Source organism: Muriicola sp. Z0-33 (genome assembly GCF_026126425.1).
Taxonomy (GTDB): Bacteria; Bacteroidota; Bacteroidia; order Flavobacteriales; family Flavobacteriaceae; genus JAFMPW01.
In genome coordinates this window covers 1-57,671 of sequence record NZ_JAFMPW010000010.1, presented here as the reverse complement: position 1 = coordinate 57,671, position 57,671 = coordinate 1, and the positions used below count along the sequence as shown (strand labels likewise).

General features: G+C 40.2%; 49 protein-coding genes and 1 tRNA gene (1 of these 50 running past the window's edge). 20 read left to right on the top strand and 30 right to left on the bottom strand.

From position 1 onward, the window contains the following. The 3 genes in view from J1G40_RS13785 to J1G40_RS13775 are tightly spaced (at most 58 nt apart) and all read right to left on the bottom strand, a layout consistent with a single transcriptional unit that may run on beyond the window. A protein-coding gene (locus J1G40_RS13785; protein WP_265243232.1) for a response regulator transcription factor crosses the window boundary here: on the bottom strand, nucleotides 1–326 show its 5' portion. 301 nt of this gene lie to the left of the window's left edge; the window shows 326 of its 627 coding nt (coding positions 1–326); the start codon lies at nucleotides 324–326; the stop codon falls past the left edge of the window. Further along, nucleotides 323–2,257 (bottom strand): tetratricopeptide repeat protein, encoded by a 1,935-nt coding sequence (locus tag J1G40_RS13780; protein WP_265243231.1) that lies wholly within the window; start codon nucleotides 2,255–2,257, stop codon nucleotides 323–325. The genes J1G40_RS13785 and J1G40_RS13780 overlap by 4 nt, the downstream gene beginning before the upstream one ends. A gap of 58 nt (nucleotides 2,258–2,315) precedes the next feature. Further along, nucleotides 2,316–3,152, bottom strand: coding sequence for a hypothetical protein (locus tag J1G40_RS13775; protein WP_265243230.1), 837 nt, complete (start codon nucleotides 3,150–3,152; stop codon nucleotides 2,316–2,318). Nucleotides 3,153–3,283: 131 nt separating this feature from the next. Between J1G40_RS13775 and J1G40_RS13770 the strand changes: the two genes are divergently transcribed. Further along, nucleotides 3,284–3,883, top strand: coding sequence for a hypothetical protein (locus J1G40_RS13770; RefSeq protein WP_265243229.1), 600 nt, complete (start codon nucleotides 3,284–3,286; stop codon nucleotides 3,881–3,883). A 473-nt stretch (nucleotides 3,884–4,356) separates the two neighbouring features. On the opposite strand, the gene J1G40_RS13765 is transcribed toward J1G40_RS13770, so the two are convergent. Continuing rightward, nucleotides 4,357–4,432 (bottom strand) — tRNA-Lys (locus tag J1G40_RS13765). Between the two features lie 167 nt (nucleotides 4,433–4,599). On the opposite strand from J1G40_RS13765, the gene J1G40_RS13760 reads away from it, so the two are divergent. Continuing rightward, entirely contained in the window at nucleotides 4,600–5,115 is a 516-nt protein-coding gene (locus tag J1G40_RS13760) for a shikimate kinase (protein ID WP_265243228.1), read from the top strand. On the opposite strand, the gene J1G40_RS13755 is transcribed toward J1G40_RS13760, so the two are convergent. Beyond that, on the bottom strand, nucleotides 5,107–5,604 hold the full coding sequence (locus tag J1G40_RS13755; RefSeq protein ID WP_265243227.1) for a phosphoribosyltransferase domain-containing protein: 498 nt from the start codon (nucleotides 5,602–5,604) through the stop codon (nucleotides 5,107–5,109). The two genes, J1G40_RS13760 and J1G40_RS13755, sit on opposite strands and share 9 nt — an antisense overlap. 99 nt (nucleotides 5,605–5,703) lie before the next feature. After that, nucleotides 5,704–6,108, bottom strand: a complete 405-nt coding sequence (locus J1G40_RS13750) for an RNA-binding S4 domain-containing protein (RefSeq protein ID WP_265243226.1) — start codon at nucleotides 6,106–6,108, stop codon at nucleotides 5,704–5,706. A gap of 84 nt (nucleotides 6,109–6,192) precedes the next feature. Between J1G40_RS13750 and J1G40_RS13745 the strand changes: the two genes are divergently transcribed. Continuing rightward, entirely contained in the window at nucleotides 6,193–7,158 is a 966-nt protein-coding gene (locus tag J1G40_RS13745) for an FKBP-type peptidyl-prolyl cis-trans isomerase (RefSeq protein ID WP_265243225.1), read from the top strand. Nucleotides 7,159–7,232: 74 nt separating this feature from the next. Here J1G40_RS13745 and J1G40_RS13740 read toward each other — a convergent pair whose 3' ends face one another. The 3 genes from J1G40_RS13740 to J1G40_RS13730 are packed head-to-tail and all read right to left on the bottom strand — an operon-like array spanning nucleotide 7,233 to nucleotide 9,698. Beyond that, entirely contained in the window at nucleotides 7,233–7,820 is a 588-nt protein-coding gene (locus J1G40_RS13740) for a porin family protein (protein ID WP_265243224.1), read from the bottom strand. A gap of 54 nt (nucleotides 7,821–7,874) precedes the next feature. Further along, nucleotides 7,875–8,831, bottom strand: coding sequence for a transketolase family protein (locus tag J1G40_RS13735; protein WP_265243223.1), 957 nt, complete (start codon nucleotides 8,829–8,831; stop codon nucleotides 7,875–7,877). 21 nt (nucleotides 8,832–8,852) lie between these two features. Then, on the bottom strand, nucleotides 8,853–9,698 hold the full coding sequence (locus J1G40_RS13730) for a transketolase (RefSeq protein ID WP_265243222.1): 846 nt from the start codon (nucleotides 9,696–9,698) through the stop codon (nucleotides 8,853–8,855). 192 nt (nucleotides 9,699–9,890) lie between these two features. On the opposite strand from J1G40_RS13730, the gene tgt reads away from it, so the two are divergent. From tgt to J1G40_RS13705, 5 genes are all read left to right on the top strand, one after another. Continuing rightward, nucleotides 9,891–11,021, top strand: coding sequence for a tRNA guanosine(34) transglycosylase Tgt (tgt, locus tag J1G40_RS13725; RefSeq protein WP_265243221.1), 1,131 nt, complete (start codon nucleotides 9,891–9,893; stop codon nucleotides 11,019–11,021). 2 nt (nucleotides 11,022–11,023) lie between these two features. Next, on the top strand, nucleotides 11,024–12,103 hold the full coding sequence (locus tag J1G40_RS13720) for an LptF/LptG family permease (protein ID WP_265243220.1): 1,080 nt from the start codon (nucleotides 11,024–11,026) through the stop codon (nucleotides 12,101–12,103). A 159-nt stretch (nucleotides 12,104–12,262) separates the two neighbouring features. Beyond that, entirely contained in the window at nucleotides 12,263–13,216 is a 954-nt protein-coding gene (locus J1G40_RS13715) for an acetyl-CoA carboxylase carboxyltransferase subunit alpha (protein WP_265243219.1), read from the top strand. A gap of 167 nt (nucleotides 13,217–13,383) precedes the next feature. Continuing rightward, on the top strand, nucleotides 13,384–14,940 hold the full coding sequence (gene dnaB / locus J1G40_RS13710; RefSeq protein WP_265243218.1) for a replicative DNA helicase: 1,557 nt from the start codon (nucleotides 13,384–13,386) through the stop codon (nucleotides 14,938–14,940). Nucleotides 14,941–14,965: 25 nt separating this feature from the next. Next, nucleotides 14,966–16,234, top strand: coding sequence for an asparagine synthetase B (locus J1G40_RS13705; RefSeq protein ID WP_265243331.1), 1,269 nt, complete (start codon nucleotides 14,966–14,968; stop codon nucleotides 16,232–16,234). On the opposite strand, the gene J1G40_RS13700 is transcribed toward J1G40_RS13705, so the two are convergent. Further along, nucleotides 16,231–17,034, bottom strand: coding sequence for an HAD family hydrolase (locus tag J1G40_RS13700; protein ID WP_265243217.1), 804 nt, complete (start codon nucleotides 17,032–17,034; stop codon nucleotides 16,231–16,233). The genes J1G40_RS13705 and J1G40_RS13700 overlap by 4 nt on opposite strands. Nucleotides 17,035–17,115: 81 nt before the next feature. Here J1G40_RS13700 and J1G40_RS13695 point away from each other — a divergent pair, with 81 nt between their 5' ends. Continuing rightward, complete coding sequence (locus J1G40_RS13695; protein WP_265243216.1) at nucleotides 17,116–17,544, top strand: secondary thiamine-phosphate synthase enzyme YjbQ; 429 nt, start codon at nucleotides 17,116–17,118, stop codon at nucleotides 17,542–17,544. A gap of 149 nt (nucleotides 17,545–17,693) precedes the next feature. Here J1G40_RS13695 and rplT read toward each other — a convergent pair whose 3' ends face one another. From rplT to J1G40_RS13670, 5 genes are all read right to left on the bottom strand, one after another. After that, on the bottom strand, nucleotides 17,694–18,038 hold the full coding sequence (gene rplT, locus J1G40_RS13690) for a 50S ribosomal protein L20 (RefSeq protein ID WP_265243215.1): 345 nt from the start codon (nucleotides 18,036–18,038) through the stop codon (nucleotides 17,694–17,696). An 89-nt stretch (nucleotides 18,039–18,127) separates the two neighbouring features. Further along, nucleotides 18,128–18,325 carry a 50S ribosomal protein L35 gene (gene rpmI / locus J1G40_RS13685; protein WP_265243214.1) on the bottom strand — a complete coding sequence of 66 codons (198 nt, stop codon included), beginning with the start codon at nucleotides 18,323–18,325 and terminating at the stop codon, nucleotides 18,128–18,130. A 22-nt stretch (nucleotides 18,326–18,347) separates the two neighbouring features. Beyond that, nucleotides 18,348–18,902: a translation initiation factor IF-3 gene (gene infC / locus J1G40_RS13680; protein WP_414855669.1), complete on the bottom strand. Its 555-nt coding sequence runs from the start codon at nucleotides 18,900–18,902 to the stop codon at nucleotides 18,348–18,350. Between the two features lie 36 nt (nucleotides 18,903–18,938). Beyond that, nucleotides 18,939–20,879 carry a threonine--tRNA ligase gene (thrS, locus tag J1G40_RS13675; protein ID WP_265243213.1) on the bottom strand — a complete coding sequence of 647 codons (1,941 nt, stop codon included), beginning with the start codon at nucleotides 20,877–20,879 and terminating at the stop codon, nucleotides 18,939–18,941. A 116-nt stretch (nucleotides 20,880–20,995) separates the two neighbouring features. Continuing rightward, on the bottom strand, nucleotides 20,996–21,244 hold the full coding sequence (locus tag J1G40_RS13670; RefSeq protein ID WP_265243212.1) for a DUF6095 family protein: 249 nt from the start codon (nucleotides 21,242–21,244) through the stop codon (nucleotides 20,996–20,998). A 94-nt stretch (nucleotides 21,245–21,338) separates the two neighbouring features. Here J1G40_RS13670 and J1G40_RS13665 point away from each other — a divergent pair, with 94 nt between their 5' ends. Further along, entirely contained in the window at nucleotides 21,339–22,466 is a 1,128-nt protein-coding gene (locus J1G40_RS13665) for a glycerate kinase (RefSeq protein WP_265243211.1), read from the top strand. 6 nt (nucleotides 22,467–22,472) lie between these two features. Here the strand turns inward: J1G40_RS13665 and J1G40_RS13660 are convergent, their stop codons facing one another. The 13 genes from J1G40_RS13660 to J1G40_RS13600 all read right to left on the bottom strand — a co-directional run bounded on the left by J1G40_RS13660 (nucleotide 22,473) and on the right by J1G40_RS13600 (nucleotide 41,982). Next, complete coding sequence (locus J1G40_RS13660; protein WP_265243210.1) at nucleotides 22,473–23,393, bottom strand: DUF4249 domain-containing protein; 921 nt, start codon at nucleotides 23,391–23,393, stop codon at nucleotides 22,473–22,475. A gap of 6 nt (nucleotides 23,394–23,399) precedes the next feature. After that, a complete protein-coding gene (locus J1G40_RS13655) occupies nucleotides 23,400–24,293 on the bottom strand; it encodes a DUF4249 domain-containing protein (RefSeq protein ID WP_265243209.1) in 894 nt (297 codons plus the stop codon). Beyond that, nucleotides 24,294–26,696, bottom strand: coding sequence for a TonB-dependent receptor (locus J1G40_RS13650; protein WP_265243208.1), 2,403 nt, complete (start codon nucleotides 26,694–26,696; stop codon nucleotides 24,294–24,296). It lies immediately after the preceding gene. A 107-nt stretch (nucleotides 26,697–26,803) separates the two neighbouring features. After that, nucleotides 26,804–29,023 carry an NADP-dependent isocitrate dehydrogenase gene (locus J1G40_RS13645; protein WP_265243207.1) on the bottom strand — a complete coding sequence of 740 codons (2,220 nt, stop codon included), beginning with the start codon at nucleotides 29,021–29,023 and terminating at the stop codon, nucleotides 26,804–26,806. A 726-nt stretch (nucleotides 29,024–29,749) separates the two neighbouring features. Further along, complete coding sequence (locus J1G40_RS13640) at nucleotides 29,750–31,084, bottom strand: carboxypeptidase-like regulatory domain-containing protein (RefSeq protein ID WP_265243206.1); 1,335 nt, start codon at nucleotides 31,082–31,084, stop codon at nucleotides 29,750–29,752. 382 nt (nucleotides 31,085–31,466) lie between these two features. After that, complete coding sequence (locus J1G40_RS13635) at nucleotides 31,467–32,276, bottom strand: inositol oxygenase (protein ID WP_265243205.1); 810 nt, start codon at nucleotides 32,274–32,276, stop codon at nucleotides 31,467–31,469. Between the two features lie 2 nt (nucleotides 32,277–32,278). Further along, nucleotides 32,279–33,877 carry a solute:sodium symporter family transporter gene (locus tag J1G40_RS13630; RefSeq protein WP_265243204.1) on the bottom strand — a complete coding sequence of 533 codons (1,599 nt, stop codon included), beginning with the start codon at nucleotides 33,875–33,877 and terminating at the stop codon, nucleotides 32,279–32,281. Nucleotides 33,878–33,892: 15 nt separating this feature from the next. Next, complete coding sequence (locus J1G40_RS13625; protein WP_265243203.1) at nucleotides 33,893–34,489, bottom strand: DinB family protein; 597 nt, start codon at nucleotides 34,487–34,489, stop codon at nucleotides 33,893–33,895. 15 nt (nucleotides 34,490–34,504) lie between these two features. Continuing rightward, nucleotides 34,505–35,443 carry a spondin domain-containing protein gene (locus J1G40_RS13620; protein ID WP_265243202.1) on the bottom strand — a complete coding sequence of 313 codons (939 nt, stop codon included), beginning with the start codon at nucleotides 35,441–35,443 and terminating at the stop codon, nucleotides 34,505–34,507. 50 nt (nucleotides 35,444–35,493) lie between these two features. Beyond that, entirely contained in the window at nucleotides 35,494–36,357 is an 864-nt protein-coding gene (locus tag J1G40_RS13615; protein ID WP_265243201.1) for an alpha/beta hydrolase, read from the bottom strand. A gap of 150 nt (nucleotides 36,358–36,507) precedes the next feature. Further along, complete coding sequence (locus J1G40_RS13610; protein ID WP_265243200.1) at nucleotides 36,508–36,957, bottom strand: GNAT family N-acetyltransferase; 450 nt, start codon at nucleotides 36,955–36,957, stop codon at nucleotides 36,508–36,510. Nucleotides 36,958–37,115: 158 nt separating this feature from the next. Next, entirely contained in the window at nucleotides 37,116–39,395 is a 2,280-nt protein-coding gene (locus tag J1G40_RS13605; RefSeq protein WP_265243199.1) for an alkaline phosphatase PhoX, read from the bottom strand. 115 nt (nucleotides 39,396–39,510) lie between these two features. Further along, on the bottom strand, nucleotides 39,511–41,982 hold the full coding sequence (locus tag J1G40_RS13600; RefSeq protein ID WP_265243198.1) for a M14 family metallopeptidase: 2,472 nt from the start codon (nucleotides 41,980–41,982) through the stop codon (nucleotides 39,511–39,513). 196 nt (nucleotides 41,983–42,178) lie between these two features. Here J1G40_RS13600 and bshC point away from each other — a divergent pair, with 196 nt between their 5' ends. Further along, the gene (gene bshC, locus J1G40_RS13595; protein ID WP_265243197.1) at nucleotides 42,179–43,780 is read left to right on the top strand and encodes a bacillithiol biosynthesis cysteine-adding enzyme BshC; all 1,602 of its coding nucleotides are present in this window, start codon (nucleotides 42,179–42,181) and stop codon (nucleotides 43,778–43,780) included. Nucleotides 43,781–43,834: 54 nt separating this feature from the next. Beyond that, nucleotides 43,835–45,205, top strand: a complete 1,371-nt coding sequence (locus tag J1G40_RS13590; protein ID WP_265243196.1) for a pyridoxal phosphate-dependent decarboxylase family protein — start codon at nucleotides 43,835–43,837, stop codon at nucleotides 45,203–45,205. Nucleotides 45,206–45,215: 10 nt separating this feature from the next. Here J1G40_RS13590 and J1G40_RS13585 read toward each other — a convergent pair whose 3' ends face one another. Further along, nucleotides 45,216–45,761 carry a pyridoxamine 5'-phosphate oxidase family protein gene (locus J1G40_RS13585; RefSeq protein WP_265243195.1) on the bottom strand — a complete coding sequence of 182 codons (546 nt, stop codon included), beginning with the start codon at nucleotides 45,759–45,761 and terminating at the stop codon, nucleotides 45,216–45,218. 696 nt (nucleotides 45,762–46,457) lie between these two features. Here J1G40_RS13585 and guaA point away from each other — a divergent pair. The 4 genes from guaA to J1G40_RS13565 all read left to right on the top strand — a co-directional run bounded on the left by guaA (nucleotide 46,458) and on the right by J1G40_RS13565 (nucleotide 51,242). After that, a complete protein-coding gene (gene guaA / locus J1G40_RS13580; RefSeq protein WP_265243194.1) occupies nucleotides 46,458–47,990 on the top strand; it encodes a glutamine-hydrolyzing GMP synthase in 1,533 nt (510 codons plus the stop codon). A gap of 1 nt (nucleotide 47,991) precedes the next feature. After that, complete coding sequence (locus tag J1G40_RS13575) at nucleotides 47,992–50,142, top strand: LysM peptidoglycan-binding domain-containing protein (RefSeq protein ID WP_265243193.1); 2,151 nt, start codon at nucleotides 47,992–47,994, stop codon at nucleotides 50,140–50,142. A gap of 2 nt (nucleotides 50,143–50,144) precedes the next feature. Beyond that, nucleotides 50,145–50,549, top strand: coding sequence for an OsmC family protein (locus J1G40_RS13570; RefSeq protein WP_265243192.1), 405 nt, complete (start codon nucleotides 50,145–50,147; stop codon nucleotides 50,547–50,549). Between the two features lie 129 nt (nucleotides 50,550–50,678). Then, nucleotides 50,679–51,242 carry a DUF922 domain-containing protein gene (locus J1G40_RS13565; RefSeq protein WP_265243191.1) on the top strand — a complete coding sequence of 188 codons (564 nt, stop codon included), beginning with the start codon at nucleotides 50,679–50,681 and terminating at the stop codon, nucleotides 51,240–51,242. On the opposite strand, the gene J1G40_RS13560 is transcribed toward J1G40_RS13565, so the two are convergent. Continuing rightward, nucleotides 51,239–52,105 carry a hydroxypyruvate isomerase family protein gene (locus J1G40_RS13560; protein WP_265243190.1) on the bottom strand — a complete coding sequence of 289 codons (867 nt, stop codon included), beginning with the start codon at nucleotides 52,103–52,105 and terminating at the stop codon, nucleotides 51,239–51,241. The two genes, J1G40_RS13565 and J1G40_RS13560, sit on opposite strands and share 4 nt — an antisense overlap. Before the next feature lie 48 nt (nucleotides 52,106–52,153). Here J1G40_RS13560 and J1G40_RS13555 point away from each other — a divergent pair, with 48 nt between their 5' ends. The 4 genes from J1G40_RS13555 to J1G40_RS13540 form a co-directional block, all read left to right on the top strand. Next, nucleotides 52,154–52,396 (top strand): DUF3820 family protein, encoded by a 243-nt coding sequence (locus J1G40_RS13555; RefSeq protein ID WP_265243189.1) that lies wholly within the window; start codon nucleotides 52,154–52,156, stop codon nucleotides 52,394–52,396. A 49-nt stretch (nucleotides 52,397–52,445) separates the two neighbouring features. Further along, nucleotides 52,446–54,083 carry a CTP synthase gene (locus tag J1G40_RS13550; protein ID WP_265243188.1) on the top strand — a complete coding sequence of 546 codons (1,638 nt, stop codon included), beginning with the start codon at nucleotides 52,446–52,448 and terminating at the stop codon, nucleotides 54,081–54,083. A gap of 97 nt (nucleotides 54,084–54,180) precedes the next feature. Then, on the top strand, nucleotides 54,181–56,037 hold the full coding sequence (gene yidC / locus J1G40_RS13545) for a membrane protein insertase YidC (RefSeq protein ID WP_265243187.1): 1,857 nt from the start codon (nucleotides 54,181–54,183) through the stop codon (nucleotides 56,035–56,037). Between the two features lie 340 nt (nucleotides 56,038–56,377). Next, nucleotides 56,378–57,671: SprB repeat-containing protein (locus J1G40_RS13540; protein WP_265243186.1), on the top strand; the 1,294-nt coding region annotated here is incomplete at its 3' end.

The window sequence follows — 57,671 nt, the reverse complement described above, 5'->3', positions numbered from 1 at the left end:
TCTTTTTCAGCATTTTTGACCAGATAACCTTTCGCACCGGCATCCAACATATCTATCACATCTTCTTCCTGATCTAACATGCTTAGTGCAAGGATACCAATTGAGGGAAATTTTTTTCTGAAATGCTTTGTAAGAGATATACCGTCGAGAATCGGCATACGAATATCAGTTAAGATAATGTTCGGATTGTGTGTCTCCATCAATTCCAATAATTCCAGTCCATTACCCGCCGTAGCAATGATCTCAATCCCTATTTCTTTGGTCAAAATAGACACTAAACCATCCACAAAGAGTTTATGGTCATCCACAAGGATTACTCTAATCATATAGGGACATTTATTATAACCGTGCTACCATCGCTGGGGGTGGAATCAACGGTATATGTTCCATTAATTTTTTGAAGTCGATTACCTATGTTGATAAAACCCTGACCTTTATTTACTCGCCCAGTGTCAAATCCAATACCGTCATCTTCATATACTACTACCAGACTGTCATTGTCTTCTGAAAACTGAATGCTTACGTTTTGGGCATTAGCATGTTTGATGGTGTTGGTCAGGAGTTCCTGCATTATACGAAATAGCTGCAATTCAATATAATCCTTAATGTTTCTGTGCAGATCTATATTAATTACCTCAATATTTAACTTATTGGTCGACTTTAACTGGTCTGCCACTTTGTTGACTGCGGGGATCAACCCTTTATCAATGGCGGCAGAGGCATTTTTTTGTAGTGCTATATTTCTTAAATCAGTGTATGATTCATCCAGGAGTCCTTTGATTTTAGTATGAACAGTTTTGTTAGTAGTTTTTATATCAGCGACAAATAATTTAAGGGCTGCTAGTTTGGCACCCAGACTGTCATGAAGATCTTCAGCTATCCTCTGTCGCTCCTTTTCCTGTCCTTCAATCATACTGTCAATGCCTACCAGTTCAATTTCGTTAAGCAGGGATTTCACTTTTTGGCTTTCCAACTCTTGTTTTTGTTCTGCGATAATCCGCCTTTTCTTTGAATTTTTCAGAATAGAAAAAGCGATGATCAGTGAAACAGCTAAAAATCCCAGTGAGGCATATAATAAATTCCTGTTCTGTTTCCTTTTAAAGTCGGTCTGTAGATTAGTATTCTGCAGGGAAAGAATCTCTTTCTCTTTCTTTTCTGTTTCATACTTAGTTGATATTTCTGCGATGGTCTTTTGATAGGTTACCTCGGCAAGGCTGTCGCTGATGGCGTTTTTTCTCTCTGCATAAATCAGGGCCTGCTTATAATTACCAAGAGCTTTGTAAGCATCCGATAAATTATTATAAATAGTACTGGCATTGGTTCCCTGCCCAAAATCTATAGCGTTAAGAAAATAAGGAATGGCTTTTCTGGGTTCGCCTTTGTTGAGTAGCAGATACCCAAGGTTATTGTAGAGAGTTCCTATGCCATCGCTATTTCCCGTCTCTAGTTTAATCTCCAGGCCTTTGGTTAAATACGATTCTGATAAATCCGGGTCCGTTTCAAGGTACATGTTTCCCAGGTTGTTATATATCCTTGCTAGTGCAAATTTGTCATTCCTTGAACTTGCCAGTTGCTCTGCTTCCAAAAAATATTTTTTGGCAGTTTCTGTATCGCCCAGTTTAACATATTGCCCTGCAAGGTTGGGCAAGGTCACGGCTTTATATGGAATCATTTGGTACTGATCAAATATGGTAAGGGCTGCTTTGCCGTATGAAATAGATTTCTGAGTATCTCCAAGTTCCCCAAAGGCAGAGGCTATATTGTTGTAGCATTTACCCATATTTATGCTGTCTCCCACAGATTCGAAGTATTTAACCCCCTCGATCAGGGTTTCAAGCGCTTCTTTATATTCACCTTTTCTAAGTTGAGTGGCTCCAAAACTAACCATGACCGCCGAGGCTTTGGCTGGTAACTCTATTTTTTGCAATAATTCTACCGATCTTTTAAAGTAGCTTGTAGCAGAATCTAATTGATTCTGGTAGAAATAAGACCTGCCAATCTGGTTGGCTGCTTCGGCCTTCAGAGAGTCAGTGCCTGTTTCCCATACCTCCATGGCAAACTGCCTGCTTTTATCAATATCCTGCCTTTCAAATAATTTCGACAAATGAATCTTTATGCTGTTAGACTCGTCTCGTTGATCTGTGAGCTCTAGCAGCTTGAGCAGACTATCTGTTACCTGTTCATTTTGAGCGGAGACAATCACTGAAGTCAGCAAGCATAGGAGGGTGGTGTAGATCTTCAGATAAGTGGTTGTCATAGAACTAAATGTACAAAAAATTACAGCCGGTTCTCAGGGCTTGTCCGTGGCTTTATCATTAATTAGTGCAACTAGAACAACTCTTGCACGACGAGGCTACCTCCGTTTCCAGTTTTTGAGAATAGCTCAATATTTCATCGTAAAAAGATTGTGTATTAGCTGCCCTATAAATTCTTGATTTCAAACTTTTAAGATAGCTATCGCTTAGGCAACCTATAGAATAGATATGGTTCATTGCGTAATCTATGGTTTCGTCCATCCAGTCCCATGGATAGTTTTCGTGGGCACCAAGCATAAGGCTATTTACTAATTTGCCAAGACCAAGCAATGCATGGCAATTAATGGCTCCGGTAGCTGGGGCGCTTCCCTGTCCAAAAACGTAATTGATACGCTGGCCGGCAATTGTTATATAAAAAGCAGTGTAATCGGATACTTTTTTTGGGTCGTATTGAAAGGTGTAGGTGTTTGAAAGCTGGGCCGGGGACCAGTCGAACACACCAGAACTAGCGCCAGAGGTTCCTTTAAGGCCTATATTTCCGTTGTACTTGTAGTCCGGGAATCCTTCAACGCTACGCACGTTGTTGGCCGCCCCGGCATCGGCAATACCCCATTTATAACCACAAGGTGTCTGACAGCTGATACACATCAGTGTTACATTAAAACTTTCTCCGGGTTGCAGGGTACTGAGATCTTTAGAGAATGTCCATTTAATATCATAGGAACCCACACAACCTCCGCGGTAGGTACGATTAAAAATGGCTTGCCCACCGTTCTGATTGGCGGAAACTTCTATAAATGGTTCACTTTTTCTTTCATGTACAATATCCAGTAAGCTGATAGTTTGGCTTAAGATAAATCCGGGTAGGAGTAGAATGATAAATGCTAATTTTTTCATAAGGATGAGAATTAATCTTAGGTTATTTATCAAACCTAGAAAGTTATTAAGCTGTATCATATACCTAATAGTAGGTATTTCCATGAATCTATTTATGAGGTAGTTTGCTATGAATTTTAAAAATACGGAAGATGAAAAATTGGAAATTCTTTATGGTGTTGATATTGCCAGTGGCATTTTTAAATTGCGATGAACTAAAAGAAGCCCTTGAGGAAGAAGTTGAGGTGACTACTTCATATACACATCGTTTAAGTTTCTCTGTCCTCCCCGATTCAGAACCAGCACAACAGTTTGAAACTTTCATCAATGTGGGTAGTTTTGACCTCCTTGCCAACCCGGATGTAACTAATTTAATAGGCAACCCTGAACGTATCAAGGAAATTGAGATCTTGGGTGTACGGTACGAACTGAAAAATTTTATTGGCAATGTAGACGCCAATATTGACAATCCCTTATTCTATCTGGCTACAGAATCACCAGGTGGTCCACCGGATCTGGTTTTTCTCGGTACCAATGCCAATATTGCGGAGGCAGACTTTTTCGGTACTTTGTTTACCGTTTCAGGAAATTTCAATGGTGCCAGCCAGAGACTAAATCAATCCAGCAGGAAAATTTTTGATTATGTGATAAGTGGAATTGTTGATTATGTGCCGGCTACTTTTGATATTGAGACCACCTTTACTTTCAGACTAAAATTAGAAATAGACCCTGATGAATTTGCTGTAGAGTAGGACATTTACCGCGAGGAGCCACCTTGCTCTGCCATAGTGGCTACGCGAAGGCGAGGCCGGCGGGTGGGCCAATCTGCAAATGCAAAACCCATGCAACCTTTGGTTGCTGGTTTTTGTTTTTCAGAAAACCTCAAGCAAGCTTTAATTCAGCTCCCATTGCTAATTGCTAATTGCTAATTGTTCATTGTTTCAGCTGGGGTTGGCTCGTTGGCACTCGCCTGACCCAGCCGTCCCGAAGTGCAAACCTGCCTACCGGGAGGCAGGCGCAAAATATCCCCTCACAATTGTTAATTGCTAATTGTTCATTGATAATTGATACTGCTGGGGTTAACTCGCGATGCTCCTTGGACCCAGCGATCTCAAGGTCAAAACCAACCCAGATTCGCTTTGCTCATGGAATACAGTCGCTTTGAAAAAACAAAAGCGAGCATTTGTTTTTGCTCGCTTTGTATTCCTGAACTGTGTCGGTCCTCTGGTGACCTGGCTGGGGCTCGAACCCAGGACCCTCTCCTTAAAAGGGAGATGCTCTACCAACTGAGCTACCAGGTCATAATTTCAATAATTGTGATCTTTTTATTCCAAAGCAATGCCTGAGGTATTGCTTAGGAGCGTGCAAATATACTATCAATTCTTAATTTTTCAAGTGCATTTATGGATAAATTTATCTTTTCTTTGAATTCCTTGATTTTTAATTCATTTTTACCAAAATTTCAGAAATGAGGATAGTGCTTATAGGCTATATGGGATCAGGTAAATCAACAATTGGAAAGTTGTTGGCCGAGAAATTGGAATTAGATTTCAACGATCTGGATAACTATATAGAAAATAAGTCGGGTACTACGATTCCCGATATATTTAAGGAGAAAGGGGAGATATACTTCAGGAAAATAGAGCATGAATACCTCAACGAAATCCTGGAAAATGAAAGTCGGTTAGTCCTGGCAACCGGCGGTGGCACTCCTTGTTATAGTGGAAATATGCATGCTATGCTGGAAAGGTCTAATGCAGTGATTTATCTAAAGATGAGTATCCCCCGGCTCATAGACAGACTCTCTAAAGAAAAAGATGAAAGGCCTTTAATTGCGCATCTGGAAGATAAAGAATTACCAGAATTTATTGGGAAACACCTGTTCGAAAGGAGCCCCTTTTATGCTATGGCAGAGCATACCATTTTGTGTGATGATAAGCGTCCGGCTGAAATAGTATCGGAAATACAGCGTCTCTTAGTCTAGATAAACGGCGTCGTTCTTAGCTTTAAATTCCACATGAATATGCTCCTGTAAAGAGGTACTCAGGGAAATTCCTTTGTAATCTGCCTTGACAGGATATTTCTTGTGATTTCTGTTCACCAGTACTGCTGTCTTAAGTTGTTTTAGAGGCGTTCTCAAAAAATGATGTACCCCATATATCAGTGTGGTGCCGGAATTTAGTACATCATCTACCAGGACCACGGATCTGTCTTTGTATTCCTCCTCGGTCAGGGAAGTAGATACCCCGCTTTTTAACGGATCTCGTTTATTCATCATCACTTTGCAAAGTACAATATTGGCCTGTGTTATTTTTTGTAATACGGATCGGATTTTTTTGGCAAATTCCAGGCCGCCTCCATCAATGCCAGCAATAACTATCTGTTTCTCATCTACATTGGCCTCATAGATCTGATAGGCTATCCTCCTTACTTTGTGCTGAATCTGTTGGTGCGATAATATCTTGTTCTCCATGTCGGCGTAAAATTTCCACTCAAAGATAAAGAAACTGTTTATATGGCAGTGGGGGTATAATATACTTTATGAAATTTGGATATGCTTGCCATTGGGAGCCTAGGCATCGTTTGCACCTGAGTTTTCCTCCGAATCTTCAGGATCTTCAAGATAGTCCTCAATATCTCTCCTGTCCTTTTTTGTAGGTCTGCCCGTACCTTTCTTCCTGTAATACTCCTTGCTGTATTTTTGCATTTCCTGCTGTTCAAATGCAGCTGCCGGGGTAGTGTCTTTTCTATAAATAGCAACCAATTTAGCGCTTACCCTGCTTTTAGGGATGTCCAAAACAGTGAGTTCATAGTTGATTTGGTTTTTTCGGACCTTTATGGTATCCATGGGGTACACTTCCCGAGAAGGTTTAACCACCTGGCCGTTAACCTGAACATGCCCTTTTTTACAGGCTTCAGTGCCCATATTCCGGGTTTTAAAATAGCGGGTACTCCATAAGTATTTGTCAATGCGCATCAGACAATACAAATCTTTGTTAAGGTATTCCACAAAAATAGGGGAAAATTGTATCTTGCGGGCTTTAAAAGAAAAGCTGTGTTAATGAACAGGATTTTAATTGTAGTAGGTGTTTTAATTTTCTTCGCTTCTTGTAAAAAGGACGATAATTCGGACATTGAAATTGTCCCGCCAAGGACTTTGAGTGAAGTAGCTGTTGAAGATGATGCCGAAATCAGAGCATATTTAGAGACCCATTTCTATAATTATGACGAATTTGATAATCCACCCGCAGGTTTTGATTTCAAAATTGTTCTGGATACCATAGAGGGGTCCAATGCAGACAAGACACCGCTAATAGATATGGTGGAGTCTTCTGTGATTTCAGTATCATCTGATGAATTTGCGCTTACTGATGAAGAAACCGTTAGCCATACACTGTACTATTTAGTTGCCAGGGAAGGCGCAGGCGTATTTCCCACGGTAGCAGATTCTACTTTCGTCAGATATAAGGGATCACTATTGGATGGGTCAGTTTTTGATGGCTCTTTTGAAACACCAATTTGGTTCGACCTGGCCGCGTTGCAAGGACCATTGCAAGGAGCCCGGGGTTTTAGTGAGGCCATGCCGAATTTTAAAACCGGGGGTAATATTATAGATAATGGGGATGGTACCTTTACTGTTGAAGAATACGGGGTAGGTTTAATGTTTTTACCATCAGGTCTTGGATTTTTCAATACCGCCCAAACGGGTATTGAGGCATACACTCCCTTGATTTTTAGTATTGATTTATTTACTTATAACGAGGCCGATCATGATAATGATGGGGTGCCTTCTATACAGGAAGATGTAAATGGTGATGGTTATTTGTATAATGATAATACAGACGCCCAGGCCGAAGAGGATGCGGGGATAACGTTGAGGTTCTCAGACTTTCTGGATCAGGACGATGATCAGGATGGTACCTTAACCAGAGATGAAATTTCGGATGAAGATGGTAATATTATTTTTCCATACCCTGATGACGACGGTGATGGTACACCTAACTATTTAGATCCGAACGTTTCCTGAATGCAGGGAAGTGAAATAAAATAGAAAAACCTGATAGCCAGCTATCAGGTTTTTTAGTATTGTGTAGTAATGGTTTACAATTTTACAGACAATCCCAGAATAAGTTGATCTGGTCTTGTATCTATTCTGCTGTCTCCCACGCTAGTGATGTTAGAATTAATGAACCGGGCTTCATTTTCACTAAACCCTCTTTCATAACGCAGATCTATTCCTATTTTACCAAGATTTACACCAGCTCCGATATGCAGACCAACGGTGAAATCATTATCTATCCTGTCTACTGAAATTCCATCAAAATCGCTATCCAGGATGTACTGAAATGCCGGGCCTGCGAAAACATGAAGAGGTCCAATTACCCTGGTGCCTACCAATACAGGGAGGTCTAATTTGCTCATGTCAAATTTATCTCCATCGTAATCCGATTTTGTTTTGGTGTAAATAAGTTCCGGTCTTAAGTAAAATCTGTTACCTAATTTTCCATAGACCCCAATGTGATATCCTACATTTCTGTCGGGGTTGTTCGCCGCGTCTTCGGCAGATTCAAAATAATCACCGTTGGCGTTGTAATTTAATCCGCCTTTAATGCCAAATCCAGGATCCTTTTGTGCAAATGCAGCTATGCTAATAATAGCAAAGGCCACCGTTAGAAGTGTTCTTCTCATAATGTGTTCGTTTTTTTGTTATGGCATAATGATATCAAAAACGATACCACTATTCTATGCCTTTCTTTTCAACACATTTAAAACGGCCTCTTCTATTGCTTTATTGTTTAATCCGTATTTATCCATCAACTGCTCTGGCGTACCACTTTCCCCAAAGGTATCCTGGGTAGCAACAAATGCCTGGGGAGTTGGATGCTGAGTGGTAAGTGTTCTTGCCACGCTTTCTCCTAATCCGCCCAGATAGTTATGTTCTTCCGCGGTCACCACGCAACCTGTTTTCTTAACCGACTTCAAAATGGCTTCTTCGTCTAATGGTTTTATGGTATGGATATTAATAACTTCAGCTGAAATACCTTGAGATTCCAGGTTTTCCGCAGCAATCAGGGATTGCCATACCAAATGCCCCGTGGCAATAATAGTTACATCGCTACCTTCATTAAGCATCAGGGCTTTGCCAATTTCAAATTTCTGATCTACTGGTGTAAAGTTGGCTACTTTTGGCCTGCCAAATCTTAGATAGACCGGTCCTTCATGATCGGCAATGGCCAGGGTGGCGGCCTTCGTTTGGTTATAATCGCAAGGATTAATAACCGTCATGCCTGGTAACATTTTCATCAGGCCAATGTCTTCCAATATTTGGTGGGTAGCACCGTCTTCTCCCAGAGTAATTCCGGCATGGGAAGCGCATATTTTTACATTCTTACCCGAATAAGCAATAGATTGTCTGATCTGATCGTACACCCTGCCGGTAGAAAAATTGGCAAAGGTACCTGTAAACGGAATATATCCACCAATGGTTAATCCGGCAGCAATTCCCATCATATTTGCTTCTGCAATGCCTACTTGAAAGAAACGATCCGGATTTTCATCAATAAACTCCTGAATTTTTAGGGATCCCACCAAATCTGCACAAAGCGCCACTACTTTAGGATTGTTTCTTCCCAGTTCGGTCATTGCGGCACCATAGCCACTTCTGGTATCATTTTTACCTTGATCTGTATATTTTGTCATTGTGTTCAAATAAAGTATTGATTAATAATCCCCAAGTGTCTCCGGGTTTTGTGCCAGTGCAGTTGCCAATTGTTCATCGTTAGGGGCTTTGCCATGCCAGGCATGGGTGTACATCATAAAATCTACACCATTACCCATAACAGTGTCCATTATCACACATACAGGTTTGCCGTTACCTGCAAGGCTTTTGGCTTTATTAAGGCCCGCAATAACCTCCTCAAGATTATTGCCATTTTTTATTTCCATGACTTCCCATCCAAAAGCTTCGAATTTTTTTCGCAAATCTCCCATGGGAAGAACGTCTTTTGTAGCTCCGTCTATTTGTTGCCCGTTATGATCTACAGTGGCTATAAGATTATCCACATTATTACCAGCGGCAAACATTATAGCTTCCCAGTTCTGACCCTCTTGTAATTCGCCATCTCCATGCAGGCTATACACTAAATGATCATCTCCGTTTAACTTCTTGGCGAGAGCTGCACCTACAGCGACGGACATTCCCTGACCCAATGATCCTGACGCAATACGTACCCCTGGTAAACCTTCATGAGTTGTAGGATGCCCCTGAAGCCTGGAGTTGATTAAACGAAAAGTGTTTAATTCATCAACGGGGAAATATCCCTTCCTGGCCAGCACACTATAGTATACGGGTGAGATATGACCATTGGAGAGGAAAAACAGGTCTTCTTCTTTCCCGTCCATGTCAAAACCTTCTTTGAGATTCATAATTTCGTTGTAGAGTGCTACAAAAAATTCTGTACAGCCCAATGATCCTCCGGGATGTCCTGAATTTACTTTGTGCACCATTCGCACAATGTCTCGTCTGACCTGCACTACCAAATCTTGTAATTCTTGCAATTGCGGCATTTTTATGTTTTTAATAAAGCCAAAAATAGCTGCATTCTTTTGGCTGTACAACTGGAGTTATTACATTTTATTAACCGGGGATTTAAGTGTACGATTTAGGATTGAATGCAACCTTATAAAAATGGAACTTTATTTTTTTCTTAAGGAGGTACTAGGTCAGGGATGTTTATATTTGCCACTGGAAAAACAGTTTTGAAATTCAACCTATTACATACAGATCCCAATACCAAAGCAAGAGCCGGGACAATAGAAACAGATCATGGTAGTATAGCTACTCCCATCTTTATGCCTGTGGGCACCGTAGCTTCCGTTAAAGGAGTGCATCAGAGAGAACTGCGGGAAGAAATTGATCCGGACATAATTCTGGGAAACACCTATCATTTGTATTTAAGGCCTTCTATAGACATTTTGGAGAAAGCGGGTGGCCTGCACAAGTTTATGGGGTGGGATAGGAATATCCTGACAGATAGTGGAGGTTACCAGGTGTATTCACTATCAGCAAACAGGAAGATTAAGGAAGAAGGGGTTAAATTTAAATCGCATATTGATGGATCTCTGCATGTATTTACACCAGAGAATGTGATGGAAATTCAACGGAAGATCGGGGCGGATATTATTATGGCCTTTGATGAATGTACACCTTATCCATGTGATTACCAATATGCTAAGAGATCGATGCATATGACACATCGGTGGTTAGACCGGTGCATAGATCATCTAAAAAAAACACCCTTATCCTATGCTCATGATCAGGCTTTTTTTCCAATAGTTCAGGGGTCAACTTATAAAGACCTGAGAATTCAATCGGCAGAATATATTGCCAATGCCGGTGCCGTAGGGAATGCTATTGGAGGATTATCTGTGGGGGAACCGGCGGAAGAGATGTATGCAATGTCTGAAGTGGTTTGCGATATCCTGCCCGAAGACAAACCAAGATATCTTATGGGGGTGGGTACCCCTATTAATATTCTGGAGAATATTGCACTGGGCATAGATATGTTCGATTGTGTGATGCCTACCCGTAATGCAAGAAATGGGATGCTCTTCACCGCTCATGGAACCATCAATATCAAAAATAGAAAGTGGGCAGACGATTTTTCCGCGCTTGACGAGATGGGAACTACCTTTGTGGATACCGAATATTCCAAGGCGTATTTACGACATTTATTTGCGGCAAATGAGTATTTGGGCAAACAAATTGCCACCATACACAACTTAGGTTTCTATCTTTGGTTGGTAAGAGAAGCAAGAAAACGCATTATTGCAGGTGATTTTGGGGAATGGAAAACCAAAATGGTCCGGCAAATGGATAAAAGACTTTAGCAGTGCAAATTATAGATTGGTATATACTTAAGCGTTACCTTCTGACTTTTGGTCTGATGCTATTGCTGTTTGTCCCAATTGGCATTATGCTGAATTTATCTGAGCAAATTGGCAAAATGATAGACAATGAAGCGCCGCTAAATGAAATATTGATCTATTACGGGAACTTCACCATATATATCGGGAATTTACTTTTCCCTATTTTTCTTTTTCTATCCATTCTCTTCTTCACGTCTAAGTTGGCCAATAATACAGAAATCATTGCTATTCTGAGCTCGGGAGTTTCTTTTGGTCGTTTTTTACGTCCTTATTGGATAGGTGCCACAGTTATCGCAATTATCATGTTTATTATGACCATGTTTGTGGTCCCTAATGCAAGTAAAGGATACAATGAATTTAAGTTCAAGTATCTAAAAAGAGGCAAACAAGACAGGGTAACCAGCAATATCTTTAATCAGTTAAATGAAAACGATTTTATCTATGTGAGTAGTTTTGATCCTGCTCGTAAGATTGGGTATAATTTTACTTTTGAGCATTTTAATGAAGAAAATAAGCTGGAGTATAAAATCTCTGCCGCCAATATCAGATGGGTACCCAAAGATACGCTCTACAGATTAACTTCATACATTAAAAGAAAAGTAAGGGAAGAAGGAGAAATTGTGGAGTCCAAACGCCGTTTAGACACACTTTTTACCTTCAACATAGAAGATCTTACCCCGGTTTCTTACATAGCAGAAACCAAGAATCTTTTTGAATTAAACAAGTTTATTGATACCCAGAGGAGGAAAGGTGCTTCTAATATTAATGCCTATATCTTAACAAAATATAAACGCTGGGCTTTACCTATAACCGCCTTTATACTTACCGTTATTGGGGTGGCAGTTTCATCTATTAAACGACGGGGAGGAATGGGAGTGAATCTGGCATTTGGAATAGGGGTGGCATTTATATATATCTTCTTTGACCGGGTCTTTGGCACCCTTGCGGAACAGTCTGGCTTTTCTCCGCTATTGGCCGTAGTGATTCCGAATTTACTCTTTGGTTTATTGGGCTTTTATCTGTTGCAGCAGACCAAGCGGTAACACATAGACTTATCCGGGGTGCATCGTTTAGCTCTTTAAGTTGTAATAAAGCATTTTATAAGATTAAGGAAATAGATTCACTGAGGTTCGTTATAATATTTTATATTTGTCTGCTAATAGTTCCGCTGCTGGGGCAGTGGATAAAAACCCTACGAATTCATGGAATATTTGGATTTTGAACTTCCCATTAAGGAATTGGAAGAGCAGCTAGAAAAGTGCCAGATCATTGGTGAAGAGAGCGAAGTAGATGTTACCGAGACCTGTAAACAGATAGAATTAAAACTGGCCGAAACCCGTAAGGATATATATAAGAATCTTACGGCCTGGCAACGGGTACAGCTTTCAAGACATCCAAACAGACCATATACCTTAGACTATATAAAAGCCATTTGCGGCGATACTTTTCTGGAACTTCACGGAGATCGCAATGTGAAGGATGACAAAGCCATGATTGGCGGTTTGGGAAAGATTGGAGATCAGAGTTATATGTTTATTGGTCAACAGAAAGGTTACAATACCAAAACCAGGCAGTATAGAAATTTTGGAATGGCCAATCCGGAGGGATATAGGAAGGCACTGAGGCTTATGCGATCTGCAGAAAAGTTCGGAATTCCTGTGGTATGCCTTATAGATACTCCCGGTGCTTATCCTGGTATTGAAGCCGAAGAAAGAGGTCAGGGAGAAGCCATTGCACGCAATATTTTAGAAATGACTCGTCTTAAGGTACCTATTATTGTTGTAATCATAGGAGAAGGTGCTTCTGGTGGTGCTTTGGGAATTGGAGTAGGAGATAAAGTACTTATGTTAGAAAATACATGGTATTCTGTTATTTCTCCTGAATCTTGCTCTTCTATCCTTTGGAGAAGCTGGGAGTATAAAGAACAGGCCGCTGATGCCCTCAAGCTCACCGCCACCGATATGAAAAAATTAAAATTGATTGATGAGATTGTGCGGGAACCTGCAGGAGGAGCACATAGCAACAGAGATAAAACTTTTGAAATAGTTAAGAACAGAATTACTAAGAATTTTGAGGAATTAAAAAAGTTATCACCAAAAGATCTGGTAAAACAACGAATGGATAAATACGCTAATATGGGCGTATTCAACGGTTAAACTTCGATTTTATGAAGTTCATTAAAATCCAGAGATTCAAATCTCTGGATTTTTTTAGTTATGAACACAAATTCGTAACTTATGAACAGTCCAATTGTTAATCAATGGTGGATATCGCCAAGCCCAAATTAATGTTAACTCAAGGTTAATTGCATACTTTTACACAGATGGAAAAACCTAGCCCTATTGTAGGTCATAAAATTAGCAAGTCGTCCGTCATCAGCCTGGAGAAAGGAAAAATACCTCCACAAGCTGTTGATTTAGAGGAAGTTGTGCTTGGCGCAATGATGATTGATAAAAAGGGTGTGGATGAGGTAATAGATATATTGCATCCAGATGTGTTTTACAAAGATGCTCATAGGTATATTTACGAGGCAATCTTCAAATTGTTTGAAACTTCCGAACCAGTAGATTTATTAACCGTTTCGTCCCAATTAAAGAAAGACGCTCGCCTTGAGGCAGTTGGAGGTGATTTTTACCTCATAAAGTTGACCCAAAAAGTGGCTTCTTCTGCTCATATTGAGTTTCATGCCAGGATAATTCTTCAAAAATATATTCAAAGAAGTCTGATTAAAATATCGAGTGAGATAATCGAAGATGCTTATGATGATGGTACAGACGTATTTGACCTTTTAGACAATGCGGAAGCCAAACTTTATGACGTCACTCAGGGTAATTTAAAGCGTTCTGCGGAAACCGCTCAGAACCTTGTCATCCAGGCCAAAAAGAAAATTGAAGAGATTTCCAATAAAGAGGGCCTTAGTGGAATTCCATCAGGTTTTGACAAGGTAGACAAACTCACATCGGGCTGGCAGCCCAGTGATCTTATTATTATTGCAGCGCGTCCGGGAATGGGTAAAACCGCTTTAACGCTTTCTATGGCGCGTAACATGGCCGTTAATTCTAATATTCCTGTGGCATTCTTTTCTTTGGAAATGTCCTCTGTTCAATTAATTACGAGATTAATTTCTTCAGAAACAGGATTGTCTTCAGAAAAATTAAGAACTGGTCGCTTAGAAAAACACGAATGGGAGCAATTAAATGTCAAGGTGAAAGCACTTGAAAAGGCTCCGTTGTTTATAGACGATACTCCTTCCTTATCTATCTTCGATTTAAGGGCCAAAGCACGAAGATTGGCCTCTCAGCATAAGATAAAGCTTATTGTATTGGATTATTTACAATTAATGACGGCTGGGGGCAGTCAAAAAGGGGGGAACAGGGAACAGGAAATTTCTACAATTTCAAGAAACTTAAAGGCACTCGCTAAAGAACTTAGTGTTCCGGTGATTGCACTTTCTCAGTTATCACGGGCAGTTGAAACCAGAGGGGGTAGCAAACGCCCTATTCTTTCGGACCTTAGAGAATCTGGAGCCATAGAACAGGATGCCGATATTGTGTCTTTTATTTACCGACCCGAATACTATAAAATTGATGAATGGGACGATGAGGAACGTACACCAACCCAGGGCCAGGCAGAATTTATTGTTGCCAAACACAGAAATGGTGGTTTAGATAATATTAGGTTAAAGTTCATTGCTCAACTAGGTAAATTTGATAACTTGGATGACTTTGATTCACCATTTGAGTTTCAGTCTAAAATGAACGCTGATGGGGATAACCCGTTTATGACTAAAAATCTTCCTGATGCTGATGAGGCTTTCGGAAGCGCCATGAATGACAATCCCGATCTTGATCCGGACGATAATAATGAAGTACCTTTTTGAAACTAAAAACAGGACTTTGACACCAATGAGGTGGAATAAATTTTATCTTACATTTTTCATATTCCTTTTTTCATTTTCCTCTTTTGCTTCTTCTATCCTTATCCCAATGGATGCAGAAAGTCAGAAAGATCACCTTAAGGCTTATGGTATTACCTATTGGGTGCTTAGCAAGCAGCAAAAAGTGCAATGGTTGTTAAATTACCGGGGAGGTTCTTTTTTGTTACCAGATGGTGATGTTATAAGAAAAGAATGTCAGATCAGGGGGGTATCATATGAAGTAATATCAGATGCCCAGGCAATGGCAATATTAGATGGAATAAGTAGTCCGTCTCAAAATCAGGATGCTGTAATTTTAGAGAAAGCCCCCAAAATAGCAGTCTATACCCCTAAGGGGAATCAACCTTGGGACGATGCTGTTACTATGGTGCTCACTTATGCTGAAATCCCATATAGTACGGTCTATGACGAAGAAGTTTTGGATAATAAACTGGCACTTTACGACTGGCTGCATTTACACCACGAAGATTTTACAGGGCAGTATGGTAAATTTTATGGGGCATACCGGGCGGCACCCTGGTATATTGAAGGTAAAAAGGAGGCTGAAGCATTGGCTTCAAAACTAGGGTTCTCAAAAGTTTCAGAGGAAAAAAGAGCAGTTGCAGGCAAAATTCGTAATTATGTCATTGGCGGAGGGTTTATGTTTGCCATGTGCTCTGCTACAGATAGTTTTGATATTGCCCTGGCGGCAGATCAGGTAGATATATGCGAACCCATGTTCGATGGGGACCCTTCGGATGCCAACTACCAGAGTAAACTCAACTTTAGAAGAACTTTTGCGTTTACAAATTTTATCCTGGAGCGCAACCCTTTGAGATATGAATTTTCATCGATAGACATGACTACCAGGAGGAGTAATGTCCCTAAGGAATCCGATTATTTTTCCTTGATGGATTTTTCTGCTAAATGGGACCCGGTACCTACCATGTTATGTCAGAACCACACCGCCCTTGTAAAAGGTTTTATGGGGCAGACCACGGCTTTTGCACGAGATGAAATAAAGCCCACAGTAATGGTTTTAGGAGAGAATCGGATAAATAGTGAAGCAAGATATATTCACGGAATAAAAGGAAAAGGGTTTTTTACGTTTTATGGAGGCCATGATCCTGAGGATTACCAGCATAGGGTAGGGGATCCGAAAACAGAACTCGAATTGCATCCTAACTCTCCCGGGTATCGGTTAATACTAAACAATGTTTTATTTCCGGCTGCACGAAAGAAAAAGCAAAAAACTTAATTTTTGCTGGTCAAAAGTTTATCTAGCACCTTTTCTACTCCAAACTCATTGTTGCTATCTGTTCTGAAATTAGCAATTTTCAAAACATTGGCGTGCGAATTTGCCATAGCGAAACTAAATTCTGCCAGAGCCATCATCTCCAGGTCATTATTGTAATCTCCAAAAACCATAGTTTCCTCTGGTGTTATATTATACCGATCCTGAATTAGTTGTAAGGCAAAGCCTTTATGTGCATTTATATGCGAAAGATCTACCCAATTTTCTCCTGAGACCTTGACTTTTAAATCGCTTTCAAAATGACGAACTGCAGGATATATAAATTTCTCGGAATTTTCAGGGTGGTATACGGCAATTTTCATGACTTCCCCTTCATAAGTATTTAAATCGTCTACTAATTCAAATTCTGTATAATACTCCTTTAATTGTTCAATAAAATCTGAGGAATCAGTACGTAATAAAGCCCTGTTTTTAGTACACAATACCGGATGTATCCCTGATAAATGATCCAAAACACTCAGGATTTTGCCTTTAAAGTCCGGTTCCAAAGGTGTAGAGACCAGTTCAATACCGTTCTCTACTGCAAACCCACCATTCTCTGCAATGATGATGATATCTTCTTTTATAGGTTGTAATTTGTCTGCAATGCTGCTGTACTGTCTGCCGCTTGCAGCTGCAAAGAGAACATTGTGTTCTTTTAGTTGATGAAACAGCTTAAAAAAATGGCTGCTGACCTTATGATCAGAATTTAATAAAGTGCCGTCCATATCTGTCACCACCAATTTTATACCCGAAAAATCCATCAGTTGCTTTTAGTTCATCGCAAAGGTATTTTTTATGTTTAAATTACGGTCGAATTCTACAAAGATTTACAATTACTTTATATGGCTTCAATAATGGTTCAAAAAGAAATAAGACTAAAAGCATATTCCAGAGGATTTCATTTGATAACATCTGAAGTTTTGAATGCAATACCTGAAATTTCGAAAATAAATACAGGGATGCTTCAGGTATTTATCAAACATACATCTGCCAGCCTGACCATAAACGAAAATGCCGATCCCAGTGTAAGAATAGACTTTGAAAGTCATATGAATGTAATTGTACCCGAAAATGCCCCCTATTATGTGCATACATATGAAGGGTCCGATGACATGCCTGCACATATAAAAGCTTCATTGCTAGGTACATCTGTGCAGATTCCAATCAGTAATGGGAAACCTAATTTGGGTATCTGGCAGGGAATTTATCTTTGTGAGCACAGAAATAATGCCTCCGAGAGGTCTTTAGTGATAACTGCTTTTGGCGCCTGACTTGCCCGATTTTCTTCCTTTTGTAATTCTGAAATCAATTCAAAAGCATACTATATGTTGTAATAAGGGGGAGTTAGGATAGCAACAGCTTAGAAATAAAAAAGTCCTGTTGAAATAACAGGACTTTTACTTTGTACACTAATGATTTTTTATTTCACTTTTTCGGCTATAGCTTTAAAAGCCTCCGGGTGATTCATTGCCAAATCTGCCAGAACTTTTCGGTTAAGTTCTATATTATTGGCTTTTACTTTTCCCATAAACTGTGAATAAGACATTCCGTGAAGTCTGGCTCCTGCATTAATACGGGTAATCCATAATGAACGGAAATTTCTTTTTTTGGTTCTGCGGTCCCTGTAAGCATAAGTCATTGCTTTTTCAACCGCATTTTTGGCTACTGTCCAGACGTTTTTACGTCTTCCAAAGTAACCTTTGGCTTGCTTCATCACTTTTTTTCTTCTAGCTCTTGAAGCAACAGAATTTACTGATCTTGGCATTTTTAATGATTTTTTGTAGCAGGCGATTCCGATATTCGGAATTCTTTAATGCCCGACTCCATGGTTAATATTCTACCGTAAAGAACAAATTATTTTAAACGCAATTGTTCCTTAATACTCGGTGCGTCGGAATCGTGTACCAACGTCGAGTGCGTTAATCTAAGCTTGCGCTTCTTAGATTTTTTTGTAAGAATGTGGCTTTTATAAGCGTGTTTTCTTTTAATCTTACCAGTACCAGTAAGCTTAAAACGCTTTTTGGCACTAGATTTGGTTTTCATCTTAGGCATTATCTTCCTATTTCGTTACTGTTTACTTTTTTGTTTTCGGAGCAAGAAACATTGTCATTCTTTTTCCTTCCAGTCTTGGCATTTGCTCTACCTTGCCATAATCTTCCAATTCCTGGGCAAGTCTTAACAACAATATCTCGCCTTTATCCTTATACACTATGGACCTTCCCTTAAAAAAAACATAAGCCTTTAATTTGGCGCCGTCTTTTAAAAACTTCTCGGCATGTTTCTTTTTAAATTCGTAATCATGGTCGTCCGTATTAGGACCAAATCTTATTTCCTTCACAATCACTTTGGAGGCTTTGGCCTTCATGATCTTTTCCCTCTTCTTCTGCTCGTAAAGGAATTTCTTATAATCTATAATTTTACAAACCGGTGGAACTGCTTTTGGAGATATTTCTACCAAATCCAAGCCCAGTTCATTGGCTTGAGACATTGCCTCTCTGATCGGATATACACCGACCTCCACATTATCACCAACCAAACGAACCTCGTCTGCCGTGATCTTTTCATTAATTTTATGAGGGTTTTTATTTTCCCTCCTTGGTTGGGGCCTAAATCTTCTTCTTATTGCTATGACTATTGCTTTTTAATTAAACGTTGATTTAAAGTACTAAAACGACTTTAAGGTACTATTTATTTCTTTTTCGACCAAGTCTACAAACCCGCTCACAGAAATTGCACCAAGATCTTCACCTCCATGTTTTCTTACAGATACCGTATTTTCCGATTCTTCATTTTCCCCAACGATCAGCATAAATGGTATTTTATTCATTTCTGCTTCCCGTATTTTCTTTCCAACGGTCTCATTCCTTTTATCAACGAGGGCGCGAATTTCGTGATTTTCTAGGGAATTTAAAACTTTTTCAGCATATTTTTCATGCTTCTCACTCACCGGGAGGATAATTGCCTGATCGGGGATCAGCCAAAGTGGAAAATTACCGCCGGTATGTTCTAGTAAAAGGGCAATAAATCTTTCCATACTTCCAAATGGAGCCCTATGGATCATAACCGGCCTGTGAAGCTCATTATCACTGCCTTTGTAACTAAGATCGAACCTTTCAGGCAGGTTGTAGTCTACCTGTATGGTCCCTAGTTGCCAGTTTCTCCCGATGGCATCTTTTACCATAAAATCTAGTTTCGGGCCATAAAATGCCGCTTCCCCTTTTTCAATTGCAAATTCCAGACCTTTTTCCTCTGCTGCGTTGATAATGGCCTGTTCTGCTTTTTCCCAATTTTTAGGATCGCCTATGTATTTTTCCGGATTGTCCAGATCTCTCACCGATACCTGCGCCCGATAATTGTCAAATCCCAAAGAATTTAAGACATAAAGCGAAAGGTCTATTACATTTTTAAACTCCTCATTGAGCTGTTCCGGGGTGCAAAAAATATGAGCATCGTCTTGTGTAAACCCTCTTACCCTGGTTAATCCGTGCAATTCACCACTTTGCTCATAACGATAAACCGTACCGAACTCGGCATAGCGTTTCGGTAGTTCTCTATAGCTAAATGGTTTGGAATTATATATTTCGCAATGATGTGGGCAGTTCATTGGTTTTAGTAAGAACTCTTCATCTTCTTTTGGGGTATGAATAGGCTGAAAACTATCTTCACCATATTTGGCATAATGCCCGGAGGTAACATAGAGTTCTTTCTGGCCGATATGCGGTGAAATAACCATTTCATATCCCGCTTTTTTCTGTGCTTTTTTAAGAAATTGTTCCAGGCGTTCTCGCAGTGCCGCCCCTTTGGGTAACCACAATGGCAGCCCTTGTCCAACTCTTCTTGAGAAGGTGAATAGTTCTAACTCTTTTCCAAGTTTCCTGTGATCTCTTTTTTTAGCTTCTTCGAGTAATTGAAGGTATTCTGTAAGCTCTTTTTGTTTGGGAAATGAAATTCCATAGACCCTTGTTAACTGGGGTTTATTTTCATCACCCCTCCAATACGCCCCGGCAACATTCAGGATTTTGATGGCCTTAATTATTCCGGTATTTGGGATATGACCACCTCTGCACAAATCTGTAAAAGTATCATGATCACAGAAGGTAATGGTCCCGTCTTCCAGATTTTCAATGAGTTCTACTTTAAACTCGTTTCCCTGTGATTTATAAAGTTCCAGAGCATCATTTTTTGAAACTGCACGCATTTTAAAGTCGTGCTTCCCGCGTGCAATTTCCAGCGCCTTTTTTTCAATTTCCGGAAAATCTTTTTCAGATATGCCTTGCTCGCCAAAATCAACATCGTAATAGAAGCCATTTTCTATTGCAGGTCCGATAGTAAGCTTTATTCCCGGATAAAGTTCTTCAAGTGCCTGTGCCACAACGTGGGAAGTTGAATGCCAAAAGGCTTTTTTCCCTTCATCATTTCTCCAGGTAAATAATGTAAGATGACCATCCTCATTTAAGGGGGTAACACTTTCTACAGTGGTGCCGTTGAAATCTGCAGATATAACATTTCTAGCCAAGCCTTCACTTATGCTCCTGGCTACATCCATAGGGGTGCTACCAATTGGAAATTCCTTGATTGATCCGTCCGGAAGAGTAATTTTAATCATGCCTAATGCCCTGTATTTAAGAGCGCAAAGATAAGACCTAGTATTGATGCGAGCAATATATAGCCACAGGATTTTGGGTTATTTTCGGTAGGATGGCGTACAATTGAAATTACTTCTCAAGATGAAGATGAAGAGGAAGAGCTTTTCTTCCCGAAAAAGGCATCCATCAATACCTTTATGCCGTAAAAACCCAGGGATATTGCTCCAATGGCGAAGATTATGCCCAAGATAAGCACAGGCCAAAAAAGTGGGTTGTCCTGGTTTTTAAAGGCCTGGTAAATTAAACCGGGCGCCAGAAACATTAATAATATGGTAATGGCAAGGTATTTGACTCCTTTAATTAGTGTGCTTTTATCTGTTTTCAACCCTATTTATCTTTAAAACCTTAGGGCAAAAGTAGCATTTATAAGGTATATTTATATAGAAGTTGATGCAGATATTTATTCAAATACATTGACAATGAACATACTTCTGATTCCTGATAAATTTAAGGGTTCTCTAACAGCAGAAGAGGTTATAGATGCCACTACTCAAGGTATCAGAGAAGTGTTGCCTGGAACTTCCGTTTATAGTGTTATAGCTTCAGATGGAGGAGACGGATTTTTAGATTCGGTATCCCGATATGTGGATGTAGACGAAGTAAGGGTTGCTACTTTTGATCCGCTTGAGAGAGAAATCATTGCTACTTACTTATATAATAAAGAAACATCGCAGGCATATATAGAATTGGCCAAGGCCTCAGGAATGGTATTGTTGGCTCCTGATGAGAGGAATCCGTTGATGTGTTCTACCTATGGAACCGGAATTTTAATAAAACATGTGCTGCTAAGGGGTGCAAAGGATATCTATATTGGGCTGGGGGGCAGTGCAACTAATGACGCTGGAATTGGAATTGCCAAGGCACTTGGATTTGAATTTTTCGACATTACCGGGAATGAACTGGCGCCCATTGGCCAAAGCCTTTCATTGATTGACAGGATTCAACCCCCTGAAATCTCAAATATGCTGAAAGATGTACAAATATATGCCGTTAATGATGTAAATAACCCATTATATGGAACAAATGGAGCAGCACATATATATGCCGAGCAAAAAGGTGCTACAACAAGTGATATTGAATTATTAGACCATGGTTTGGAACACCTGCACAAAATAGTTAAACATCAGTTTAAAGTATCACATGCCGATCTTCCCGGAGCAGGAGCGGCCGGAGGGACTGCATATGGACTCAAAACTTTTGCGGGGGCTAATTTTATAAGTGGGATCGATTTTATTATGGAATTGGCCGGAGTAGAATCCCTTTTATCAACTGAATCTATCGATTGCATAATTACAGGTGAGGGCAGGATAGATGATCAGACATTGCAGGGTAAACTAATTAACGGCGTACTTAATTTGGGTAAAAATCACAATATTCCCGTCATTGCCATTTGTGGTGCATTAGCTACCAATATGGGGGAATTACAGGAGCAAGGGCTAGCAGCGGTAATAGAAGTTCGGGATACTGACCAAACATTAGAATATAACATGGCCAATGCCTATAATTTGGTTAAGAAAGCTATTGCCAACTACTTTAAATTGCAATAGGAGAGATTATTCTATAATGAGCGTTTGTTTAAATTCTTGTACGATAGCAAAATACCCAAGCGGAAAATCGTTTGGGCGTTCAACATTATCAAATATATCTATATTGTCCAGGCCTGTGATGTCAAATATATTGCCTCTAACCGTAGCCACAGGGGTTTGAAAAGGACCTTGAGAGTCTTCGGTTTGCTCTATGAGCTGCGCCATATAATCATAAAAAGGTTTATCTGCCCCTAGAATGCTAATTTCTATATTTTTTCCGGCTTCAAATTTGCGATCGTAAAAATAGGAGAACTCAAATTCCTGGCCCTGGTAGAACTCATCTTCAGTCACCAGAAATTCATTAAAGTCAAAATCGAAGATATAGAAATTATCCGCCTCCGGATCGTCTCTAAAACTTACTATAACTTCGGTTTCGTCTTCATCCAAAAGGGTTCCCGTACCTTGCACAATATCTGTAAATGGCACTGCCGGAACATATTTAGTTTGTGCATAGTACCGCCTGCCTTCATGGGTTATGATCAGAATATAATTGAGATCAAATTCTATTGCGCTGATAGGAATTCTTTCATCCGTATAGGTTTGGTCCGGGACATAAATACCGGATCCCGGGACAGATTCTGTTAATATAACATCACCAGTTCCAATGAGCATTCCGTCTTCATAGGCCTCTACCAATATCAGTATTCTTTCGAGTTCCGCAACGGGTACCGTACCAAAAAAGTTATCGGTTAATGAAACTTTTACCTCTACCGGTATATAAGGCTCATTTACGTCTACCCGAATTAGGGCCTCAACAATCAATCTAGGCGGTTCAGAAGGTGTATCAATATCTACTACGTCTTCACAGCTAGTAAGTGAAAAAAGCAAAAGTGCTACCCCTAAAAATTTTAGGCAAGTACTACTTTTAGCCAATTTCGCTTGTTGCATAGCAGATTATTCTATGGTAAGTGTATTGGTAAACTCCTCAACTATGGCAAAATAACCAAGAGGAAAGATGTTTGGCCGGTTCACATTGTCAAACCGATCCAGATTGTCAATATCGGTAATATCAAATATATTTCCCCTTACTGTTGCTACAGGTGTTTGAAATGGTCCCTGGATATCTCCACCCTGTTCTATAAGCTGGTCCATATAGTTGTAAAATTGCTCATCGGCCCCCATCAGGCTTATATCAATTTCTGTTCCCGATGGGAAGGTTTGATCATAGAACCAGGAAAATTGAAATTGCTGCCCTTGATAAAATTCATCCTCTGTTACTAAATAATCACCAAAACCAAACTCAAAGACATAGTAATCGTTACGAGTACCTACATCGGTAAAACTAATAATGGCCTCTGTTTCATCATCGCCAAAAAGTGTCCCGTTCCCTTGAAAAACAGAATCAATTGGAACTGCAGGAGCATATTTTGTTTGGGCCAGATACCTTCTTCCTTCATGAGTAATCAATAAGGTGAACGTAAAATTCCTGTCGAGAATTACCGTGGAAATACGTTGGTCAGAAGAAAAATTTGGATCCGGAGTGTAGATTCCGGTACCAGGCACTTCTTCTGCAAGGCTCGAGGATCCACTAGATATTACGGCTCCATTTTCAAATTCTTCATAAATGATAACAATATTCTCCAGGGCAGTAACCGGACTCTCGCCAAAGAAGTTATCGGTAAGTGATACTTTAATTTCTATCGGGATAAAAGGCTGAGACCTGTCAACTCTAATTAGTCCTTCAACCACTAGTCTTGGAGGTTCCGAAGGGGTTTCAATATCTATAACGTCTTCACAGCTAATACAGAGGACAAATAGTATTATTGATATGTAGGTAATTTTTTTCATCTAAAATTTAAAATTGTAGGTTACTGCTGGGACAATACCAAAAATTGAGGTCCGGATGGCTTCATTTACACCTGTATCCTGATTTCTGCGAAAATTAATTGAGGCAGCATTTCTTCTGTCATAAATATTATAAATGCTAAATACCCACTCACCTTTTACCTTTCTATTGATATTCTTTTTCGGTGTAAGCGTTGCGGCTATATCCAATCTGTGGTAGTCTGGCAAGCGTTCTACATTACGCAATCCGTAATACGGAACTACAAGGCCTTCAAATTCGAATTGTCCGACGGGATAATTGGTGGGTTGCCCGGTCTGAAATATAAAATTACTGTTGATGCTCCATTTATTATTGATATCGTAGCTTGCATACAAAGCAATGTCATGTGTTTTATCATAGGGAGTGTTATACCATTCACCCAGGTTTATTCCGGTTTCCAGGTTACTTCGTCCATTATCCACAACTGCAGGTCGGCCCGGGGTACGTTGTTCGGATTTAGAAAGGGTATAGGCCAACCACCCCTGGAGTCTTCCATCATTTTTTCTCAATAGCATTTCCAGCCCGTATGCCCTTGCTTCCCCATTTAAAATAACTCTTTCAATGGAATTATTCGCAATAAGATTAGCCCCGTCTATATAGTCTATTCTATTCTGAATGTCTTTATAGAAAGCTTCGGTTTCGAAACTGTAGGCCCCTCCTTTAATGTTTTTAAAGAAGCCTACCGCATATTGATCCAATAACTGAGGTTTTACCCAAGGACCACTAGGTGTCCATACGTCTAAAGGAGTAGGAGAGCTGGTATTAGATAAGAGATGCAGATATTGCGCCACTCTTGTATAACTTGCCTTTATAGAACTGCTAGAATTCAGGGTGTAGGCCATTGAAATCCTGGGCTCCAAATTAGCGAAATTCGCAAGGTTGTCTCCTCGGTTAGGATTAATGACATCTATAGGATCTGCCTCCTGGTAAATAAGTTGGAAAGGATCAAAAATTACGGGTTGGTCGTTTTCATATACATTTAGTTCATCCTGGCCCAACCTGAGAAAATGACTGAATCTAAGTCCGTATTCCATACTTAAATTGTCTGTAATTTTGTGTTCAATGTCAAAATAGGCGGCAAACTCATTAGCATATTTTTTAATGAGTTGTTCCTCTAGTATTCCGGAATCCGAACTATTGGGTTTTATTTTACCCGGATTAAAACTGTAATAGATATTATTTACGCCATAATTAATCTGCAGATTGTCATTGATATAGTGTTTAAGATCGTATTTCAGATTAAAATTACGAATTCCGGAATTCCATTCGAATCCCACAAAATCTAACTCCAGCCCGTAGAAGTAATCCGAGTAGATCAGTGACAGATTGGAGAAAAGTTTGTCCGAAAACAAGTGATTCCATCTAAAGTTAACCAGGGCATTGCCATATATATTGATAAAGCTATCATTGACACTAAAGAGATCCCGACCAAAATAACTGGATAGAAAAATGTTATTTCTCTCATTAATCTTGAAGTTCAACTTCGCGTTCAAATCATAGAAATAGGCCTTATTATCTATGTCCAATAGCGGGAGGAACAAATGGGCATATGAGGCCCTTCCACCTACCAGGAAGGCCGATTTATCCTTTTTTATCGGGCCTTCGGCCAACAATCTGCTCGCCACCGCACCAATACCACCATTCATGTGAAACTCCTTGCTATTTCCTTCTTTCTGAAATATTTCCAGAACAGAAGAAACTCTACCGCCATATCTGGCAGGAATGCCCCCTTTAAAAAGTTTTACATCTTTAATGGCATCCGGATTAAACACTGAGAAAAATCCGAAAAGATGTGACGAATTAAAAATAGTGGCTTCGTCAAGAAGAATAAGATTTTGATCTGCGGCTCCCCCTCTTACATTGAACCCTGAAGATCCTTCTCCTGCATTGGTAACACCGGGTAAGAGTAATATAGATTTTATTACATCTGCTTCGCCAAGAACCACCGGTATGCGCTTGATGGTTTGTACGGATATTGTACTCACACTCATTTGAGGCTTTCTAATATTTAATCTTTCGGCATTGTCTGTGAGCACAACTTCTTCTAATTGTTCTGCCTGCTCTGCCAACCTATAATTAATTTTTTGATCTTGTGTAAAGGAAATTGTACTGACAATATCCTGATATCCGAGATAGCTGATACGTACCTGGTATTCTCCTTCCGGTAGTGTAAGGGAGTAGAATCCGTACTCATTTGTAGTAACTCCGGTTCTTAACTCAGGAACTGCAATGGTAACTCCAATAAGGGTTTCATTACTGTTGGCTTCAACTATGGTTCCGCTGAGGGTATATTTTTGTTGTGAGTAGATAAAATTTAGCGATAGCAGCAATACGAGAACTATTATCTGGCGATAAGTCGGGTTCATTCAGGCAATTTTCCCTAAAAATAGGCAGAATATTTAAAACGCATGCTTCCTTAACATTTAATTAGAAAAAGCTGAGAATCTCGTATTTTAAAAGAACTGATAACTGCCTACAATTGATCCAGGATACTATTAAAAGTGCTGCTCGGTCTCATTGCACTGGCGGCCATATCCGGGTCTGGTTTATAGTAACCTCCTATATCCTGTGCACTGCCCTGTGCCTGAATAAGTTCATCAAGGATTTGTGACTCATTTTCAATAAGTTGTTTGGAAATGCGGGTAAAAGTTTCCCTTAATTCAGAATCAGTTTCTTGCGTTGCCAGTGCTTTGGCCCAATAGGTTGCAAGGAAAAAGTGACTTCCCCTTGTATCTAGTTCCCTTACTTTTCTTGAGGGAGATCTGTCGTTATCGAGAAATTCTTCGGTGGCTTCATCCAACGCATTTGCCAGGACATTTGCTCTGCTATTGTTGTTCTTCTCCCCGTGGAAATCAAGGGAGACTCCCAGGGCTAGGAACTCGCCCAATGAATCCCATCTTAAGTGACCTTCTTCCAGAAACTGCTCAACATGTTTTGGTGCCGAGCCTCCTGCTCCTGTTTCAAAGAGACCACCCCCATTCATAAGGGGTACAATAGATAACATTTTGGCACTGGTACCCACTTCCAATATCGGAAACAAATCTGTTAGATAATCTCTTAGAACGTTTCCGGAAACGGAAATAGTGTCTTTACCTTCTTTTATTCGTTCTAGTGTAAAAAGAGTGGCATCTAAGGGTGATAGAATGCGGATATCCAATCCGGAGGTATCCTGTTGAGGTAAATAGGCATTCACTTTTTTAATCAGTTCTGCATCATGAGCTCTTTCCTGATCTAACCAAAATACTGCTGGAGTCATTGATGCGCGTGCCCTGCTCACTGCAAGTTTAACCCAATCTCTGATTGGGGCGTCCTTTACCTGACACATTCTCCAGATGTCACCGGAATCTACTTCATGCTCAAGAAGAATATCATTAGAATTGTTATCAACTACTCTTACAACTCCCTTGCCACTGATTTCAAATGTTTTGTCGTGCGAACCATATTCTTCTGCCTTCTGGGCCATAAGTCCTACATTGGGCACAGTACCCATTGTTCTTGGATCAAATGCTCCATGTTGCTTGCAAAAATCTATTGTAGCCTGATAAATAGCGGCATAACTGCTGTCGGGGATAACAGCTTTGGTATCCTGCGATTTTCCATCAGCATTCCACATCTGACCCGAATTCCTGATCATGGCAGGCATAGAGGCATCTATAATTACGTCACTAGGTACATGCAGATTGGTAATTCCTTTATCAGAATTTACCATCGCGAGATCCGGACCTTTGGCGATGGCCAGTTCGATGTCCTTTTCAATTTCATTTCTTGTATTGGCATCGAGCTTTTTTATTTTAAGGTACAGATTTTCCAGGCCGTCATTGGCACTGATGCCCAGCTGTTCAAAAATTTCGGTGTGCTTGGTGAATAGTTCGTCGAAATAAACATCCATAACATGACCAAAAATGATGGGATCTGATACCTTCATCATGGTAGCTTTTAAATGCACGGAGAATAACACTCCTGAATCCCTGGCATCTCTATAGGCCTCTTTCAGGAAGGCGATAAGGGCATTTTTACTTAATACCGTTGCATCAATGATCTCCCCATCTAGAAGCGGTATATCTGCTTTAAGAACAGTAATGTCACCTTGCTCTGAATGGTGTTCTATCCTCACAGCACTTTCACTTTCGATAGTGAGCGATTTTTCGTTGGATTTAAAATCACCATGGCTCATAGTAGCTACATGAGTTTTAGAATCTGACGTCCATTCACCCATGCTATGTGGATTTTTCTTGGCGTAGTTTTTAATGGGTTTAGGGGCTCTTCTATCCGAGTTGCCTTCTCTGAGCACAGGGTTTACAGCACTCCCTTTAATTTTGTCGTAACGCGATTTAATCTCTTTTTCCTCATCGTTGCCCGGGTCATCAGGATAATCAGGAACACCATATCCTTTAGCCTGAAGTTCGCTTATAGCTTCTTTTAATTGAGGAATTGAAGCGCTGATATTGGGGAGTTTAATAATATTTGCCTCCGGAGATTTAGCCAATTTTCCGAGTTCTTCCAAATCATTTGAAGCTCGTTGGTCTTCTTCCAGAAATTCGGGAAAAACAGAAATGATGCGGCCTGCAAGAGATATATCCTTAGTGGAGATTGTTATACCAGCGGTTTTTGTAAAAGCTTTTACAATAGGTAAAAAAGACTGTGTCGCTAATGCGGGGGCTTCATCTGTTTTGGTATAAACTATTCCGGACATAAATATTTTGGATTATATTTTTAAGAGGAGCAAATATACAACTTTATAAGTGCCAAAAAAGGGAGGATTTATCGAAAGTTTAAAGGAAGATGCAAGGAATTCAGGACGGTACCTGGCATATCAAAACCTACTAAAAACAAAAGCCATATCATAGTACAAGTACTTTGACATGGCTTTCTAGAAACTGATAACAGATTTTTTCCTTACACCGAAATGCAATTCCGCAATCAAAGACTGCATCTGTAGATCTGCTTCAACGTTTGATTCATCTTTCGCCCTTAATTCTTCAACCAAGCCGCTAATTAATGATTCTTCTTGTTATTTGGTACATTCATCTTAAATAAAAAACCGAAGTTTTACATTTAACGTAAAATAACCCACATACTCCCAGGAAACAACAGCTTCCTTGAATTACGCTCACCTTATTTCCTCCACCTGGTAACAAGTTACCTGATTTTAGTCCTATGGTTAAACAGCAATATAAAGAACGTCAACTCTATAATGGCTATCCAAACATGCCCTCGACAGGCATATCCTTAAAACCATGAAATAAATATAGGGTATTGAAGGCACATTTACAAATTATATAAGAAATTTAAAATCAACATGTTATGAACGATGGTTATCAACAAATGTTCATAACCTAAGTTAATTGCCAACCATATATACGTATAAAAAAATCGGCCCTATTTAGGGCCGATTTTCAAGTAGTTTTGGTCTGACAATTTAAGGAGCAGAATCGCCACCACTGGCTTTTGCTTTTTTTAATTGTCGCTGGATTTTCTTTATTGCCGATTCTATAGATTTTTCTGGTTCAATAATATTGTATTCACCCCAAAAATCGGGATCCGCAAATCCTATGGCCTCATCGCTTAAGATTATATTGGTTTTTATTCTGTTTTTATTCTTGGGGAATTCCCCTGCCAGGTTCTTTTCCCAATCTGTAACAGCCATTTCACAGGTCATGCTGTAAACCGAATTAAACAATTTCCTATCCCAGTTAATCTTAAATTCCATCAGAACATTGCTATAGCCGTAATACCACCTGCCATTTTTTTCACGATAGTCTACCCTGTACGCTACTTCGGTAGGATATACGCGGGCATTAGCCGGTTTCTTTCTTACAAACATCCTGCTGGCCATTTCCCTATTGACAATATTAAGGGAATAGATGGCACTGGTCAGGATTTTCTTTTGGGCATCTATATACAGTTTACCGCTATATAAAGGCTCATTAATACTGGGCCTTTGCTCAAAATTAACCACATAAATTAGCTTGTCATTAATTCTTGTAGACCGGTCAAAACTAAATTCATAGTCAGAGATACTCTCGTCGGTAAAAATATACTCGGGATATTTCATTATATCCACAAAAAGTGCATTAAAAGGTCCTCCCTGAAGTTTTAAAGTAAGGGTGTCAAGTTTACTGTAATCAGTGCTCTTGCGGGCCTTATACAGTTGAACCGCATCTCTTCTGGATGAGGTGTATGGGGTCTTATAAATATTAACCACGGCTTCTGACAAGGATACATTTCTTCGTCTTTTCTTAATGGTTTCCCTGTAAAATGCAGTCATTAAGGTAGGATCATCAAAATAATTCTCACCCTTCTTTCTCAGGGTCTCCTTAACCAAAAGCAAAGCGTTCTTGGGAACACTGATATTAACCTCGCTCAATTCAATAGCAGATACCGTAAGTGATATCCGATTAGCATTGCCTTTTAGTGCGTTTAAAGGAATTAATTTGGTCTTGTATCCCAGAAAAGATACCGTCACATTGCCCTCCTTAGTGCTTTTGGGGATTTTTAACAGAAACTTTCCTTCTGTATTGGTCACCGTACTTATGTTAGTTCCCTCAAGTGTCAGGGTAGCAAAAACCAGTGGCTTTTTTGAGTCACGATCAATTACTTCCCCTCTATACTGATTAAATGTCTGTGCTTCTTGTTGTTCCGTTTCCTGAAAAATTGGCGCTGCATCAAGGGTTCCAAGTACCCCAAAGCAAACGATAATGCTCAGGATCGCATCGCGCGATTGTCTTAAATATAATATTGCTGTCTCTTTCATTTCACTGCTTTTTTATTTTTTTGGAATTGCAAATTCCATTCTCTAAGTTAATGATTTTTAGTTATATAATGTGTTAAACAAATACTATATCTACTGCATTAAACTCTTCGATATAGTTATATAGTTTAGCCCGGAAATCGGACCGCTATCTATAGCCCCGCGGACTATCGCAGGTTAGAGCATCAAATATACGTTGGCAAATATCTTAAAGTCCTGCTAGATATAAAATGATTATTCTCATGATTAAAAGGATCTGCTTTTAGAGAAGAATTAGCGTTGTTCAATGAACTCAGCCAGGCTGCGGCACCTTATAACTGCCGCTAAAGGAGATTTATATTCTTAAGTTATAGCAACTATTAGAATGAGGGCACTTATCGGTAGTTTACCAAAATATGGGTTGCCCGCCCAAATATTTCTCAGCAATGGGCTGATAATAATCTTTTATTTCATCGAGCTCATAGGTTTTGTTGCTCTTGGTATAAAGGTCATATTTGTTAAAATCTCTTATCCAGGCCAGGTATTTAGCGTCATTGTCTCCCAATAATTCGGAATAACTTCCTCCACTATGCCAGGGATAGAAAGAATGAAAACGGATCATTGCCATCCCTGCCTCCGGGAGGGTGTTTTGATCGTGATTTTTTAGTACCTGATAAAGATATTCATCATGTCCCCATGCCAGGGTTAAGGCGTTAAGACCACAGCCTTCTTTATAAATTCCTTTGGTAGAATTGTATTTTTCGTCAGCCATGTCCGGGTTTAATTTATTAAACTCGGGATATACACAGCTATCCGGAAGGGCACAGCCTACAACAAAAACATCGCCGACCATTCCCCATTGTTCTGCCTGGCTGGTGCCATCTTCATCGCAACCCCATAAGAACATTATCTTCCCAAGATCGTGAATTAAGCCCACCAATTGCATCCAATCTGGCCTGTTATCTTCCCTGATAGCCTCGGCACTCTGAATCAGGTGCTGCACATTTGGGAGGTCCAGGTCGGGATCGCTGACATCTATAAGATCATTCAAATGCGCCATCGCATCCCAAAGATCCATCGGCTTGTCATATGTCAGGTATTTTTGCTGCATACGCGTCACATAGTCCAAAGTTTGGTTTTTACGCATTTTGCGATAATGTTCACGGACTGCAACGCTCACATCAGCTGCCTGGTAGTTTCTAAAAGTCTTTTCCATAATCAAACATTTCCAAGTAAAAGGTACAAAATAATGGTGACAACGACCAGAAATCCGCTAAATGCCTTTGCATACTTCCAGGGCTTTAAATCCAGTATGCCGGCATCTTTCATAACAAATCGTTCATCTTTTGGCAGCAGCCATGAAGCTAAATGCATTATGGCGATATTCAACACAAACTCTATCCCCCAAATATGAACAAAATGAATATCTACTTCCAAAATGTAGTAGGTTGTTACATAAAACAACAAACCAAAGGCAAGACCTATCTTAGCGCCACTAGCAGAGACCCTGGGGAAAATAAAACCTGCTATTATAACACTGGCAATGGGAATAAAAAAGATGCCGTTTAACTGCTGTAAAAGTTGGTAAAGACCTTCAGGAGCGTTGGCTACAAAAGGAGCTATCCCTATTGCAAAAATTGCCAGCAGGGCCGATGTCCATTTTCCAATCTTTACTAATTTTTTTTCTCCTGCCTTTTTTTGGATATATCGTTTATATATTCCCAGACTAAATACCGTTGCTGCACTATTGAGTGCACTGTTAAAAGTGGTGAGTATGGCTCCCATCATGACGGCTACAAAGAATCCTGTAAGCCAGGTTGGTAATACCTTTTTAACCAACAAAGGGTAAACGTTATCAGGATTGTCATAAAGACTATCCCCAAAATAATAGAAACCAATTAGTCCGGGTAATACAATGACCAGGGGGACAAGTATCTTTAATAAACCTGTATACAATAGGCCTTTTTGTGCCTCTTTCAGACTTACGGCACCCAAGACCCTCTGGATAATAGATTGGTGCATGGTCCAGAAGTAAATTTGGTTGATAACCAGACCGGTAAACAATACTTCAAAAGGCAGAATAGCAGTCCTGGACCCAGGTCCTATGCCGGATTCGCGACTAATAACATTGAATTTTTCGGGGCTGTTAGCAAATACGCGTTGCAATCCCTCCATAGGATTGCCATCTCCAATACCAATTAAAGCCAAAAGGGGCACCATCAAGCCAGCGACTAAAAGTCCGAAGCCATTAATGGTGTCTGTATAGGCAACCATTTTCAGACCGCCAAAAATGGCATAGATACTACCGAGGCCCCCAACAATCAGGATGGTAATCCATATGCCTTCAGACTGACTCACATTTAAAAGGTCTGAAATTTCAAAAATGGCTTCAATATTAAGAGCACCCGTATATAAGACTATGGGCAGAAGTGTGGCGACAAATGATATGATCAGTAATAAGGCGACCAGGGTTCTGGTAAGGCCGTCAAAACGCTTTTCGAGGAACTCCGGTATTGTTGTGAGTCCCATCTTGAGGTATCTTGGGGCAAAGTACAAGGCAGCTATAACCAGGGCCAGGGCAGAGGTGACCTCCCAGGCGACAATTATAGCTCCATTCTTATAGGAAGAACCATTCATGCCTACCAGATGTTCGGTAGAGATATTCGTTAGTAATAAGGATCCTGCAATGATGATTCCGGTAAGCGATCTGCCCCCCAGAAAATACCCGTCTTTTGTATTCAGGCGATCTCGCCGAAGTTTCCAGGTAGCATAAAATGCAACAAACCCGGTAAATAGAAGAAAGGAAATAAAGGTCATTGGTTAAATATAAGCTTAATTTTCCCTTCGGATACCAAGGAAAACATTTACTCCTGGATCTATGGGGTTTCCCGCAGCCCTTCTTAGAGCAACAATTTGCCCGCTGTGCCAAATTGCATCTTCTATTGGCCCGTTTATCTGATTCCAGAAAGGGAACTCTGCCGTCCCTCTCTGGCTTTTAAAAACTATCTGGTGTTCAGCAAGGTCCTTGGCTGTGCTAAAAATAGTACTGGCCTTTCTTAAATTTTGCAGGGTTTTAATTCTTTTTTGTTTAAATGTCAAATTTGTATCACGAGGTTGAGTACGATCATTGACCTCTTTTACAGCAGAATTATATATGGTGAGCGACAGTTGGTATAAGTGATCTACGGTTTCCGATATCGTTCTGTTAGATTCGGAGGGTTTATAAAGCAGATTTTCGTCTGTTAAACCTTCGGTTGCCCAGTAGTATCTGAAACCGAGTCCATCTATCATTCTGGAAACCACAGTACCGGCGGTATAGCTTTCCGGGATGTCCGGGATTTTATGGTAGGGTAAATTACCTTTTTCATTTTCCTGAGCGCTCATAAGACTTAAATTTATCGCAAATAAAATTATTAAGATGGTTTTCATTGATATCTGGGTTGTTTAATTATCAACTTTAAAAAAGGTAAACATGGCCATTGGGGGAGTTACATTGGTGCCATTGCCGAGTGGGGCATCAGTAATTTCCGTAATAGTTTCCGCGGGGTCGGTATCTGAGTTGGACGAGTCAAATGTAGTCCCATCATCGGTCCCTGAATCATAGGCAATAGCATCGACCGTAAGATTTTCTACAAAGGCCCCATTTTGAAGCAAGGAAACATTTTCCACGGCTATAAACCAATCCGGACTAGGGGCAATCATACTTACAAGGGTAACCAAAGGAAAATCATTGGTGACAGTGATTTGAAATGTTATTTCGGAAAAACCAGATAAAAGTCCTTCCCCCAAAATAGTTACAGAAGCCATTCCGGAATTTACTATGGCGTCTATCTCGGCACTAAGTTCATCCGTGCCACCTGTTTCGGCCATTATTTCCATGCCGGCACTAGCCAATTCGCCTTCTTCAAAGAATTTTGCTCCCTGTTGATGTTGCATCCCAATGGCGGTAGTGAAATGGTCTCCGGAAGGGAAATCTGTCGGGTGGTTAAATGCACTCCAATTACCAACAAATGTTACGTTATAGGTCGCCATAGTTGGGTCTGTGGCCTCCTCAACGGTAATATACTGAGATAGAGTAATGGTATTATCATCGCCAGTAGCATTTACAGCAGTCAGGGTAACAGAGAAAACTCCCGCCGTATTATAAGTCACAGTAGGGCTCTCTTCCGTACTTGTATTAGGGTCACCTCCTGGAAATAGCCATTGATAGGAACTGGCGTTTAAGGAAGTATTCGCGAATGTTACCGAACTGCCTACAGTTATTGTCGTAGTTGTGGTAGAGAAATTTGCTACTGGAAGTGTAACCTGAGTAGAAGGAGAATCATCCGAACTACAGGCTATCAGTACAATTGCGGATAAAATTGAAAGACCAATTTTTTTCATAACATTTATTTTTTTGGTTGGAAAATTATCGCAAAACTTACGTTATTCCATTAATATTGATGAAAGGCATCCGATACAAATTCCAGCACCACTGGTAAGGATGCCCTCCAATACGTCCAGCTATGTCTGCCATCCCTCACTCGATATTCATGGGGGATTTCTTTTTTCTTCATGGCTATATGCACCAGGCTGTTCCCCTCATACAGGAAATCATCATCACCACAATCTATAAACCAGCGCACTGAAGCTATATCGTCTTTAGACATGCTATTGATTAAATTGATGGCATTGTGTTGTTCAAAATACGTTTTTAATGTTGCGTCAGTATATGACATCTTGGTTCTGTCCATGCGCTGTTTTAAGTTTTCCATGGTTAGCGGACCAACATACGCACTCAGTGGACATGCAGAAGAAAACAAGTCGGGCCTGTGCAGTGCATACATAAAGGTTCCACCGCCGCCCATAGAAAGCCCGGCGACAGCCCTATAGCGTTTTTCCGATTTTATTCTATATGTTTTTTCAATATAGGGCATAAATTCATCAAAAAAGAAATCTTCATACCGCCAATTCCCGTCTGGGCTATTGAAGTACCCCCGCTGTCCGGTATTGGCATCGGGCATGACAATAATCATGGGTGTTGCTGTTCCATTTTCAATGGCATTATCAGTAATTTGAAGTACTTCTCCGAACTGTACCCACCCTGTCTGATCATCTCCTGCTCCGTGTAATAGATAGAGTACAGGGTAGCTCCTCTTAGAAGAATCGTAATCTGGTGGTAGGTAAATGGCGTATTTCCTTTCACTTTTTAAGATTGAGCTGGTCATACTAAGCGCATCTTCAACCCTCCCCATTTGGGCCTGTATCAATCCGTTTATAAGGAAGCTGAAGACCAAAGTAATTGCTAAGTTTCTCATGGCGATTTTTCTTTTAGTTTTATGGTATTCCAAGATGCTTATGCTTCAGCGTTCAAAGCTGCCTGGAAGCCTTTTTTCCCTAGCTTAAATGTAGTCTTTTTTGGTATATCAAATTAACCCGATTTTGTAATAAAGGCAACCAGGGTTTAATTACAGGATTTTTTCAAAACAAAGGCTGTTTTCTACCCCGATGTAGGGCCCGTAATTAGGAATTTTGGTATATCCCCTTTTTTTATAGAGAATTACGGCTTCCTTTTGTCTTTTCCCTGTTTCTAAAACGCACTTCTTATAATTCAGTTCTAATGCCCAGTTTTCCAGATTGCTAAGTATTTTGCTGGCTAAACCTTTTCCCCTATACCCTTGTTTGATGTACATTCTTTTTATTTCCATGGCCTCAGTATCGAATTCTTTTAAGGCCCCGCATCCAATGGGTTGATTCTGGGAATACAGAACAATAGCATTTCTGATATTCCCTATTTTATTGAATTGATCATAAAAGGCATGATCTTCTCCATCTACTACGGCCAGTTCAGCGTCCAGATCCCTCACAAGAGACACAAAATCCTTATCTGAAGCTGAGGTTTTTTTAATTTGAATCATTACAGCTAGTATTGCATGAATCAATTTCACTATTTTTTTTTACCCGATAAAATCTTATCGAAAAATTTAACCTTATTTAAGAATTATCTCAACCAAGATAGCGCAAGACAATAGGTAATTATTCTTGCGGCGATAAGATTACCAGATGTTGTTAAGCATTATCTTGTTATAATGATGGGTACGGCAATTTTTTCGCCTTCGAGCGAGATGTGGATATAATAAATTCCTGAACTTTGATAGGGCATTTGAATATGTATACCACGGGTATCCCTAAAAGTCTTTTTTAGAAGCAATTGCTCCGACGCGCTAAGAACAGATATCTCTATCTGCTGATATACCTTGTCAAGGTTGATATTTATATCCCCCTCCGAGGGATTTGGAAAAAGAACAACTTTCCCGGTCTGAGGAGCTTCTTCTTCACCCGGGAGTTCCACGGTGGTATATCCTTCTCCCGGGCTGCCGCAGGAAAGTACCGGATCGCCTTCTGCATAACCGTTATTATCACTATCAAGAAACCATGTTTCAGTCATAAAGGCTTCTGAATTGTTATCGTCGCAATCTGATTGGGGTAATTCTTCTGTGGTATAACCATCACCTGGATGATAACAACCAACTACCGTTATTTCTGAAGCATATCCATCTGCGTCTGCATCCAAATACCAAACAGTACCCGGATTCAGGCTGGCATCACTATCATCGCAATCAGTGGTCGGCAGTATTTCATTAGTATATCCTTCTCCGGGGTTTATACAACTTGTGACCGTTATTTCGGTTGCAAAGCCGTCTCCATCGGCATCTAAATACCACAAAGTGGGAAGGATAATATCAGGATCGTTATCATTGCAGTCGTCCGTAGGCAATTCCTCTGTCGTATAACCCAAACCGGGTTGTACACAGCTATTTACAGTTGTTGCCGCAGCATGCTGATCGCCATCGGCATCAAGATACCAGGTTGTATTGGGGTTTATTGCGGCGTTTTGATCATCACAATCGTTTGTGGGCAGGGGCGTACTAACATAACCAGCCCCAGGACTAATGTGCGAATTAAGGGTGGCTGCAGTGGCAAAGCCATCTCCATCAGCATCCAAATACCAAAGGGTTCCTAAATTTTCTTTTAATGCAATGACCAGGGATATATTCTTTTCAAATCCTATTTCCTCTCCCTGGGTATCAAATTGGATACTACTGTCATTATTTGAGTTTGGGTGCTGAACAGACATGAAGAGAAACCTATAGTCGGGTGAAAACGTAATTCCGGTTGGTTCAGAACCTATTGGTGCAATTCCGAATATTTTCACTTTTGGATCGGCCTGGGAATGTCCGCTTTCTACTACCCAAATATAGTTGGTATCATTAAACCTGTCTTGTGTCACCCACAGATTTCCTTCTCCGTCGAAGGCCAGATTATCATTTCCATTGCCCCAATTTACATTGGTTGTGCCATTCTTATGAGTTATATCATAGGATGCATTGCCTACATAGGTTTCCATTTGAAGAACTGTGGTGCCAGTCAGCGGATCCGAATCCTGAAAACGATACACCCGGTCTTCATTTTTCACTGCGAAGTAAACTAAACCGTCAGGTCCAATTTCAACATCTTCAATACCGTTGAAAACTGTAGCCCCTGCTAATGCACTTTGTTGCAGCGTGCTATTTCTTTCAGCAGCTGTTGCATTGTTTAGTAAAATCCAATTGCCTTGTCCGTTTTTAGATCCCGAATACACATATAAGGTACCTTCACTCAGGTCTCCCGGATTTTGAGCTATAAATTTATACAGGTATCCGGGATTTGAATCTGCCCCCTGATAAATAGTCCGCAGGTTGGAATGTATAGCGACGTTCTCATGTTTAAAATTTCCAAGTGCCCATAATTTGTCTATTACAGTTTTAGACTCTGGGGAGATCTCAACACACCACCCCATGTCGTAATATCCGTCTAAGTTTAAATCTGAGACATCTTGTTTCTCTTCGCAGGAAATTATGGTATTCCATGGGGTTATTGCCCCTGAACAATTATTTATTGTTCCGACAACGCTACTAAAATCAACGGCTTCTGATGCGGTGGTTACCCAATGTTTTAAAACGGGATCAAAATAGATATCCAGGATACTGACACCGCCCGGGCTGGTTTCTGAATTAATACTCAGAAAACCATTTTCACTACTTCCATCAATAGGGACATAGCCGGTAAAGTCGTTATTTATAGGTAGAAATCCTCCGGCGCTCAAAGGGTCTCCGGACTCAATGATTTTTTGAAAAACGTGAGATTCGGCAATAGTAAACTCAGTGGAATGGGGAGAGGGTTCCAATGAAACAAAATCACTGATCAGAAGTTGTGCCGAAAGCGAATGATAGCAAAAAAGCAGGATTAGAATAGAAGGAATTCTCCTGCTAACTATTGCTTTGCGAATTGGAGTATAAAAATTGGCAGCTATCATAGCTAAGATTATTAATGCCGCTCTTAATTTTCCTAAATGGACAGAGCGCAGAAATTAGACTGTAATACAATAATTTGCCAACAAAATTAAAACATAAAGTAAAACCAACTTATTGTTAGTTTACCATAAAAAGGGCATTTGCAAAAAACAATTTCCCATTTTCCCAGAATCCTCTGAAAAGCGGGTTGTCTACCATATAGATCACCTGTCCATTGCCATGAGATTCTACACCAAATATCAGGGATTTTCCAATATTTTTTTGCGCTGTGCTACCGGCAAAACCTGCAACAGGCTTAGTGTCTCCTTCAATATAAGCAACATTACCTTTTTCCAGATAATCAAAGTTGTCGTTGCCCAGTTTTAGGGTGTAATAGGTGTCTTTATATCCATACGCAAGTGGGTGTGTTGGGTCTACCCTGGTTTTAAAAATAGCACCTGTTATAGCATTTTTCATTCTTTCTCTAGCTGTAAGTTCAAAGGGTTGAGGTCTTACTACGCTACTATCGTTAACTTTCTTACGAATTTTTATTCCAAAACCTTCTTCCCCATCGATGCTCTTTATTGCTCTTCCCATGGCAATAAGTTTACCTCCAGAAGCGACCCACTTCTTAAGGTCTTTCAACATTTCTTCGGTCACAAGTTTTTGGTAGCCAAAGCCATCTGGTAGTATCAGAACATCATAATCTGATAGATCTACAGCTTTTATATAATCGGCATCAAGTACTGCAATAGGATAATTTAGCTGTTGCTCAAAGAAATGCCAGACTTCTCCGAAACGCAAGGTGCTAGTTGGGTCACCGCCAAGGACGGCTATTTTAATGTCGGGTACCATTTTCACATAATTCGATCCAAAGTCTTTACCTTTTTCAACAAATCCTGTATTGGTGACTTTGAGGGATTTGGTATATTTTTTTGCCGTCGCCACCAGAGTGTTATAAAAGTCTTCGTTGTGTTTGTTGTCCGATCTTGTAATAATTAAACTGCCTCTTTTATAAGATTGGCCATCCAGTCTGAAAGGTTTATTGGCAAAACGTACCCGGACATCTTTTTTAATTAATTCTGCCAGAAACCGGGCATCCTTCATACTGTTCCAATCTGTAAGGAAGGCGTAACTGTTTTTATCTCCTTCAATTGTAGGTGGATCCGCATAAAGGGACTTTACAGCATTTTCGGTCGTTGAAGGTTTCACTAAACTTTCTGAAGCGATAGCATCCAGGCCATAGGCATATGGTAATGACCAGGCTGTAATATCATAGGTCAGAGAATCGCTCAACTTTGCATTTGGCTCAAACAATACCTTAACCAGGGTGCCTTTGGTTTGGTCCGTTGAAATCAGCATACTGCCAGAAGATGCTCTTTTTGAGCTTATTTTTCGGGTCTTATAATCAAATCCTTTTACAGTACCGGCATTGGGTGTACCCCATTTAATTCCGTGCTGATCTAACAATTTACCCAGGGCCATTATATTGTCCGGTTCACCAGCGAGAACATAACTTTTGTACTTAAAATTTTTGTTGCGGTAGAATTTTTTGAATTCTGTATTTAGTTTTTCGGCATTACTGGCGGCTACTTCCACTGTTGAAAGCCCTGTAGTGTGGTGATGAGCTATCCTGTCTTTTAAAGTCAGGGTATCCCCGATACTTGTTTTAACACCTAAGCCAGCCCGGCCACTGCCACCTTGTTCATAGGTCATACCTATTGCCCCGTTATAGGTGGGATAGGTGTCTCCGTAGCTGGGATAAAACAAATCGAACCGCTCTTTTGTGAAGTAGAACCATCCATTGGCATCAAAATACTTCGCATGATTTTTTCCTATGGTTACCTGGAAATCTCTCTGAAAATCTGTTATAACCTCATGAAAAGGTTCTGCGGCGGGGGCAAAAAAATACGGATTATCTACGCCTTGTTCATGAAAATCTACATGTACATGGGGTAACCATTCTTTGTATTTTTTCAGGCGTTGACGACTTTCTACCTGTGTCAGCCAGGCCCAATCCCTGTTGAGATCAAACATATAGTGGTTAGAACGGCCACTCCACCAGCCTTCATGGTGTTCTTTACTATTGGGATCTACTGTAAAAGGAATATTCTTGTACTGGTTGTACCAATTTACATACCGGTCTCTGCCATCGGGGTTGATGCATGGATCTATAATCACAATGGTGTTTTCCAGATATGCTTTTTTTACTGTCAAAAGTTCATACAGTGTTTGCATAGAGGCTTCTGTACTTACACTTTCATTTCCATGAACGTTATAACTAAGCCAAACGATAGCCTTTGATGCCGCACTTTCGCCTTGAGTACTTTTTAAATGCTCTTCTCGGATTGCATCCAGATTCCTAATATTATCAGCACTACTGATATAGGCTAAGATAAGGGGCCTTCTTTCGTTTGTACGTCCGTATTCCTGTAATTGCATCCTGTCAGACACCGTTGCTGTCACGTATTGATAATAGTCAACTACCTGATGATGTCGAGTAAATTGAGTACCGAGTTCATAACCCAGGAATTCCGAAGGTGATTTTAGTTCCTGCGAGGAACAAAGAAAAACACATAAAAGGGTAATGGAAAGTAAAAGTTGTCTCATGCACAAAAGCTTGTTTAGTAATCGACCAAATCTAATGATAATTCAGTAAATTCCTCACTATAATCGACTAGGGGCCTTGAAATTGGGTGATTGTTTTCGAATTCGTGAGGTACTACTACCGATTTAAACATCTTAACGTATTTTTGGCAAGACGAATTCCGAAGAATTTTATCTTTGCTCGGACTTAAAACCTTAAATGGAAGTTTCCTGTATCCCTTTTAGAAAAACCGGCTATTTCTCAGAACTAATATGTGATTATCTTGAGGAAAAAGACAGTCTGAAAACGTATTACAACAGATTTTCCAATTTAAAGGAATTCAAAGATCAAATCTCCGAGAAACAAGCTAACTTTCCTTTAGCAACCAGGAAAGTACTGCACTCAGCATTGAATGCCCAGTATAAGGAAATAGATGCTTCCAAAAAAGTAAAGCAAAATATAAACTTCCTTCAGGAAGACAATACTTTTACTGTGGTCACCGGGCATCAGCTGAACCTATTTACAGGCCCTTTGTATTTTTTATATAAGATCATAAGTACAATCAATCTTACTTCGGCATTGAAAAGAGAATACCCTGACTTTAATTTTGTTCCGGTATATTGGATGGCCACGGAAGACCATGACTTTGAAGAGATTAATTTCTTCAATTTCAAAGGAAAGAAAATACAATGGAATACCAGCTCGGATGGAGCTGTTGGCCATTTAAGTACGGACGGACTGGAGGCTGTACTGGAGACTTTCTCAAAGGAATTGGGGAAAAGTACAAATGCGGATAAATTAAAAGAGTTATTCAGGAAGGCATATATTGATAATGCCAATTTAACTCAGGCAACGAGATTCCTGGCCGACGCACTATTCGGGGAATATGGTTTGGTTATTATTGATGGAGATGATTCCGGATTAAAAGAGCTTCTGGCACCCTATGCCAAACAAGAATTGCTGGAACATGTTTCTTTTCATCGTGTAGAGGAGACCATATCAGAATTGCAGCAATTGCCGGATAATTATGGCATACAGGTCAACCCGCGGGAGATTAATTATTTTTATCTGACCAAAGGTGTTCGCGAGAGAATTGTACAAAAGGGGAAAGATTATTTTGTGCTAAATACGGAATTGGTTTTCACCAGAGATGAAATAGTCAGGGAGTTGGATGCCCATCCGGAACGTTTTTCCCCAAATGTTATTACCCGCCCGCTCTATCAGGAAGTAATACTACCTAATCTTTGTTATATCGGTGGGGGAGGGGAACTGGCTTATTGGTTAGAGTTAAAATCCTCCTTTGAGGCCGTAAACGTTACATTTCCAATTCTTCTACTTCGTAATTCAGCCCTGGTCATCACAGAAAAGCAGTATGATAAACTGGGGAAATTGAATCTTACCCCGGAAGATTTATTTCTAAGGCAAAACACCCTGATTAATAAAAAGATCAGGGAGATTTCCAATATTGATATCGATTTTTCTTCTCAAAAAAAGCATTTGGAAGCACAGTTTGAAGGGCTTTACAAAATTGCCAAAGCAACAGATAAATCTTTTTTGGGAGCTGTTAAAGCCCAGGAAATTAAACAGAAGAAAGGCCTGGATCATTTGGAAAAGCGTTTACTAAAAGCGCAGAAGAGGAAATTAAAAGATCAGGTGATAAGAATGACGGAAATTCAGAATGAGTTGTTTCCGAACCAGGCATTGCAGGAGCGGTATTTAAATTTTTCTGAACTCTATTTGGAGTATGGAGAAGAACTTATCCCTTCCTTAATGAAGTCGTTGCTACCACTACAGACAGAATTTTTTGTGCTGAAATACTAATAGATTTCCTCTTTCTTTTCGTTGAACGAACGTACTTTTACCAAAAAACTACAAATGCACAACATTGATATCGGATTGGTTGAGATGACTTTGGACGTTATGAAATACGCCATAGACAGAATAACCCATACTTCACCCGAACTAGGGAAACCCAAAACATCTGAAGAATTGAAACGCCTGGTGGGTGAGACTATTACTGCGGACGGAATTGGAGGGGAAAAAGCCTTTGAATTGTTCAAAGATGTGCTCGTAAGGGCTACGGTACCCATAGATCATCCAAGGCATTTAGCATTTGTACCTGCAGCGCCTACCAGGGCAGCCATTATGTTCGATTTGGTGACTTCGGCCTCTAGTATTCATGGGGCTTATTGGATGGAGGGCGCCGGAGGAATTTTTTGCGAAAATGAGGCTATGAATTGGTTGGTTTCTCTGACGGGACTTCCGGAGGGAGCATTTGGTGTCTTTACCAGTGGTGGTACTGCTGCAAATTTGTCTGCAATGGTGACCGCCCGGGAATATTGGCGCAATGATATCCGAAATGTAGGCGAGAAAGGTATTATAGTTACTTCGGTTGGCGCACATTCCTCTATTAAGGCCATGGCCAAGGTTATAGATGCAGAGGTTTTGTTGGTAGAGACCGAAGATCTTATGACAGCCGCTGCCTTACAAGCCAAATTAGACACCCTTGAAGATGCTGAACGCCAAAGGGTATTTGCCATTGTCGCCACCGGTGGAACGACTAATGCAGGAATTGTGGACGACCTGGACGGAATTGCCCAGATTTGCCAGACACAGAAAATATGGTTTCATGTTGATGCCGCCTATGGGGGTGGTGCACTTGTGGCAGATTCGGTCAGGCATTTGTTTAATGGCATAGAAAAAGCGGATAGTGTTACCATCGACCCTCATAAATGGATGTTTTCGCCTTATGATTGTGGGGCAATTATTTACAAAGACCCTCAATTGGCTAAAGCTGCCCATTCTCAGGAAGGTTCTTACCTGGATATTTTTAAAGATGAAGGGGCGCATGGTTTTAACCCTGCCGATTATCAAATTCAACTCACAAGAAGGGTCAGGGGCTTGCCGCTTTGGTTTTCTTTGGCCACACATGGAACGGATCAGTATAAATGGGCCGTGGAAAGAGGAATAACTCTTGCCAAGATTGCCGGAGATTTAATAGCAGCAAACCCAAATGTGGAGTTGGTGCGGCCACCCAGTTTGTCTTGCGTGTTATTTCGCCGGGTGGGCTGGCAGCCCGAAGATTACAGGAACTGGACCTATAAAAATCACAAAGATGGGATTGCCCTGGTGACACCGACAAAATGGAAAACAAAAGATAGTTATGAAACTGTGGCCAGATTTTGTTTTATTAATCCTGATACAACCAAGGAGGATATTGGTTTAATCCTGAAAACCATGAATTAATAGGCCTGTTTTAGGGAACTAAGTAATCACTGCTCCATTTTCCTTCTCTGAAAGAAAAACGAATCCTCGTATGGTGCGGTTGCTGAAGTTTTAGGTATTCTATTTTGAAAGGGGTAACCTCTACCACACAAAAATTACTTTTTCCTTCCAGATATTGCAATTGAGCAGGGTCTTCCAATTCAGTACCTGGTGCCATGGAAGTGGCGTAGTTTTTTCTGGCGTTGGGATCTATGGCTTGCCATACTTCATTATTAGAAGCTTCACCTTTAAATACTTTAGCAAGACCTTCTACCTTAAACTGTAATAGCTGACCGGGATGGTAAAAAAGTAAGCCAACTTTGTTGTTTTCCTTAAGGTGAATCACTTTTTTTGATCGGACATCAGTGTAGAAAGTCAGTTTTAAGTCATCCGAAACTTTGCGCAGTACTACAGTTCTAAGCCGGGCCAACCGATCTAAACCCACTGTTCCGAGGGTAAAATAACGAAAAGGATGCCCATCAACTAAAGCCCCATTTTGCAATTCTTTCTTTAAATCATCCACCGTTATTGTTGCCATGACCCCCCTTTTCTATTAAAGTTAAAAAAAAAATTACAAAAGAAGGTAGGGTATTTTAAAACTTAGTTGTTCTATATACAAATTGCTATGAATTAGAAAATTTAATTGTGTCATAAATAAGTTCATGTGTTTAGGTTGGTTTTTGATTTGAAAGGCCCTGACGATCGTCGTCAGGGCTTTTTCTTTTCCTGGTCTGTACTACTTCTATCAAATATTTTGAACATTGAACTATTCAAAAGGACCATCGTATGTTGTTCCATAATATATGAATTGAAATAAATAATAGGCTGTGTCCGGGCTCATTAGAGTAGGACAATAGAAATCTAGCTGCGCTCAATAATATAATTTGTAGGAATTAAACTAAAATATTGTTTGCCAGATTATTAATAATTGTTAATTAAACTACTGGTTTTAAATGGTACACCGTCGCGTATTTTGACTTTTTTTGAGTAACTATTGTTAATTGTATAATTATTTCACTTTAAATAAAACTATATGCAGAATGTATACCCACTTATAAGATCAGAGGTGATAGGTTAAAAATAATACTTTCCATGATGATTAAGGACATAATATATTTCTGAGAAGCGGTGGCCCAACCAAGAGGTTTTTCAACTTGTTTATAACTCTTAAAATTACTTGATAAATAATCTTATTTTCACATTTTCACAATTTACGATTTTACTATTTTTGCCCATGCAAAACAACGTCCTTATCCTCGACTTTGGTTCCCAGTATACACAACTCATCGCCAGGCGCGTTCGGGAACTGAATATTTTCTGTGAAATAAAACCTTATAACAATCTACCAACAGATTTATCCGAATATAAAGCTGTGATCCTGTCGGGTTCTCCCTTTTCAGTCAGGGCCGAAGATGCGCCACATCCGGATTTGTCTGAGATCAAGGGTAAAAAGCCCTTGCTGGGGGTCTGCTACGGGGCCCAATATCTGGCACATTTCAACGGGGGAGAAGTTGCCGCATCTAATACCAGGGAGTACGGAAGGGCACGCCTGACGGCTATCGCCAATGATGAACCCTTCTTTTATGAGATTACAGATGGTTCCCAGGTATGGATGAGTCATGCCGATACCATAAAAAGGCTTCCGGAAAACACAGTGCACCTGGCCAGTACCAGTGATGTGGAGCATGCTGCTTTTAAATTTAAGGGAGAAGATACTTTTTGTATCCAATTTCATCCGGAGGTATATCATACTACCCAGGGGAAGCAAATACTAGAGAACTTTCTAGTGCATATTGCCGGAGTAGAACAATCCTGGACCCCTCAGGCGTTTGTAGAAAATACGGTAACCGATTTAAAAAACAAGATTGGGAAAGACAAGGTAATACTGGGTCTTTCTGGAGGAGTAGATTCTACTGTTGCAGCGGTTTTATTGCATAAAGCTATAGGAGAACATTTGCACTGCATTTTTGTGAACAATGGGCTTTTGCGAAAGAATGAGTTTACTGATGTCCTGGAGCAATACAAGGGCATGGGACTTAATGTTAAAGGGGTAGACGCTTCGGCACGCTTTTTGGATGCATTGGAAGGAGAAAGCGATCCGGAGAAAAAAAGAAAAATCATCGGCAGAGTGTTTATAGAGGTTTTTGATGATGAGGCTCACCTTGTTGAAGATGCTAAATGGTTGGCTCAGGGAACAATATATCCGGATGTCATAGAATCTGTTTCCGCAACAGGCGGACCCTCTGCTACCATTAAGAGTCATCATAATGTAGGCGGACTCCCAGATTTCATGAAGTTGAAAGTAGTAGAACCTCTGAAAATGTTATTTAAGGATGAAGTTCGCAGGGTAGGCGCCAGTATGGATGTGGGAGATGAACGCCTCGGAAGGCATCCTTTTCCAGGTCCCGGCTTAGCAATAAGGATCCTCGGCGATATTACCAGAGAAAAGGTAGCCATTTTGCAAGAGGTGGATGCTATATTTATAAATGGATTAAGAGAATGGGGCCTTTATGATGATGTTTGGCAGGCTGGTGCAATGCTTTTACCCGTAAATAGTGTAGGGGTGATGGGAGACGAACGCACTTATGAAAAATGTGTAGCTTTACGGGCTGTAGAAAGTACAGATGGGATGACGGCAGACTGGGTAAATTTACCCTACGAATTTTTACAAAAAACCTCTAATGATATTATTAATAAAGTCCCTGGGGTAAATAGAGTCGTATATGATATAAGTTCCAAACCCCCGGCAACTATAGAATGGGAATAACATGAACAACTTTATTAAATATTTAGCCATAGTATTTATGGTGTTTTTTGTAGGGTGCAAGGCCAGTGCGCAGCAATTTAAGACGCATGCCGTACAAAGCGGGGAAACCCTGTATAGTATTGCCAGGCAATACAAAATCACCACCGTAGATATCCTTAAATACAACAAGGAGTTAAGAGAGGATGAATTGCTAAAGCCAAATACGATCCTGGTAATTCCGATGCCTAAACAAGAAGATAGTGCACAAGCTATAGCTGATAGCATACAAAAGGCGAAGGAAGAAGCACAACAAGAGCCATATGATTTTACTTTACACCGGGTAAGGAAGAGGGAAACACTTTACGGAATATCTCAAAGGTACAATGTAACTGAGGAGGATATCAAAAGATATAACAGGGATCTATATGCTACGCAACTTAAAAAGGGTATGCGCATTCAGATCCCCAGATACCGTATTATTGAAACTCAGGCAGACAGTATCAATACAGATGATTTTGAAAAATATGTTGTCTTACCAAAGGAAACCAGATGGAGCATCGCGCACAAGTACGGAATAACTCTTGATAGCATGATAGCATTAAATCCGGACCTGGAAAAAATATCTAACCATCTGGCCATAGGGCAAGTACTGAATTTGCCGAAAATCGCAGGAAGTAGTGTAGATTCTGTTCAGGTTCAGTTATACGAGTCGTATACGGTACCCGCAAAAAAAACACTCTATAGCCTGGGAATAGAATACGATATAAAGGGCGAACAAATTGTAAGACTCAATCCGGAGATTGTAGAGCAGGGAGGGCTAAAAGAAGGTATGGTTATCAGATTGCCTAAAAAGAAGGATGTTTCAGGAGCAGTAAATACGGATAACTTCATTTTTTATGAGGTTAAACCCAAACAAACCTCTTTTTCTCTCACCAGAAATTTAGATATCAGCTATTCGGAACTATTATCATTAAATCCAGATCTTGCAAGGGGCCTTAAAGCGGGTATGATTTTGAAGTTACCGAAAGAAAAGGGAGCTAGTCTGGAAGTCAAGAATTCCCTGATTCTGGATAAAATTAATTTGTTAGATAGTATAAATCTGGTCAATAAACCGAAGCTGATATTTATGCTGCCGTTTAGATTAAATAGGATTAATCTTTCCGACAAAGAAAGCGCCGAGAGCGCCATTAGTCGAAGTAATGCCATAAAATATAGTCTGGGATTGTATTCCGGGGCCTTGGTAGCAGTAGATTCTATTGCAAAATTGGGATTGTCGGTAGATATAAAAACCTATGATACCGAATTAGATATGCAAAAGGCCAAAGCAGTCATGAGAGCAGAAAATTTAAGCGATGTGAGTGCCATTGTAGGGCCATTGCAAGCAAATTCGCTTAAAGAGGTAGCAGTTCAGGCTGCCAACTATCAGGTACCTGTAATTGCCCCTCTGACTTCGGACAGTGATATTAGCCTGAATAATGTTTTCTTTTCTATTCCTACGGATGATATCCTGAGAGAACGGATGTTGAATTATATGGAAACCCAGGTAGAGGATCAGAATTTAATTATTATTGCTGATACTGTAAACGCCTTTGCTGCACAAAAAATCACAGAAAAGTTTCCCGGATCTAAAATAGTGGAGGTGGTTGAGGAGGAAGAGAATATCTCGATCAATCTGGAAGATTTTCTTTTATTACTGAGCGAAGAAAAAGAAAACTGGGTTTTTGTGGAGAGTAATAATACGGAATGGGTGTCTAGTATAATATCTATTTTAAACTCTTCCAATACCGAGGAAATCAAGGTGAGAATGTTCACAACCAATAAAAACAGGGCATTTGAGAGTGATGTAATTTCGAGCACCCATTTATCTAACTTAAGATTTACATATCCCTCAGCATACCGGGAAGTGGGCCGTGATAGTTTTGTAAGGCAGTACAGAAGAAAGTGGGGCAGCACTCCAGATAGGTATGCCGTACGTGGATTTGATTTAACCTATGACCTGTTATTAAAACTGGCTTATAAAGCAAATCTTTTTGAGGCATCTGATTTGGTAGGTGTAACAGAATACACAGGTAACAAATTTAATTATAACCAGGATTTCAGTGCGGGTTACTACAATACGGCCTGTTATATTATGAAGTACGAAGAGATGCATATCATAGAGGTAAAGCCATAATTATGACATCGAAAGTAACATACACAGGGGAATTACGTACCACATGTACTCATATAGGATCGGGGGACAGTTTTATTACCGATGCTCCTACCGACAATAACGGCCTTGGACAGGCATTTTCACCAACAGATACTGCGGCAACAGCCTTGGCAAGTTGTATGCTTACGGTCATGGGGATCAAAGCCAGAGACCTCAGTATTGATCTCACAAATTCAAATGCCGATGTTACCAAAATCATGGCCGCGAACCCCAGGAGGATTTCCGAAATAGCCATACAATTACAATTACCTTCCAATGTTGAAGAAAAACACCGCAAGATCTTAGAACATACTGCGAATACCTGCCCGGTGATTCAAAGTCTGCACCCGGATATAAAAAAAGATATTAGCTTTAACTGGGAGCTTTAGGCCACAATGCTCCGTTTATAACGAGGATTTTCTTACAATTTTCTAAAAACAGGGCTTTATTTATACAAAAAGAAGCTTATCTGGCGTTTACTGTATATCTTTTTAGCCCATACAATTTAGTCTATGAAAATGAGTAAATACTTTTTTATCTTCCTTTTCTTTCTTGTTATCAATTCATGGTGCCAGGAATATGAAACTATTCCATGGGATAGTGAGCAGCGTTTGAGCTGGTCAGATTTTAAGGCAGAACCTTCCCACCAGGGGAGGGCTGCGGCAATTACGGCTAGTGGAATAAGCTATCGGTATTCTACTATGGAATCTAATGGAGAATTTGAATTAGACTTTACTGTACACACCTATTTCTATCCAAATAAGTCATGGTATCATGCGGAGGTTTGTGATGAGGTAATATTGAGCCATGAACAGTTGCATTTTGATATAACAGAATTGTTTGCCAGGAAAATGAGAAGATTGCTAACGGAGACCAAATTCACTAAAAATGTGAAGGCAGAAGTAAGGGCAATCTATAGAAGGATCAATAACGAATTAGCTGAATTTCAAAATGTGTATGACGATGAAACCAATTTTTCCCGGGATCGGGAGAAACAGTCTATGTGGAATAAGAAGATTGAAGATGCCTTAAAAGACAATATATATATCCACCTCAATACGGCTAAAGAATCCGGGGGTTAAACATCACAAATGGTGACACCCTGCTTTAAGGCTGCAATTTTATCTTCCCAGGTAGGGATAAATTCCTGAGCCACATGGCCTTTAAATCCTGTTTTTACTATTGCCTTCATTATGGCCGGATAAAATAATTCCTGAGTTTCATTAATTTCATTCCGACCCGGATTTCCTCCCGTATGGTAGTGACCAAAGTACTGATGATAATCCTGAATGTTTCTAATAATGTCCCCTTCCATAATCTGCATATGATAGATGTCGTAAAGCAACTTAAAATTATCCGTATCTAATTGCTTACATAGCTCAACGCCCCAGTCTGTATGGTCGCACATATAGTCTTTGTGATTAACTTTAGAATTTAACAACTCCATTTGAAGTACCACTCCGTGTTGTTCTGCCAACGGCAGAATTTGTTCCAGGCCCTTTACACAATTTTTGAGACCCTGGTCATCATCCATGCCATTTCTATTACCACTAAAGCAAATTAGATTGGTATAGCCGGCAGCGGCGATAATCGGAATCTTTTCTTTGTAATCGGAAATGAGTTCTTCATGGAGGCTTAAATTGTTCCATCCTTCTACAATTCCTTTACCGGCTCCCCAGCACATAGAAGCATGGATGCCATACTTTTTAAGCAGCGGAAAGTCTTCCGGCCCTACCAGGTCTATGGCCTTTACCCCAATACTATTTAAATTTTGAAGAAAAGTTTCGAGCGGGATGGTATTATAACACCAGTAGCAGGCGCTGTGATTTATATTTCCTTTGAGTTCGGTAGCTTCGTTTTTTGTTGCCGTTGCATTTACCGGTGTAGTGGCAAGTAAGCCTACGGAGGCTGCAGCGGTTGTATTGATAAAAGATCTGCGTTGCATTTTCTTCGGATTTAGTTGTTTTTAAAGATAAAATATTTAGATTTAAAAATGGAGTTAAGTCCGGATAAAGGTCAATTAATTGAACTGGCACATTATAGAATGCCCTTCGGGAAATATAAGGGTTTTTACCTGATCAATTTACCTGAGGCATATCTGCTCTGGTTTCAAAACAAAGGTTTTCCAAATGGAAAGCTAGGCACCTTATTGAAGCAAATCCTGGAGATCAAGATAAACGGACTGGAACCCATAATCCTTAAAATTCAAAAAGAATTTCCGCAAGAATCCATGTAATTTCTGCTTTCAATTCGTATCTTTGAATCCCGTAACAAAGAATCCCATCATGCCAGATACTAAATACATTTTCGTTACGGGAGGTGTAACTTCTTCACTAGGAAAAGGAATTATCGCCGCTTCCCTCGCCAAGCTCCTTCAGGCCAGAGGTTATAAGACAACCATTCAAAAATTAGACCCCTATATCAATATAGATCCGGGTACCTTAAATCCTTACGAGCACGGGGAGTGCTATGTGACAGAGGATGGTGCAGAGACCGATCTTGATCTTGGCCATTACGAGCGATTTCTCAACGTGAGAACTTCCCAGGCCAACAATGTGACCACCGGAAGAATTTATCAAAGTGTAATAGAAAAGGAACGCAGAGGTGAATTCCTTGGGAAGACGGTACAAGTGGTGCCTCATATTACCAATGAGATAAAAGAACGCATCCAGATATTGGGCAATAGTGGGGAATATGACATAGTCATCACAGAGATTGGCGGAACAGTAGGTGATATAGAGTCTCTCCCATATATAGAAGCAGTGCGGCAGTTACTTTGGGAACTCGGTGATAATAACGCTATAGTAATTCACCTCACCCTTGTGCCTTATCTCTCTGCGGCTGGAGAACTCAAGACGAAACCCACTCAACACTCTGTAAAAACCCTGATGGAAAGTGGTATTAAGGCAGATATTCTTGTATGCAGAACAGAGCACGAAATATCTGATGATATTAAACGAAAGATTGCGTTGTTTTGTAATGTTCAAAAGGAGGCGGTGATCCAATCTATAGATGCCTCTACCATTTATGACGTGCCTATCATGGTTCAGGAAGAAGGCCTGGATACGGTTACCCTCAGTAAATTAGACCTGCCAGACACTACTAAACCAGACCTTACCCAATGGTTAGAGTTCCTGGACAGACACAAGCATCCTAATAGTGAAGTCACTATAGGCCTTATTGGTAAATATGTAGAGCTGCAGGATTCATATAAGTCGATCCTGGAATCCTTTATCCATGCCGGGGCAATTAACGAAGTTAAGGTCAATGTAAGATCATTGCATTCCGCATATATCAATGAAAATAATTTTGAGGAAAAGATGCAGGGCTTAGATGGTATTCTTGTAGCCCCGGGATTTGGGGAACGCGGTTTTGAAGGAAAAATCAGGGCTGTACAGTACGCTCGGGAAAACGGTATTCCCTTTCTGGGGATATGCCTGGGAATGCAAATGGCCGTTATAGAATATGCCAGAAATGTTCTTGGTTTAAGCGGAGCAAATTCTACGGAAATGGATGAAACTACCCCACATCCCGTAATAGATTTAATGGAAGAACAGAAGACCATAACCAACAAAGGCGGTACAATGCGTTTGGGAGCATGGGATTGTGAACTTAAAGACAACACCCTGACACAGAAAATGTATCACGGAGCCACTGAGATTGCTGAAAGACATCGACATCGATATGAATTCAACAACGATTATTTAGAGCAAATGGAAGCTGCAGGTTTGGTGGCTTCAGGAATTAATAAAGAAACAGGTTTGGTAGAGATTATAGAACTGCCAAATCATCCCTGGTTTATAGGGGTGCAATATCATCCGGAGTACAAGAGCACAGTGGCCAGCCCACATCCGCTTTTTGTCGGGTTCGTAAAAGCTGTACTTCGGCATAAAAAAGAACAAACTAATGCCAGTTTGGCATAAACTGCACATTTGGACATATATTTGCAGGCTAGTAGATCATAACTTATGAAGAGCAATAGTCTGAAACATTCCAGACCAGAGCTAACAAATAATATACATGGAAGAAAAGAAACTGGACATTAATTCGATCATCGGATTTTTACTGATTTTCGGAATTTTGATTTTTTGGTTTTACACCAATCAGCCTACACCAGAGGAAGCGGCCGCGCAAAAAGCGCAGCAAGAGCAGGCGGCAACAGAACAGAAAGAAGAGGAAAAGCCCGTCAGCCAGCCTATATTGTCCGAAACAACAATAGACACCAATGATTCTACGGCTGTTGCCAATTATAAGACCAGTGTAGGTGATTTTAGTTTTACACAGGTTTCTGATGGGGTTACTTCTCTGGAAAATGAATTGGTTGAACTAAAAATCAGCAATAAAGGTGGGCAGATAGTAGAAGCCAGAATGATCCAATTTGTGACCCATGATTCTGTTCCGGTCTATTTGGTAAAGGATGGCAATGCTTCTTTTGAATTGACTTTTAGCACTTCAGATAACCGGGTATTGAATTCCAGGGATCTTTATTTTGAACCTACACTTACCAATAGCGGAAACAATCAGGTACTTTCTATGAAGGCCAAAGTTTCTTCCAACCAGTTTCTGGAGTACAGGTATGAAATGAAACCGGATGATTATCTGGTAGATTTCAGTATAAGGTCACAGGGCTTAAGTGGTATTTTAAATACCAGTCAGCCTGCACAACTACAATGGCAGCTTAGAGGTATCAGGCACAATAAGAGTATACAATACGAAAACAGATATACCCGCCTAACATATAACCATGATGGAGGTAAGATTAGTAAGTTGTCAGAGGGAAGTGATGATGAAGAGACCGAAACAGATATAAAATGGCTTTCCTATCGCCAGCACTTTTTTAGCTCTATTTTGGCCAGCACACAGCATTTTGAAAATGGACAACTGAGTTCTGTAAATCTGGTTGAGGAAGAAAGCAAGGAGGCAAGGTTTACCAAAGAGTACAAGAGTATTTTACCACTGAAAATTGAAGGAGGGGAACTGGCCTATAATATGCATTGGTACTACGGTCCTACGGATATTGCTGTTTTAAAACAATATGATGAGCTGGGACTGGAAGATTCTATCCCTTATGGGTGGGGTATTTTTGGTTGGATCAACAAATACGTTTTTACTCCTTTTTATGGTTTCCTAAGTTCCTTTTTACCCTTTGGCCTGGCCATTGTAGTCATGACCATTCTTGTGCGTTTGGCCATGTCTCCGGTTACCTATAAATCTTATTTGTCTCAGGCAAAGATGAAGGTGCTTAAACCAGAGATTACAGAACTTGGTGAAAAGTACAAGGATAATGCAATGAAGAAGCAGCAAGAAACCATGAAGTTGTATAACAAAGCAGGTGTAAGCCCTATGAGTGGCTGTATCCCTGCAGTGCTGCAGCTTCCGATATTCTATGCCCTCTTTATGTTTTTCCCTACCTCTTTTGCTTTGAGGCAGAAATCGTTTTTATGGGCTGAGGATTTATCTTCCTATGATACTATTGCGCAGTTGCCATTTAATATTCCTTTTTATGGGGACCATGTGAGTCTCTTCCCAATTCTGGCATCGGTAGCCATCTTCTTTTATATGATGATGACCACCGGGCAGAATATGCAAACCCAACCGGGCATGCCTAATATGAAATTCATCATGTATTTGTCGCCACTTCTGATGTTGTTCTTCTTTAACAATTATGCGAGTGGACTTAGTTTGTACTATTTTGTGTCTAACCTGATTACCATCTTTATCATGCTGGCTATTAAGCGATTTATCCTGGACGAGGATAAGATTCATGCCCAGATTCAGGAGAACAAAAAGAAGCCTAAAAAGGAAAATAAATTCCAAAAGAAGATGCGCGAAATGATGGAGCAGGCAGAAGAGCAGAAAAAGGTGAGAAAGAGATAAGATTTTTCTTTCTTTGTCTTAACTGTGCTATTTTCAACAAGTTACTTAATATGCTTTTTATGGTCGTTAATGTGCGTTTCATCGAATAGGTACTACGAAATGCCAATGAAATGTTAAAATATTCCGAATTTTAATAGCAACAGACTGTTATTTATTTGTTCAATTAAAAAGAGAAGACTATAGCATTAGATAATTACTTTATACACATGTAGTTAAGTTTCCCCGTCTACATTATTTTTTAGAACATTGATACACTTTGTTACCTAATGAACCCCACTTCATATAGGCAATGAACTATTTACATTATGCTCTGGTGTAGTTATTAACTAAACACTATACCATGTGTAAATTTACTTTCCCACAATTTGAAACATTGGCAAAAAATTTATTGCCCACTACCAAAAAAAGTTTCTTAAAAAATTTATCGGCAATCCCAAAAATAGGGATACTGTTCATTTTTCTTGCAGTTGTACCGTTTTCGGTGGTGGGGCAGACTTACTGTATGGGCGATCCTATACCATTCGACCCACTCTTTCCCAATGATGAAACACTAACCCAGCAGGATTTGAGGACGAACCCAGAATATGAACGAGGCGCATGCCCGGCTAATGATATTCAAATTCTCGGGGCTAGAATTGAAACCGCAGATGCCTGTAATAGTTGTACTCCAGGTGATGTAGTTATAGGGGATTTATATATTACAGTTCACCATAACACGAATAGTGGTGACAGACACCTTGGTGTTTTTGGTAATATAACCGAAACTCCAGTGGTTGGTTCATCTACCATGTGCGATGTTGCGAGATGTTCAGGACCACTTCTAAAATCGAGTGAAGAGACTGATGTACACCCTGTTACGGGTACTTCTCAGGAATTGTTTTACGGTCAAATTGAGTTTACCTGTGGCAGTGCTCTTGAATTGAGTGATATTTTATTGGTCTGGACTGCTGCCAATGGCGAATGCCCGATTTACCCTGGTAATAATCCAAATGGAAAGTACTGTTTTGATAATCCTGTTATTGACATAGTGCCTCCTTTAAATGCAGTGGCAATGGCATCATGTGATACGGGCGCCATGCCAGATATCGACCTTATGGTGTCTGGCGGTACAGGACCATTTACTTATAATTGGAGCAACGGAAGTACTGCAGAAGATCTTTTCAACGTTGCTCCGGGAACATATAGTGTAGTAGTAACAGATACTTCAAATGGCTGTACTGTTAATGCAAGTGCAACCGTTGGTCCTACCATTAGTACAGCGATAAACAGTATTACCAAAATTTCTTGTTTTGGAGCTGCAGACGGAGCGGCGGATATTCAGACTATTGGTGGAGTTGCTCCCTTTACTTATAGTTGGGATAATGGTGCAACTACCGAAGATTTATCAGGAATTGGCCCTGGGACATATAGTTTGACAATAACAGATGCCCTAAATTGCCAGGCCTTTGCCCAGGTGATTTTAAATGACCCTGAAGAAATAACAACATCAGCACTAGCCACAGATGTGGGCTGTTTTGGTGAGGCTACCGGATCAATAGACTTAACAGTAAATGGAGGCACCCCTGGATATACCTATCTATGGAGTAATGGTGCCACCACCCAGGATATTAGTGGTTTACTAGCCGGTACCTATA

What these genes read in the sequence shown, in the direction of transcription:
- J1G40_RS13555 (WP_265243189.1), top strand. Translation starts at nt 52,154, where the DNA reads ATGGAGTTAAGTCCGGATAAAGGTCAATTAATTGAACTGGCACATTAT.
- J1G40_RS13735 (WP_265243223.1), bottom strand. Translation starts at nt 8,831, where the DNA reads ATGACAAAATATACAGATCAAGGTAAAAATGATACCAGAAGTGGCTAT.
- thrS (WP_265243213.1), bottom strand. Translation starts at nt 20,879, where the DNA reads ATGATTAAAATTACTCTTCCGGACGGATCAATCAAGGAATTTCCAATT.
- guaA (WP_265243194.1), top strand. Translation starts at nt 46,458, where the DNA reads ATGCAAAACAACGTCCTTATCCTCGACTTTGGTTCCCAGTATACACAA.
- J1G40_RS13715 (WP_265243219.1), top strand. Translation starts at nt 12,263, where the DNA reads ATGGAATATTTGGATTTTGAACTTCCCATTAAGGAATTGGAAGAGCAG.
- J1G40_RS13660 (WP_265243210.1), bottom strand. Translation starts at nt 23,393, where the DNA reads ATGCAACAAGCGAAATTGGCTAAAAGTAGTACTTGCCTAAAATTTTTA.
- J1G40_RS13625 (WP_265243203.1), bottom strand. Translation starts at nt 34,489, where the DNA reads ATGAAAACCATCTTAATAATTTTATTTGCGATAAATTTAAGTCTTATG.
- J1G40_RS13645 (WP_265243207.1), bottom strand. Translation starts at nt 29,023, where the DNA reads ATGTCCGGAATAGTTTATACCAAAACAGATGAAGCCCCCGCATTAGCG.
- yidC (WP_265243187.1), top strand. Translation starts at nt 54,181, where the DNA reads ATGGAAGAAAAGAAACTGGACATTAATTCGATCATCGGATTTTTACTG.
- J1G40_RS13600 (WP_265243198.1), bottom strand. Translation starts at nt 41,982, where the DNA reads ATGAGACAACTTTTACTTTCCATTACCCTTTTATGTGTTTTTCTTTGT.
- J1G40_RS13655 (WP_265243209.1), bottom strand. Translation starts at nt 24,293, where the DNA reads ATGAAAAAAATTACCTACATATCAATAATACTATTTGTCCTCTGTATT.
- J1G40_RS13770 (WP_265243229.1), top strand. Translation starts at nt 3,284, where the DNA reads ATGAAAAATTGGAAATTCTTTATGGTGTTGATATTGCCAGTGGCATTT.
- J1G40_RS13730 (WP_265243222.1), bottom strand. Translation starts at nt 9,698, where the DNA reads ATGCCGCAATTGCAAGAATTACAAGATTTGGTAGTGCAGGTCAGACGA.
- J1G40_RS13705 (WP_265243331.1), top strand. Translation starts at nt 14,966, where the DNA reads ATGAGGTGGAATAAATTTTATCTTACATTTTTCATATTCCTTTTTTCA.
- J1G40_RS13565 (WP_265243191.1), top strand. Translation starts at nt 50,679, where the DNA reads ATGAGTAAATACTTTTTTATCTTCCTTTTCTTTCTTGTTATCAATTCA.
- J1G40_RS13615 (WP_265243201.1), bottom strand. Translation starts at nt 36,357, where the DNA reads ATGAGAAACTTAGCAATTACTTTGGTCTTCAGCTTCCTTATAAACGGA.
- J1G40_RS13780 (WP_265243231.1), bottom strand. Translation starts at nt 2,257, where the DNA reads ATGACAACCACTTATCTGAAGATCTACACCACCCTCCTATGCTTGCTG.
- J1G40_RS13550 (WP_265243188.1), top strand. Translation starts at nt 52,446, where the DNA reads ATGCCAGATACTAAATACATTTTCGTTACGGGAGGTGTAACTTCTTCA.
- J1G40_RS13665 (WP_265243211.1), top strand. Translation starts at nt 21,339, where the DNA reads ATGAACATACTTCTGATTCCTGATAAATTTAAGGGTTCTCTAACAGCA.
- J1G40_RS13570 (WP_265243192.1), top strand. Translation starts at nt 50,145, where the DNA reads ATGACATCGAAAGTAACATACACAGGGGAATTACGTACCACATGTACT.
- J1G40_RS13590 (WP_265243196.1), top strand. Translation starts at nt 43,835, where the DNA reads ATGCACAACATTGATATCGGATTGGTTGAGATGACTTTGGACGTTATG.
- J1G40_RS13695 (WP_265243216.1), top strand. Translation starts at nt 17,116, where the DNA reads ATGGCTTCAATAATGGTTCAAAAAGAAATAAGACTAAAAGCATATTCC.
- J1G40_RS13640 (WP_265243206.1), bottom strand. Translation starts at nt 31,084, where the DNA reads ATGAAAGAGACAGCAATATTATATTTAAGACAATCGCGCGATGCGATC.
- J1G40_RS13575 (WP_265243193.1), top strand. Translation starts at nt 47,992, where the DNA reads ATGAACAACTTTATTAAATATTTAGCCATAGTATTTATGGTGTTTTTT.
- J1G40_RS13610 (WP_265243200.1), bottom strand. Translation starts at nt 36,957, where the DNA reads ATGATTCAAATTAAAAAAACCTCAGCTTCAGATAAGGATTTTGTGTCT.
- J1G40_RS13775 (WP_265243230.1), bottom strand. Translation starts at nt 3,152, where the DNA reads ATGAAAAAATTAGCATTTATCATTCTACTCCTACCCGGATTTATCTTA.
- J1G40_RS13745 (WP_265243225.1), top strand. Translation starts at nt 6,193, where the DNA reads ATGAACAGGATTTTAATTGTAGTAGGTGTTTTAATTTTCTTCGCTTCT.
- J1G40_RS13620 (WP_265243202.1), bottom strand. Translation starts at nt 35,443, where the DNA reads ATGAAAAAAATTGGTCTTTCAATTTTATCCGCAATTGTACTGATAGCC.
- J1G40_RS13760 (WP_265243228.1), top strand. Translation starts at nt 4,600, where the DNA reads ATGAGGATAGTGCTTATAGGCTATATGGGATCAGGTAAATCAACAATT.
- rplT (WP_265243215.1), bottom strand. Translation starts at nt 18,038, where the DNA reads ATGCCAAGATCAGTAAATTCTGTTGCTTCAAGAGCTAGAAGAAAAAAA.
- J1G40_RS13755 (WP_265243227.1), bottom strand. Translation starts at nt 5,604, where the DNA reads ATGGAGAACAAGATATTATCGCACCAACAGATTCAGCACAAAGTAAGG.
- J1G40_RS13635 (WP_265243205.1), bottom strand. Translation starts at nt 32,276, where the DNA reads ATGGAAAAGACTTTTAGAAACTACCAGGCAGCTGATGTGAGCGTTGCA.
- J1G40_RS13650 (WP_265243208.1), bottom strand. Translation starts at nt 26,696, where the DNA reads ATGAACCCGACTTATCGCCAGATAATAGTTCTCGTATTGCTGCTATCG.
- J1G40_RS13630 (WP_265243204.1), bottom strand. Translation starts at nt 33,877, where the DNA reads ATGACCTTTATTTCCTTTCTTCTATTTACCGGGTTTGTTGCATTTTAT.
- J1G40_RS13700 (WP_265243217.1), bottom strand. Translation starts at nt 17,034, where the DNA reads ATGGATTTTTCGGGTATAAAATTGGTGGTGACAGATATGGACGGCACT.
- J1G40_RS13750 (WP_265243226.1), bottom strand. Translation starts at nt 6,108, where the DNA reads ATGCGCATTGACAAATACTTATGGAGTACCCGCTATTTTAAAACCCGG.
- J1G40_RS13605 (WP_265243199.1), bottom strand. Translation starts at nt 39,395, where the DNA reads ATGATAGCTGCCAATTTTTATACTCCAATTCGCAAAGCAATAGTTAGC.
- J1G40_RS13740 (WP_265243224.1), bottom strand. Translation starts at nt 7,820, where the DNA reads ATGAGAAGAACACTTCTAACGGTGGCCTTTGCTATTATTAGCATAGCT.
- J1G40_RS13585 (WP_265243195.1), bottom strand. Translation starts at nt 45,761, where the DNA reads ATGGCAACAATAACGGTGGATGATTTAAAGAAAGAATTGCAAAATGGG.
- dnaB (WP_265243218.1), top strand. Translation starts at nt 13,384, where the DNA reads ATGGAAAAACCTAGCCCTATTGTAGGTCATAAAATTAGCAAGTCGTCC.
- rpmI (WP_265243214.1), bottom strand. Translation starts at nt 18,325, where the DNA reads ATGCCTAAGATGAAAACCAAATCTAGTGCCAAAAAGCGTTTTAAGCTT.
- bshC (WP_265243197.1), top strand. Translation starts at nt 42,179, where the DNA reads ATGGAAGTTTCCTGTATCCCTTTTAGAAAAACCGGCTATTTCTCAGAA.
- J1G40_RS13560 (WP_265243190.1), bottom strand. Translation starts at nt 52,105, where the DNA reads ATGCAACGCAGATCTTTTATCAATACAACCGCTGCAGCCTCCGTAGGC.